40 protein-coding genes, 1 tRNA gene, 1 pseudogene and 3 riboswitches (2 of these 45 only partly in view) are annotated in these 57,671 nt (G+C 59.8%); of the genes and pseudogenes, 25 read left to right on the top strand and 17 right to left on the bottom strand.

What is annotated here, in order from left to right:
- Positions 1-15, top strand: the 3' portion of a protein-coding gene (locus OKB77_RS12070) for a 3-phenylpropionate MFS transporter (protein WP_005348183.1). 1,140 nt of this gene lie to the left of the window's left edge; 15 of the gene's 1,155 nt are visible here — the last part of the coding sequence; its start codon lies off the left edge, out of view; the stop codon is at positions 13-15.
- Positions 16-85: 70 nt separating this feature from the next.
- On the opposite strand, the gene OKB77_RS12065 is transcribed toward OKB77_RS12070, so the two are convergent.
- Genes OKB77_RS12065 through OKB77_RS12055 form a run of 3 tightly spaced genes read right to left on the bottom strand, consistent with a single transcriptional unit; the run spans position 86 to position 2,076 of the window.
- The gene (locus OKB77_RS12065; protein WP_123172470.1) at positions 86-1,303 is read right to left on the bottom strand and encodes a hypothetical protein; all 1,218 of its coding nucleotides are present in this window, start codon (positions 1,301-1,303) and stop codon (positions 86-88) included.
- 7 nt (positions 1,304-1,310) lie between these two features.
- Positions 1,311-1,520 (bottom strand): helix-turn-helix domain-containing protein, encoded by a 210-nt coding sequence (locus OKB77_RS12060; protein ID WP_005335250.1) that lies wholly within the window; start codon positions 1,518-1,520, stop codon positions 1,311-1,313.
- A gap of 7 nt (positions 1,521-1,527) precedes the next feature.
- Positions 1,528-2,076, bottom strand: coding sequence for a DUF2975 domain-containing protein (locus OKB77_RS12055; RefSeq protein ID WP_021229702.1), 549 nt, complete (start codon positions 2,074-2,076; stop codon positions 1,528-1,530).
- Positions 2,077-2,291: 215 nt separating this feature from the next.
- Between OKB77_RS12055 and OKB77_RS12050 the strand changes: the two genes are divergently transcribed.
- On the top strand, positions 2,292-5,747 hold the full coding sequence (locus OKB77_RS12050) for a hybrid sensor histidine kinase/response regulator (protein WP_123172472.1): 3,456 nt from the start codon (positions 2,292-2,294) through the stop codon (positions 5,745-5,747).
- A gap of 234 nt (positions 5,748-5,981) precedes the next feature.
- Positions 5,982-6,069, top strand: a riboswitch (cyclic di-GMP riboswitch).
- A gap of 102 nt (positions 6,070-6,171) precedes the next feature.
- Positions 6,172-8,766, top strand: a complete 2,595-nt coding sequence (locus OKB77_RS12045) for a glycosyl hydrolase family 18 protein (protein ID WP_123172473.1) — start codon at positions 6,172-6,174, stop codon at positions 8,764-8,766.
- Positions 8,767-8,893: 127 nt separating this feature from the next.
- Here OKB77_RS12045 and OKB77_RS12040 read toward each other — a convergent pair whose 3' ends face one another.
- Complete coding sequence (locus OKB77_RS12040; protein WP_123172474.1) at positions 8,894-10,129, bottom strand: sensor domain-containing diguanylate cyclase; 1,236 nt, start codon at positions 10,127-10,129, stop codon at positions 8,894-8,896.
- 315 nt (positions 10,130-10,444) lie between these two features.
- Positions 10,445-10,532, top strand: a riboswitch (cyclic di-GMP riboswitch).
- Between the two features lie 104 nt (positions 10,533-10,636).
- On the opposite strand from OKB77_RS12040, the gene OKB77_RS12035 reads away from it, so the two are divergent.
- The 4 genes from OKB77_RS12035 to OKB77_RS12020 all read left to right on the top strand — a co-directional run bounded on the left by OKB77_RS12035 (position 10,637) and on the right by OKB77_RS12020 (position 19,164).
- Positions 10,637-13,249 carry a glycosyl hydrolase family 18 protein gene (locus tag OKB77_RS12035; protein ID WP_123172475.1) on the top strand — a complete coding sequence of 871 codons (2,613 nt, stop codon included), beginning with the start codon at positions 10,637-10,639 and terminating at the stop codon, positions 13,247-13,249.
- 73 nt (positions 13,250-13,322) lie between these two features.
- Positions 13,323-16,304, top strand: coding sequence for a M66 family metalloprotease (locus OKB77_RS12030; RefSeq protein WP_223849327.1), 2,982 nt, complete (start codon positions 13,323-13,325; stop codon positions 16,302-16,304).
- Positions 16,305-16,383: 79 nt separating this feature from the next.
- Complete coding sequence (locus tag OKB77_RS12025; protein WP_123172477.1) at positions 16,384-18,300, top strand: glycoside hydrolase family 19 protein; 1,917 nt, start codon at positions 16,384-16,386, stop codon at positions 18,298-18,300.
- A gap of 788 nt (positions 18,301-19,088) precedes the next feature.
- Positions 19,089-19,164 (top strand) — tRNA-Ala (locus OKB77_RS12020).
- 171 nt (positions 19,165-19,335) lie between these two features.
- On the opposite strand, the gene OKB77_RS12015 is transcribed toward OKB77_RS12020, so the two are convergent.
- Positions 19,336-21,522: an ExeM/NucH family extracellular endonuclease gene (locus tag OKB77_RS12015; RefSeq protein ID WP_123172478.1), complete on the bottom strand. Its 2,187-nt coding sequence runs from the start codon at positions 21,520-21,522 to the stop codon at positions 19,336-19,338.
- Between the two features lie 293 nt (positions 21,523-21,815).
- Positions 21,816-21,898: riboswitch (cyclic di-GMP riboswitch) on the top strand.
- Between the two features lie 116 nt (positions 21,899-22,014).
- On the opposite strand from OKB77_RS12015, the gene OKB77_RS12010 reads away from it, so the two are divergent.
- Both OKB77_RS12010 and OKB77_RS12005 read left to right on the top strand, forming a co-directional pair.
- Positions 22,015-25,044, top strand: a complete 3,030-nt coding sequence (locus OKB77_RS12010) for a glycosyl hydrolase family 18 protein (protein ID WP_164461684.1) — start codon at positions 22,015-22,017, stop codon at positions 25,042-25,044.
- Positions 25,045-25,183: 139 nt separating this feature from the next.
- Entirely contained in the window at positions 25,184-26,128 is a 945-nt protein-coding gene (locus OKB77_RS12005; RefSeq protein WP_005335238.1) for a chemotaxis protein CheV, read from the top strand.
- 182 nt (positions 26,129-26,310) lie between these two features.
- Here the strand turns inward: OKB77_RS12005 and OKB77_RS12000 are convergent, their stop codons facing one another.
- Positions 26,311-26,922, bottom strand: coding sequence for an arylesterase (locus OKB77_RS12000; protein ID WP_123172479.1), 612 nt, complete (start codon positions 26,920-26,922; stop codon positions 26,311-26,313).
- Between the two features lie 56 nt (positions 26,923-26,978).
- Here OKB77_RS12000 and OKB77_RS11995 point away from each other — a divergent pair, with 56 nt between their 5' ends.
- Complete coding sequence (locus OKB77_RS11995) at positions 26,979-27,674, top strand: ABC transporter ATP-binding protein (RefSeq protein WP_123172480.1); 696 nt, start codon at positions 26,979-26,981, stop codon at positions 27,672-27,674.
- A gap of 36 nt (positions 27,675-27,710) precedes the next feature.
- The gene (locus OKB77_RS11990; RefSeq protein ID WP_123172481.1) at positions 27,711-30,158 is read left to right on the top strand and encodes an ABC transporter permease; all 2,448 of its coding nucleotides are present in this window, start codon (positions 27,711-27,713) and stop codon (positions 30,156-30,158) included.
- A 127-nt stretch (positions 30,159-30,285) separates the two neighbouring features.
- Here the strand turns inward: OKB77_RS11990 and OKB77_RS11985 are convergent, their stop codons facing one another.
- Complete coding sequence (locus OKB77_RS11985; RefSeq protein WP_123172482.1) at positions 30,286-31,191, bottom strand: TIGR01777 family oxidoreductase; 906 nt, start codon at positions 31,189-31,191, stop codon at positions 30,286-30,288.
- A gap of 252 nt (positions 31,192-31,443) precedes the next feature.
- Between OKB77_RS11985 and OKB77_RS11980 the strand changes: the two genes are divergently transcribed.
- Positions 31,444-32,973 (top strand): EAL domain-containing protein, encoded by a 1,530-nt coding sequence (locus tag OKB77_RS11980; RefSeq protein ID WP_164461685.1) that lies wholly within the window; start codon positions 31,444-31,446, stop codon positions 32,971-32,973.
- A gap of 74 nt (positions 32,974-33,047) precedes the next feature.
- On the opposite strand, the gene OKB77_RS11975 is transcribed toward OKB77_RS11980, so the two are convergent.
- Complete coding sequence (locus OKB77_RS11975; RefSeq protein WP_123172484.1) at positions 33,048-34,229, bottom strand: aminotransferase-like domain-containing protein; 1,182 nt, start codon at positions 34,227-34,229, stop codon at positions 33,048-33,050.
- A gap of 349 nt (positions 34,230-34,578) precedes the next feature.
- On the opposite strand from OKB77_RS11975, the gene trmB reads away from it, so the two are divergent.
- The 6 genes from trmB (at position 34,579) to OKB77_RS11945 (ending at position 39,021) form a co-directional block, all read left to right on the top strand.
- Positions 34,579-35,292, top strand: a complete 714-nt coding sequence (gene trmB / locus OKB77_RS11970; RefSeq protein WP_005335228.1) for a tRNA (guanosine(46)-N7)-methyltransferase TrmB — start codon at positions 34,579-34,581, stop codon at positions 35,290-35,292.
- Between the two features lie 48 nt (positions 35,293-35,340).
- A complete protein-coding gene (locus OKB77_RS11965; RefSeq protein ID WP_005348158.1) occupies positions 35,341-35,673 on the top strand; it encodes a YggL family protein in 333 nt (110 codons plus the stop codon).
- A 122-nt stretch (positions 35,674-35,795) separates the two neighbouring features.
- Complete coding sequence (gene glsB / locus OKB77_RS11960) at positions 35,796-36,716, top strand: glutaminase B (protein WP_005348151.1); 921 nt, start codon at positions 35,796-35,798, stop codon at positions 36,714-36,716.
- Between the two features lie 29 nt (positions 36,717-36,745).
- Positions 36,746-38,041, top strand: coding sequence for a sulfurtransferase (locus OKB77_RS11955; RefSeq protein WP_064335634.1), 1,296 nt, complete (start codon positions 36,746-36,748; stop codon positions 38,039-38,041).
- A 201-nt stretch (positions 38,042-38,242) separates the two neighbouring features.
- Positions 38,243-38,452 carry a YgdI/YgdR family lipoprotein gene (locus tag OKB77_RS11950; RefSeq protein ID WP_005335219.1) on the top strand — a complete coding sequence of 70 codons (210 nt, stop codon included), beginning with the start codon at positions 38,243-38,245 and terminating at the stop codon, positions 38,450-38,452.
- A 167-nt stretch (positions 38,453-38,619) separates the two neighbouring features.
- Complete coding sequence (locus OKB77_RS11945; RefSeq protein WP_040066783.1) at positions 38,620-39,021, top strand: DUF2541 family protein; 402 nt, start codon at positions 38,620-38,622, stop codon at positions 39,019-39,021.
- A gap of 83 nt (positions 39,022-39,104) precedes the next feature.
- On the opposite strand, the gene mog is transcribed toward OKB77_RS11945, so the two are convergent.
- The gene (gene mog / locus OKB77_RS11940) at positions 39,105-39,635 is read right to left on the bottom strand and encodes a molybdopterin adenylyltransferase (protein WP_005362448.1); all 531 of its coding nucleotides are present in this window, start codon (positions 39,633-39,635) and stop codon (positions 39,105-39,107) included.
- Positions 39,636-40,028: 393 nt separating this feature from the next.
- On the opposite strand from mog, the gene OKB77_RS11935 reads away from it, so the two are divergent.
- From OKB77_RS11935 to folA, 4 genes are all read left to right on the top strand, one after another.
- A complete protein-coding gene (locus tag OKB77_RS11935; protein WP_047438081.1) occupies positions 40,029-40,364 on the top strand; it encodes a DUF3135 domain-containing protein in 336 nt (111 codons plus the stop codon).
- A gap of 235 nt (positions 40,365-40,599) precedes the next feature.
- Entirely contained in the window at positions 40,600-41,397 is a 798-nt protein-coding gene (locus tag OKB77_RS11930; RefSeq protein ID WP_247823321.1) for a threonine/serine exporter family protein, read from the top strand.
- On the top strand, positions 41,394-41,861 hold the full coding sequence (locus OKB77_RS11925) for a threonine/serine exporter family protein (protein ID WP_026035076.1): 468 nt from the start codon (positions 41,394-41,396) through the stop codon (positions 41,859-41,861). The genes OKB77_RS11930 and OKB77_RS11925 overlap by 4 nt, the downstream gene beginning before the upstream one ends.
- Positions 41,862-41,879: 18 nt before the next feature.
- Positions 41,880-42,371 carry a type 3 dihydrofolate reductase gene (gene folA / locus OKB77_RS11920; RefSeq protein WP_270817707.1) on the top strand — a complete coding sequence of 164 codons (492 nt, stop codon included), beginning with the start codon at positions 41,880-41,882 and terminating at the stop codon, positions 42,369-42,371.
- Positions 42,372-42,450: 79 nt separating this feature from the next.
- On the opposite strand, the gene OKB77_RS11915 is transcribed toward folA, so the two are convergent.
- The 5 genes from OKB77_RS11915 to prfB form a co-directional block, all read right to left on the bottom strand.
- Positions 42,451-43,233 carry a phosphoadenylyl-sulfate reductase gene (locus OKB77_RS11915; protein WP_164536213.1) on the bottom strand — a complete coding sequence of 261 codons (783 nt, stop codon included), beginning with the start codon at positions 43,231-43,233 and terminating at the stop codon, positions 42,451-42,453.
- Positions 43,223-44,947 carry an assimilatory sulfite reductase (NADPH) hemoprotein subunit gene (gene cysI / locus OKB77_RS11910; RefSeq protein WP_201987386.1) on the bottom strand — a complete coding sequence of 575 codons (1,725 nt, stop codon included), beginning with the start codon at positions 44,945-44,947 and terminating at the stop codon, positions 43,223-43,225. Before cysI ends, OKB77_RS11915 begins: the two co-directional genes overlap by 11 nt.
- Positions 44,947-46,740 carry an assimilatory sulfite reductase (NADPH) flavoprotein subunit gene (locus OKB77_RS11905; protein ID WP_270817717.1) on the bottom strand — a complete coding sequence of 598 codons (1,794 nt, stop codon included), beginning with the start codon at positions 46,738-46,740 and terminating at the stop codon, positions 44,947-44,949. Before OKB77_RS11905 ends, cysI begins: the two co-directional genes overlap by 1 nt.
- A gap of 226 nt (positions 46,741-46,966) precedes the next feature.
- Positions 46,967-48,502 (bottom strand): lysine--tRNA ligase, encoded by a 1,536-nt coding sequence (gene lysS, locus OKB77_RS11900; RefSeq protein ID WP_005335201.1) that lies wholly within the window; start codon positions 48,500-48,502, stop codon positions 46,967-46,969.
- A 16-nt stretch (positions 48,503-48,518) separates the two neighbouring features.
- Positions 48,519-49,617 (bottom strand): peptide chain release factor 2 gene (gene prfB, locus OKB77_RS11895; protein WP_100645262.1). Its coding sequence is split into 2 segments (ribosomal slippage): positions 48,519-49,541 and positions 49,543-49,617, totalling 1,098 coding nucleotides; the frame shifts between segments, so codons are not numbered across the junction.
- Between the two features lie 256 nt (positions 49,618-49,873).
- Between prfB and OKB77_RS11890 the strand changes: the two are divergent.
- Positions 49,874-51,745, top strand: a pseudogene (locus tag OKB77_RS11890) (methyl-accepting chemotaxis protein).
- Positions 51,746-51,960: 215 nt separating this feature from the next.
- Here the strand turns inward: OKB77_RS11890 and gltS are convergent.
- Positions 51,961-53,160 carry a sodium/glutamate symporter gene (gene gltS / locus OKB77_RS11885; RefSeq protein ID WP_005348115.1) on the bottom strand — a complete coding sequence of 400 codons (1,200 nt, stop codon included), beginning with the start codon at positions 53,158-53,160 and terminating at the stop codon, positions 51,961-51,963.
- 446 nt (positions 53,161-53,606) lie between these two features.
- Here gltS and ansA point away from each other — a divergent pair, with 446 nt between their 5' ends.
- A complete protein-coding gene (gene ansA / locus OKB77_RS11880; RefSeq protein WP_042054747.1) occupies positions 53,607-54,614 on the top strand; it encodes an asparaginase in 1,008 nt (335 codons plus the stop codon).
- Positions 54,615-54,864: 250 nt separating this feature from the next.
- Here the strand turns inward: ansA and OKB77_RS11875 are convergent, their stop codons facing one another.
- Both OKB77_RS11875 and OKB77_RS11870 read right to left on the bottom strand, forming a co-directional pair.
- Positions 54,865-55,158, bottom strand: coding sequence for a YeaC family protein (locus OKB77_RS11875; protein WP_151286082.1), 294 nt, complete (start codon positions 55,156-55,158; stop codon positions 54,865-54,867).
- A 71-nt stretch (positions 55,159-55,229) separates the two neighbouring features.
- Positions 55,230-56,663, bottom strand: a complete 1,434-nt coding sequence (locus tag OKB77_RS11870) for a glyceraldehyde-3-phosphate dehydrogenase (RefSeq protein WP_216975648.1) — start codon at positions 56,661-56,663, stop codon at positions 55,230-55,232.
- 211 nt (positions 56,664-56,874) lie between these two features.
- Between OKB77_RS11870 and OKB77_RS11865 the strand changes: the two genes are divergently transcribed.
- Positions 56,875-57,671, top strand: partial view of a DUF2989 domain-containing protein gene (locus OKB77_RS11865; protein WP_005335192.1) — the 5' portion only. It continues 4 nt past the right edge of the window; the window shows 797 of its 801 coding nt (coding positions 1-797); its start codon is at positions 56,875-56,877; its stop codon lies beyond the right edge, outside the window.

The following is a 57,671-nucleotide window of genomic DNA, read 5'->3' as shown; positions in this document are numbered from 1 at the left end:
AGGGCTCCAGCCTGATATTTGTCTATTTCACCTAACAAAAGGGAGAGCCATGGCTCTCCCTTTTTCGTTACTGCGGTTTGTGGCGCTACTGCTGCTCGCCAAGATAGAGGCGGCTGAGACGGCGCCAGGTATCCGAGCCGATGGTGCCGGCAAGCAGCTCATTGGATGCGGCATCAAAGCGGCCATCCGGCAGCCAGCTCAGTTGGGGCAGCAGTTGCGCCAGCGTCACGTCATTGTGCTGCAGCTCCCGCTCCAGCGCTTCCCAGAAGGCGCTCCCCTTGACGTAAAAGAGCGGGTAGTAGGAGCGATCGCCCGCCAGCACCTCGCGAGCTGCCCGATAGAGGCCGCTCTCGCTATGAGGTAGCAGTTTGCCCCGCTCGGCCAGCTCGTTGACCGCTGTGACCTGATGCAGCCGAAAGCGGCGCAGCGCCTTGATGGCGAGGTACTCGGCGAGGCTCTCGTTGACCCAGGTGGGTTGTGGCGCAGTATGGCGAGCGCTGAGGATATGCACCGCCTCGTGGGCCGAGGTGCGCAGCAGGCGCAAGGGGGCCTGTGGCGTCGGCTTGCCAGCCTCGGTGGGGTAGTTGGCGACAAACACCTGATCCCCAGCTGCGCCGCCAAGGGATCGGGTCGCCACATCCCGCCCCAGCCACACCAGTTGCCACGGGTGAGTGGGCGGATCCACATCGAGCTGGAAGGCCAGATAGTCGATGATCTCATTCAGTTGCTGCTGCAAGGCCGGCAGATCGAACTGGTTGGCGGTCTCGTCATGGCTCAGCACCAGCCGCGGATCCGGCTTGGTAACGGGCACAGTGTCCAGACCAAACGGCAGGATCAGCGGCGGCTGGTTGACATCCGGCAGTGGTTGGCAGCTGCCATCCGGCAGACAAACCTTTCCTTGGCGACTCCCCATCTGGCGCACAAAGTTACCCCACTCGGTCAATAGCCACTGATTGGGTGCGAACAGAAGCGACTGTTGGGCCGAGGCATCAGCACCCTCTGCCGGAGCCGGTGTGAGCGTGATCTGCCAGCCGATCTCCTTGCAGGAGAAGGGCTGGTTGAGGGCAACCGGCTCGTTGTTTGCAAGGCAGACCAGCGCGGGGGAAGCCGGTGTGGCACTGCCCGGCAACTGACGAGCGGGGAGCAGGGTAAAGGGAGGCTTGCCCTGCATGGTGAGGCGCACTTGCAGCACATTGGCGCTGGCGCCCTGCTCGATAAGATAGCGGGGGCCGTTCGCGTCATTGCCAGCGCAGGCCCACAGCGGCAGCAGCCAGAGGGCAAACAGGGTGATATGACGACTCATAAGGGGGTTAGCGCTCCTGCTCGTAGCCCAGCAGATCGCCGGGCTGGCATTTGAGTTCACGGCAGATGGCCTCCAGGGTGGAGAAGCGCACCGCCTTGGCGTGGCCATTCTTGAGGATCGAGAGGTTGGCCTCGGTGATGTCGATGCGCTGGGCCAGCTCGCGGGCGGTCATTTTACGCTCGGCCAGCAGGGCATCGAGTCGGATGATAATGGGCATAGGATCCTCACACCGTCAGCTGCTGTTCATCGGCCAGCAGTTTGGCCTCGCGCATGACCAGTGCCAGCGCCAGTACGATCAGTCCCGCCAGCAGTACCCGGAAATCTGAGGTACTCAGCGCTATGGTACCGAGTACTTCCGGGCCTCTCATGGTGAGCACCGTATCCAGCAAGGGGGTCAGGATCAATTCGACCAGGAAGGTTGTACAGAGCAGCAGTCCGATCTGCCGATAGCGGCGGATCTGCTCGAAGGTGAAGAGCAGACCGGCGCGGTAGCCACGAAACAGCTGGCGCAGTTGCCAGAGCATCATCATAAAGACCAGATCCGGCAACAGCTGCACCAGGGTGCCGAGCAGCCGGGTGGAGAAGTGAAGGGGATAGTCGGCAGGATTGATGCCGGGGCGGCTCAAGATGGTGTTGAGCTTTTCCTGCAGAAAATCGGCACCACCGAAGGGGGTCCACACCTCCAGCAAGGTGATCAAAGGGGTCGCCAGCAGTGCCAGCAGCAGCAGCCATTCGATCAGCATGCTCGAGCGTTCGAGTTTGTTGGAGATCATCTCATTCCTCACTGTGATGGTTTTATCTGAAAGGTAAAGTTTATCGTTTATCAATATTCACACCGGTAATGTTTATTGTTTTACGATATGCAGTCAAGATAAAACTTATTGAAAAACGATAATTTCAATCTGTCCGAAGGGGATGACTTTTGGCTGCAGCCTCTCTAGACTGGCGAGGCTGTATACAAAAACTCAACATGGACAAGGAGTTATCGATGCACCAGGGATGGCTGCTGATCGGATTGTCGCTCACCTATCTGGGGCTGCTGTTTCTGATCGCCTTCGTGGCGGACAAGCACAAACGGCACCGTCTCAAGGGGCAACCGCTGCTCTACAGCCTGTCGCTGGCGGTCTACTGCACCTCCTGGACTTTCTTCGGCACCGTGGGGCAGGCGAGTGAATCGCCATGGTCGCCGGTGCCCATCTACCTTGGCCCCATGCTGGTCTTTCTGTTTGGCTGGCGGCTGCTGGCTCGCCTCATTCTGGTGGCCAAGCGCGAGCACATCACCTCCATCGCCGACTTTATCGCTGCCCGTTACGGCAAATCCCAGCGGCTCGCCATGGTGATCGCCCTCATCGCCATCATGGGGATCCTCCCCTATCTGGTGTTGCAGCTCAAAGCCATCGTCACCGGGCTGGATCTGCTGATGGTCAACAGCGGCGGCATCAGCCCGACCAGCAATACCAGTGAGCTGGCGCTCGGGGTCACTCTGCTGCTGGCGCTGTTCAGCATCCTGTTCGGTACCCGCCATCTCGATGCCACCGAGCACCACAGGGGGATGGTGGTGGCCATCGCCTTCGAGTCGGTGGTCAAGTTGCTGGCCTTTATCGCGGTGGGGGGCTTCGCTCTCTGGCTGATCTTGAGCAAACCCGGCGAAGCTCACGAGCAGGTGACCCGCGACTTCTTTGCGCAGGTGGTGGCGGTGAGCCCCGGCAACCTGCTGGAGCTTGCCATCTATACGGTGCTGGCGATGTGCGCCGTTATCTGCCTGCCGCGCCAGTTTCATGTGACTGTGGTGGAGAACAATCAGGGGCAGGATCTTCACTGGGCGCGCTGGATCTTCCCGCTTTACCTGTTCGTGATGGGGCTCTTTATCTGGCCGCTGGCGCTGGCGGGCAAGCAGTGGGTGGGTGCCGATATGGCCTCCGACACCTATGTGATCAGTTTGCCGATGGCCCTCGGTTTCGATGGCATGGCGATGTTGGCGTTTCTCGGCGGCACTTCGGCGGCCACCGGCATGGTGATCGTCTGCACCATCGCGTTGGCGATCATGGTGAGCAACGATCTGGTGCTGCCGGTGTTGCTGCGCCGCTTCTGGCGGCAGGGGCGCGACGAGCGGCTGGTAAGGCTGCTGTTGCAGGTGCGCCGTGGTGCCATCCTGCTGATCTTGCTGGCGGCCTGGGGGCTTTACCTCTGGCTCGGCGATCTCACCAGCCTTTCCCGTATCGGCTATCTCTCCTTTGGCGCGGTGGCCCAGTTTGCGCCGGCCCTGCTGCTCGGCCTCTACTGGCGTCACGGCAATCGCAAGGGGGTTTATCTTGGGTTGAGCCTCGGGGTGAGCCTCTGGTTCGTCACCCTGCTGGTGGAGAGCGGGCTGCTGGCCGGTTCACCGCTGGCCGAACTGTTGGCGCCGCCGGACTGGCCTGCGTTTCGCGAGCTGAGTCTCGGGGCCTGGTGCATCTTCCTGAGTCTGCTCTTCAACCTGCTCGGCTATGTAGCCGGTTCTCTGCTGTCGCGACCTGCGGTGAGCGAGCGGCTGCAGGCGGCCAACTTTGTCGGCAAGCCGAGCCGCGATACCGCTGCCCTCTATCAGGCGCGGGTCTCGGTCAAGGAGCTGGAGATGCTGGCGGCCCGCTTTGTCGGCTCAAGCCGGGTCAAGCGTGCCTTTGGTCGTTTCGCCGGTGAGCGGGGCGGCACCCTGGCGCCCCAGATGCAGGCCTCGGCCGAGCTGATTGCCCACACCGAGCGGCTGCTGGCGGGGGTGTTTGGTACCTCGTCAGCGCGGCTGGTGCTTGCCTCTGCCCTGCAGGGACGTAACATGCAGCTCGAGGAGATCGCCACCATAGTCGATGAGGCCTCCGACGTGTTTCGCTTCAACCGCGGCCTGCTGCAGGGGGCGATCGAGCATATCGGGCAGGGGATCTCGGTGGTGGACAGGGAGCTTCGGCTGGTGGCCTGGAACCGCCGCTACATCGAGCTGTTCCACTATCCGCCGGGGCTTATTCAGGCAGGGCGTCCCATCGAGGAGATCATTCGCTACAACGCCCAGCAGGGGCTCTGTGGCCCCGGTGATATCGAGGATCACGTGGCGCGGCGGGTTGCCTTTATGAAGCGCGGCAGCGCCCATATCTCGGCGCGGGAGCGCCCGGACGGGCGGGTGATCGAGATGCAGGGCAACCCCATGCCCGCCGGCGGTTTTGTCATGACCTTTACCGACATCACGCCGTTTCGCGATGCGGAGCGGGTGCTGCGCGAAGCGAACGAACATCTGGAGGCACGGGTGGCCGAGCGCACCCGTGAGCTCTCCGAACTCAACCGCCAGCTGCTGTTGGTGAACCAGCAGGTGGAGCGGGCCAATCAATCCAAGAGCCGTTTTCTGGCGGCGGTCAGCCACGATCTGACCCAGCCCCTCAATGCCGCCAAGCTGTTTACCTCCTCCCTGCTGGAGATGTTGCCCGATGCTGGCGAGCAGGCCCGCATCGCCCGCCATATCGATGATGCGCTGGGGGCGACCGAGGATCTCATCACCGATCTGCTCGATATCTCGCGGCTCGAAGCGGGCAAGTTCAAGGCCAAGAAGCTCGACTTTGCCCTGTGCGATCTGCTCGACAACCTCAAGGCGGAGTTTGGCGTGCTGGCGCAGGCGGGGGGGATCCACTTCTCGGTGGTGGAGAGCAAGCACGCGGTGCACAGCGATGTGCGGCTGCTGCGCCGGGTGTTGCAGAACTTCCTCACCAATGCGTTTCGCTACAACCCGGGGGGCCGGGTGCTGCTTGGTTGCCGCCGGATGGGGGAGAAGATCCGCATCGAGGTATGGGACAACGGCCCCGGTATCCCGCAGGACAAGCAGGAGGCTATTTTTGACGAGTTCTCCCGTCTCGATCACTCCCGCACCGCCAAGGAGCAGGGGCTGGGTCTGGGGCTTGCCATCGCCCGCGGCATCTCGCAGGTGCTCGGTCATCAGCTCACATTGCAGAGCTGGCCGGGCAAGGGATCGGTCTTTGCGGTGACCCTCAATCTGGCGACCCGGCCGGTCACGGCCCATCAGCTGGCGGCGCCGGTGGTGCGTGACAGCCAGCTGGAAGGGGTAGCCGTGCTCTGTATCGACAACGAGCGGGACATTCTGACCGCCATGAGCACCCTGCTCGGCCGTTGGGGCTGCGAGGTGCGCTGCGCCGTCGATCTGGCCGAAGCCGAGGCCCTGGTGGCAGAGGGGTTTGTGCCGCGGCTGGTGCTCTCCGACTACCACCTCGATGATGGCAAGACCGGGTTGGAGGCGCTCGCTGTCCTGCAACAGGTGTGTGGCGACGAGCTGGGAGGGATCATCATCAGTGCCGATCGCAAGAGCGAGCTGCAGGCGCAGATCCGCGAGCGGGGGTATGGCTACATCAGCAAACCGGTCAAACCACTCAAACTGCGGGCTCTGATGAACAGTCTGCTGCTGCGCTAGCCACATCCGGGGCGGCTAGCCGTGAACCGACTCACAAAACCGTGCAATGGTCCTGTGGCCCGTGGTCATGGATAAATGCCGAAAACAGAGATTTATTGGCGAAGATCTCTTCATCTCCCTGCGCAATCGCCGCCAGTTACAGTATTGGCTTGCCACTGTCGGTCAACGCCGACAGTGGCAGACCGGATTGGCTCACTCTATAGTCGGGATGCGATTTTTTGCATCGCAAATGAAGTAACCGAAGGGCAAACCGATCGCAAGATCGGGACGCAAAGCTTCCGGTCCAGGGATGAGCCGTACTTGAGATAGCGGGGCCACCACAGGTTGTTGTGCACCTTTGCCAAGAGGCCGCACTGCCGTCTGCGTTACCTGTCAGGGCGTAGCCCTTTTCGTTGCCAACATAACGAAATAGGGAAATAAAATAATGCTAAGTCCAAAGCCTACCATGCTGGCCCTCGCGGTCGGTCTGTGCTGCGCCTCGTCCGCTTATGCTGCGGCGCCCGGCAAGCCGACCATCGGATGGGGCCCCACCAAGTTTTCCATCGTTGAAGTCGATCAGGCAGCCACTGCCTACAACAATCTGGTCAGGGTAAAGGATGCCGCCGATGTGGAGGTGAACTGGAACCTCTGGAGCGGCGATCTGGGCCAGAGTGCCAAGGTACTGCTCAATGGTCAGGAGGTGTGGTCCGGCCCCTCGGCCGCGGCGGGCAGCGCCAAATTCAAGGTGAAGAAAGGGGGGCGCTACCAGATGCAGGTGGCGCTGTGCAACGCCGATGGCTGTACCCTCTCTGATGCCAAGGAGATCGTGGTCGCCGATACTGACGGCAGTCATCTGGTGCCACTCAAGGCGCCGCTGCAGGAGAACAACAAACCCTACGCCAACAAGTCCGGCAAGGTGGTCGGTACTTACTACGTGGAGTGGGGGGTCTATGGCCGCAAGTTTACGGTGGACAAGATCCCGGCCCAGAACCTGACCCATATCCTCTATGGTTTCACCCCCATCTGCGGCGGGGATGGCCTCAACGACAGCCTCAAGGAGATCGAAGGGAGCTTCCAGGCGCTGCAACGGGCGTGTGCCGGCCGGGCCGACTTCAAGGTGGCGATGCACGATCCCTGGGCCGCCATCCAGATGCCGCAAGGCAACCTCACCGCCCATGACGAGCCCTACAAGGGCAACTTTGGCGCCCTGATGGCGCTCAAGCAGGCCTATCCGAACCTCAAGATCCTCCCCTCGGTCGGCGGCTGGACCCTCTCTGATCCCTTCTATTTCCTCGGTGACAAAACCAAGCGCGACGTGTTCGTCGGCTCGGTGAAAGAGTTCCTGCAGACCTGGAAGTTCTTCGACGGTGTGGATATCGACTGGGAGTACCCAGGCGGACAGGGTGCCAACCCGAAACTGGGCAGCCCGAGTGATGGTGCCACTTATGTGGCCCTGATGAAGGAGCTGCGGGCCATGCTCGACGAGCTGGAGGCCGAGACCGGTCGCCAGTATGAGCTCACTTCCGCCATTGGGGCGGGGGGCGACAAGATCCAGGATGTGGACTACAAGGCGGCCCAGCCCTACATGGACCACATCTTCATGATGACCTACGACTACAACGGTGCCTGGAGCAACACCGAGCTGGGCCACCAGACCAACCTCTATGCGGCGAGCTGGGATCCCGATACCAAGTACACCACCGACAAGGCGGTCAATCAGCTGCTGGCGCAGGGGGTTGAGCCGGGCAAGCTGGTGGTTGGTGCCGCCATGTATGGCCGTGGCTGGACCGGGGTGAGCGGTTATCAGGGCAACAACCCCTTCACCGGCAAGGCGACCGGCAAGGTGAAAGGCACCTGGGAGGACGGGGTGGTGGATTACCGCGACATCGTCAACAACCGGATGGGGGCGGGCTGGGAGAAGGGCTACGACGAGGTGGCCGAGGCTCCCTATCTGTTCAAGGCGGCGACCGGCGATCTCATCACCTATGACAACGATCGCTCGGTCAAGGCCAAGGGGCAGTATGTGCTGGCCAACAAGCTCGGTGGCCTCTTCTCCTGGGAGATCGATGCCGACAACGGCGACATCCTCAACGCCATGCACGAGGGGTTGGGCCACGGCAGTGGCGTCACGCCACCGGCCAACAAGCCGCCGCTGGCCAACGCGGGCAGTGACCTCAAGGTGACCGGCCCGACCGAGGTGACGCTGGATGGGTCGGCCTCCCACGATCCGGAAAACAGCGCGCTCAACTACAGCTGGAAGCAGATCTCCGGCCCGCAGGCTGCCCTGCTTGATGCTACTCAGGCCAAGGCCCGGGTTGTACTCGATGCCGTGTCCGCCGACATCAATCTGGTGTTCGAGCTGACGGTGACCGATGACCAGCAGTTGAGTGCCAAGGATCAGGTGGTGGTGACCAACAAGGCGCCGCAGGCCAATCTGGCGCCTGTGGTGAGTGTACCTGCCACGGCCTCTGTGGAGGCGGGCAAGCAGGTGACTATTAAGGCGACCGCCTCTGATCCGAACGATGATCCGTTGACCTATCAGTGGAGTGTGCCGGCAGGCATCACCGCAACGGGTCAGAACAGCGCCACCCTGGTGGTGACCGGCCCGAACGTCACCAGCGATACCGGCTATGACCTGAGCGTCATCGTCTCCGACGGCGGGCTGGATGCCAGCGCGGCAACCCGTCTGACGGTCAAACCGGCCAGCAGCGGCGGTGGTTGCACGGCGACCGATCCGGATGCGGCCAACTGGCCAGTTTGGAAAGCGGCAAGCACCTATAACAGCGGCGACAAGGTGAGCCATAACCAGCTGGTGTGGCAGGCCAAGTACTGGACCCAGGGCAACGAGCCGAGCCGCACTGCGGATCAGTGGCTGCTGGTGAGCAAGGTGCAACTGGGTTGGGATGCCAATGTGGCCTACAACGGTGGCGAGCTCACCACCCATAACGGCCGTCAGTGGAAGGCGCAGTACTGGACCAAGGGCAATGAGCCCGGCAAACACGACGTCTGGCAGGATGTGGGGGCCGCCAGCTGTAAATAAGCATTGAATGGTGGCGGGGCATGCCAGTCATGCCCCGTTTTTTCTCCCCGCTTCGCCACATTCTGGCGGGTCTGCCAATCGGTTTCCCCCAGCTTCTCTCGTGTCCCTGCAAAGTGCTCACTCTTGCCTAGTGATTAATGCTCTCCCCGATAGCTGGCATCTGTGCCGCACGCTGCTCTTTGTGGTGCCGCTTGTGTTGGTACATGTCCGCATCGGCCTTGGCAAACGCGGCGGCAAAGTCGCCGCGATAGGGGGCCATCCCCATGCTGCACGAGATAGTCGGAGAGGCGCTGGCCAGCATGGTCGTCAGCCTGGCCATCGCCTGTTGCAGCTCGGTCGGTGTCAGAGTGGTGAGCAGCACAAACTCATCCCCGCCAAAGCGGGCGGCAATCACCCCCTGACCGAAGTGCTGGCGTATGCCATCTGCGATAAGGCGCAGGGCCTGATCACCCGCCAAATGGCCACTGCTGTCGTTGAGCTGTTTGAGATTATCCATGTCGATCAGCAGCAGGGTGCCTTCCGGCTGTGCTTGCAGAGCGAGTTCGAATTGCTGGCGATTGGCGAGCCCGGTCAGCTGGTCGGTATTGGCCAGCTGATAGATGCGGCGGGACTGCTGATAGATGGTGATGGCGTGGCGAATATCCCGCGCCAGGATCGCCATCAGGTGGCTGTCGTAGCGGGTAAAGGCATGACGTTTGCTGCTGTCCATATTGATCATGCCGTAGAGCTGACCATCGATATGGATCGGGGTCGCCAGCGTGGCCTGGATGGGCAGGTCGGTGCAGTTGACCAGCAGCTCTCTGTCCAGTTCGGACAGGGGCATGGTGGCATTTATCTTCGACAGGTCGTTGATCAGCAGTGTTTTGTTGCAGCGCCCCTGAGTCAGCTTGTACTGAAAGGTGTGCTCCAGCGGCAGATTGATCCGCCGCAGTTTCACCAGATCCATGCCGATGGCCGCTTCATACCTCAACATGCCTGTGCCCGGCAGTAGCTTGATCAGGCAGCCCATCTCGGCTCCCGGGATCAACATCACGGCTCGTCTGAGCAGATCCTCCAGAAAGGCCTCTTCGGTCTGGTATTGCGCCGAGTTGCGGGCCAGTTCGGCGGTGGTTTCGTTGATCTTGAGCGCCTCACTCAGATGCTGCCACTGGCGGTGCAGATGGTAGCGGTAGTGGCGATAGAGCCAGAAGGTGCAGATAAGGTAGCTCTGGACTAGCAAGGTGCTGGCAAGCGGCGCCCTTTGCCAGCCATTGAGGCTGTTGATAAGCCAGATCATCCCGGCCAGTGGCAAGGCATAAATCGTCAAACGAACAAATTTGTCGTATCTGGATAACCGGGTGCGTGAGGGCAATTCGCTGGGCATGAAGACACCTGCTGGCCATGCAAAGCGGCGATTATAAATTCATTAGTTGCGATACAGATGGGTCTTTTGTCGCATATTGTTCTTACTCATTGATTTTTCTCAATTTGGTGTGATGCAGATCAAAAAAATGGTGTGAGGTATCTGGTTGGAGGTGATGAGATTATGTCTGCATATCCGGCTGTTTTTTAAACATTAATTTCTTGAAAGTGGGTAATTGTCGGGGTTGGAAACCGGTGGGCTGGCAATGGTCCGATTTGCTTACTTATCAGAATTACCCTACAGTCAATCGGCGATTATTTATCGCCAGAAATAACGTTGTGACAAGGGCAAACCGATTGAAAAGTCGGGACGCAAAGCTTCCGGTCTAAGGGTCAAGACGACCTAGGATAGCGGGGCCACCACAGTAGAATGCAGGCTGCCTTTGCCAAGGGGTGGCCGTTTTTGTGTCACCTGTCGTGTTGCGTTGCCCTTTCGTTTTTCCCATAACGAAACGAAAAGGAAAGCAATATGCTAAGTCCAAAACCTGCACTGCTGGCCATGATGGTCGGCACCCTGCTCGCCTCCTCCGCCGCTTATGCGGCGGCTCCCGGCAAACCCGCCATCGGTTGGGGCCCCACCAAGTTTGCCATCGTCGAAGTCAGCCAGTCCGCGACCGCTTATAACGAGCTGGTCAAGGTGAAGAATGGCGCCGATGTGACCGTCACCTGGAATATCTGGAACGGCGATATTGGCCAGAGTGCCAAGGTGCTGCTGGATGGCAAGGAAGTCTGGTCCGGTCCCTCTTCCGCCGCGGGTACCGCCACCTTCAAGGTGCACAAGGGGGGCCGCTATCAGATGCAGGTCGCGCTGTGCAACGGCGATGGCTGTACCCTGTCTGATGCCAAGGAGATCGTGGTCGCCGATACCGATGGCAGCCACCTTGCGCCGCTCAAGCCTACCCTGCAGGAGAATAACAAACCCTATGTCAACAAGTCCGGCAAGGTGGTCGGTACCTACTATGTGGAGTGGGGGGTCTATGATCGCAACTTCACCGTGGACAAGTTGCCGGCCCAAAACCTGACCCATATCCTCTATGGCTTCACCCCGATCTGTGGCGGTGATGGCCTCAACGACAGCCTCAAAGAGATTGCCGGCAGCTTCCAGGCGCTGCAACGTGCCTGTGCCGGGCGCAAGGATTTCCAGGTCGCCATTCACGATCCCTGGGCCGCGCTGCAAAAAGGGCAGGGGTCACTGGTCGCCTGGGATGAGCCCTACAAGGGCAACTTCGGTAATCTGATGGCCCTCAAACAGGCCTATCCTGACCTGAAGATCCTCCCCTCCGTCGGTGGCTGGACCCTCTCCGACCCCTTCTTCTTCATGCATGACAAGGCCAAGCGTGACGTGTTCGTCGCCTCGGTCAAGGAGTTTCTGCAGACCTGGAAGTTCTTCGACGGTGTCGACATCGACTATGAGTTCCCGGGCGGCGACGGTGCCAACCCCAATCTGGGGGACAAGACCAAAGATGGTGAAACCTATGTGCTGATCATGAAGGATCTGCGCGCCATGCTCGACGAGCTGGAGGCCGAGACCGGTCGCACCTATCAGCTCACCTCCGCCATCGGTGCCGGTTACGACAAGATTGAGGATGTGGATTACAAGGCTGCCCAGCAGTACATGGACCACCTCTTCGTGATGAGTTACGACTACAACGGTGCCTGGAGCAATACCTCCCTGGGTCATCAGGCCAACCTCTATCAGGCTACCAACGGCTCGGCCAACAAGCGCTACAACACTGATGCAGCGGTGCAGCAACTGCTGGCGCAAGGGGTCGACTCGGAAAAGCTGGTGATCGGTGCCGCCGCCTACGGTCGCGGCTGGAAAGGGGTGAGCGGATATCAGGGCAACGATCCCTTCACCGGCACCGCCACCGGCAAGATAAAGGGCACCTGGGAAGATGGCGTGCTGGATTATCGCCACATCGTCAACAGCCACATGGGCGCAGGCTGGGAGTACAACTACGACGAGACTGCCGAAGCGGCCACCCTGTTCAAGCCCTCCACCGGCGAGCTGATCACCTATGACGACGAGCGCTCGGTCAAGGCGAAAGGCCAATACGTGCTGGCCAACAAGCTGGGCGGGCTCTTCTCCTGGGAGATCGATGCCGACAACGGCGACATCCTCAACGCCATGCATGAAGGTCTCGGCCACGGTGAAGGGGTCACTCCGCCAGCCAACAAGCCGCCAGTAGCCAACGCGGGCAGCGATGTGGCGGTGACCGGCCCGGCTACCCTGATGCTGGATGGCTCAGCCTCCCACGACCCGGAAAATGGCGCCCTCACCTATAGCTGGAAGCAGGTCTCCGGCCCGCAGGCTGCCCTGCTAGATGCCACTCAGGCCAAGGCCCGTGTTGTACTCGATGCCGTGTCCGCCGACATCAATCTGGTGTTCGAGCTGACGGTGACCGATGACCATCAACTGACCGCCAGGGATCAGGTGGTGGTGACCAACAAGGCGCCGCAGCCCAACCTGCCTCCGGTGGTCACTCTGCCTGCCAGCGTCAAGGTGGAAGAGGGCAAGCAGGTGACCATCACTGCCAAGGCATCCGACCCCAACGACGACGAGCTGATCTATCAATGGCAAGTGCCTGCCGGTATCACGGCGACCGGCCAGAACAGCGCCACCCTGGTGGTCACCGGCCCGGCGGTGGATGTCGAAACCGGTTATGACCTCTCTGTGACCGTCTCCGATGGCGCACTCGATGCCAACGCGGCCACCCGTCTCACCGTCACGCCAATCAACGAAGGTGGTGAGGGTGGCTCTTGCAACACCACAGATCCGGAAGCAGCCAACGTTCCCGCATGGCAGGCCAGCAAGGTCTACAACGGCGGTGACAAGGTGAGCCATAACCAGCTGGTATGGCGTGCCAAGTACTGGACTCAGGGTAATGAGCCGAGCCGCGCCGCCGATCAGTGGGCGCTGGTGAGTCAGGTTGAGCTGGGCTGGAACGCAGCCGTTGCCTACAACGGCGGGGATCTCACCAACCACAACGGCCGTCAGTGGAAGGCCAAGTGGTGGACTCAAGGCAATGAGCCGGGCAAGCACGATGTCTGGCTGGATATCGGGGCAGCAAGCTGTAACTGAGGCCTCTTCACCGATGACGGGGCATGGCGACATGCCCCTCATTCCCGGTAGCAATATGAACGAGAACCCGACAATGACCACAAATGTGACCCGAATCGCTGCCCTCATCATGGCAACCCTGGCGGCTGGCCCCCTGTCTGCCGCCACCTCGCCCCTGATATTCAATGAGACGACACCGCAAAGCGATCTGGCGGGTAGCCTGGCTGCCAGCGTGCAGTTTGCCCAGAGCCAGATCCTGCCGTCCCATCCCAAAGAGGGGGATCGCCAACCCATCCTGACCAGCCTGCGCAAGAGCCTGCTGCTGGTGCAACCGCTCCAGGCCGACGGGGTGACCCCCATGACAGTGGAGGCCCGCGACGGCAGCGGCAAGCTGCTTGGCACCCTGACCTTGTCACCGCCATCGGCGCTGCCCGAGACGGTCTACCACCTCGCGGGGGTTCCCGAAGGCGGAGTGAGCTTCGTCCCGGAGAGCGGCAGCAGTGCCATCATCAGCAGCAGTGCTGATTTGGCCAAACTGAGCGACAAGAGCGGCGCTTTCCTCAAGGATCGGCTGACCGGGCGCGCGCTGGTGGAGATCCAGACCGCCGACGGCCGCTGGGTTCGGGATATCTACCTGCCCGTGAGCCCGGAGCTGGAGGGCAAGATGGTGCGGATCCGCTCCAGCGCCGGTTATAACTCGACGGCCTTCTATGGCGAGCGGCAGGTGACGATCTCCCGTGGCCAGACCCTGCAGTTCAAGTTTGCCAATGGGCAGTGGTTCCGCGAGGGGGAGCTGGAGAACAACCGCATCACCTATGCAGCGGATACCTGGAGCGGCGAGCTGCCTGCCGAGTGGATCCAGCCCGGACTGAACCTCTCCGTTCGTCAGGGCAATCTCAGTGGTGAACTGCGTGACATCAAGGTCGGCGCCCCCGGCGAGCTGCTGCTGCACACCATCGACATCGGCATGCTCACCACACCACGGGATCGCTTTGCCTTTGCCAATGACAAGGAGGCCCATCGCGAATACTTCCAGACCATTCCGGCCAGCCGGTTGCTCGTCAGTCAGTATGCACCGCTCTCCCTGCCTGAGGTGATGCTGCCCAATGGCACCCTGCTGACCGATTTTGACCCGAGCGAGGGGGGTTGGCATGGCGGCACCATGCGTCAGCGCATCGGCAAGGAGCTTATCTCCCACGGCATCGACAATGCCAACTACGGCATCAACAGCAGTGCCGGTGAAGGGGAAGGAAGCCATCCCTTTGTGGTGGCCCAACTGACGGCGCACAACAGCCGCGGCAAATATGCCAATGGGGTTCAGGTGCACGGTGGCTCCGGTGGCGGTGGTATCGTCACGCTGGATGATTCGCTGGGCAACGAGTTCAGCCACGAAGTAGGCCACAACTTCGGCCTTGGCCACTATGTGGATGGCTTCCGAGGCTCGGTTCACCGCAGTGCCGATCAGCTCAACTCCAGCTGGGGCTGGGACAGTGACAAACACCGTTTCATCCCAAACTTCTCGCCGACCCGCACCAATGAGGATGCCTGTCTGGATGGCCAGTGCCAGCCACCGTTCGATGGCCGCAAGTTTGGCTACGATGCGATGGCGGGCGGCAGCCCTCTCTCCGGTACCAACCGTTTCACCCTCTATACCCCCAATTCCGCCGCCATCATTCAGCGCTTCCTGGAGAGCAAGGCGGTGTTCGATGCCAACTCGGCAACCGGCTTTAGCAAGTGGAACAGTGCGACGGCCATGATGGAGCCCTATCAGCATACAATCGAGGGGATCGAGAAGGTCGATGCCCCCATGGATGCCCTGAGCGAGGCCGGACTGAGTGCCCTGCTGGCGGATTACGGTTTGGTCAGGGTCGCCATGTGGGATGGTCGCTGGACCCGTGATATCCGGGTGCCGATTGCCTCTGCGGACAACCGTGGGCGCAGTCTGACCATCGATCACGGGGCCGGTTACAACAGTCGCCTCTTTATCAACGGCAAGGAAATTGTGGTGAACCGGGGCTTCAAGAAGAGCTTCACCTCGGATGGCCAGAGCTGGGTGGAGGTCTCCCCCATTGATACCAAGGTTGCGCGCAAGCCCGAGCAGTTCGGCGTGCCGGTGACCACCCTGGTGGGCTATTACGATCCGCAAGGAGCCCTGCGCAGCTACATCTATCCGGCTCTGCACGGCGCCTACGGCTTCACCTATCCGGATGACAGCAACACCCTGTCCGGCAATGACTGCCAGTTGCAGGTGGAGACCCGCGATGGTCTGCAGCGCTTCAGGCTGGCCAATCACAGAGCGGCCAGCAGCGTCATGAACAAGTTCCACATCAACCTGCCCACCGCCAGCGAGCCCGGCCGCGCCACCATCCAGTGCCGTGGCCAGACACTGGTACAGCAGAGCTTGCTGCCACCGCAGCAGATCCTCTCCTTTACCGTCAACGGGCGGCCGCTGGAGCAGGGCGTGGTGGAGAACCAGCCTCCGGTGGTGACCGTACCAGCGCAGCTTGGCGGCATCGGCGGTGAGTGGCTGACCATCACTGCCGAGGCGAGGGATCCCGAGGGCGATGCGCTGAGCTACCGCTGGCACTTCCCGGCGGGCTGGCAGGTGGAAGGCGAGACCAGTGCAAACCTTCGTTTGCTGCCGCCGGCAGTCACCACCAGCGAGCAGCATGAGCTGAGTGTGAGCGTCTCGGACGGGGTACATCAGAGCGAAGGGCGCGTCGTGCTGACGCTGGCGCCCGTGGTCGACGGCTCTTGCAACACCACAGATCCGGAAGCGGCGAATGTTCCCGCATGGCAGGCCAGCAAGGTCTACAACGGTGGCGACAAGGTGAGCCACAACCAGCTGGTATGGCGTGCCAAGTACTGGACTCAGGGCAATGAACCGAGCCGCGCCGCCGATCAGTGGGCGCTGGCGAGTCAGGTTGAGCTGGGCTGGAGCGCTACCGTTGCCTACAACGGCGGGGAGCTGACCAACCACAACGGCCGTCAGTGGAAGGCCAAGTGGTGGACTCAAGGCAGCGAGCCGGGCAAGCACGATGTCTGGCTGGATGTCGGGGCGGCAAGCTGCCCCTAGGTTGAGTCCATGATGAAGATGGCGGAGCCTGTTCAGGCGGGCTCTGCCTTTTGCCACAAAACCATAGAGAGCAACAATAATGAAAAAAAACCGCATCACCCTTCTGCTTGCCGGCATGATGCTGAGCGGCCACCTGTGGGCGGCCGAGGCATACGACATCAACAAATCCTATCCGGGCGGCAGCCAGGTCAATTACAACGGCCAGGTTTTCGAGGCCAAGTGGTGGGTCAACCCGGGTCAGACTCCCGGCATGGCGGCCGCCAATGAGTGGGATACCCCGTGGAAGCTGATCGGCGAAGGGGATGTGACCCCGCCGGACACCGGCGGCGATGACAAGCCCAATCCGCCGACACCTACCCCGCCGGATGGCAGCACCACCCCCGTCTATATGAGCCAGGCCGAGCTGGATGCCAAAGAGAAGGCGCTGACCGACTTCCCGGCGATGGAAGCGGTCAAGGCCTCCATCGCTACCCGGGACAATCTGGTAGTCGAGGCGGTGCAGCCGGGTCGTGCCGACAACCCGGGCAACGTCAAGCGGGTCGAAAGCCTGCTGAGCGAGAGCCAGTTCAACTACCTCTTCCCGCTACGCGCCCCCGAGTACACCTATCGTGGCCTGTTGCAGGCGGCGGCCAAGTTCCCGGCCCTGTGCAGCGATTACAGCGACGGCCGCGATGCTGACGCCATCTGCCGCAAGACTCTGGCGACCATGTTCGCTCACTTCGCTCAAGAGACCGGCGGCCATGAAAACTGGCGCCCGGAAGCCGAGTGGCGTCAGGCGCTGGTCTACGTGCGCGAGATGGGATGGAATGAGACCATGCGCGGCGGTTACAACGCCGAGTGCAGCCCGGATGTGTGGCAGGGTCAGCAGTGGCCGTGCGGCACCTTCGATAATGGCGAGTTCAAGAGCTACTTTGGCCGCGGCGCCAAGCAACTCTCTTACAACTACAACTACGGCCCCTTCTCCGAGGCGATGTTCGGCACTGTGCGCACCCTGCTCGACCGCCCCGATCTGGTGGCCGACACCTGGCTGAACCTCGCCAGTGCGGTGTTCTTCTATACCTATCCGCAGCCGCCCAAGCCCTCCATGCTCCATGTCATCGATGGCACCTGGCAGCCAAACGAGCACGACAAACAGAACGGTCTGGTGCCGGGCTTCGGGGTCACCACCCAGATCATCAACGGCGGGGTGGAGTGCGGTGGTCCGGTCGAGCATGCCCAGTCCCAGAACCGCATCAACTACTACCGCGAGTTTGCCAACTACCTCGGGGTGGCGGTGCCATCCGACGAAGTGCTGGGTTGCAAGAACATGAAGGTGTTTGACGACAATGGCGCCGGTGCCTTGCCCATCTATTGGGAGCAGGACTGGAGCTATGTGGCAGAGAACCCCAACGGCGGCAAGAGTTACTCGTGCAAGCTGGTGGGCTACCAGACCCGTTTCAGTGCCTTCAAGGCAGGGGATTACAGCCGCTGTGTTCAGCACTTCTATCCGGAGGTGGTGATCGAGGATAACGGCGGTGGCACCAACCTGCCGCCGGTGGCCAATATCACCGGCCCGGCGCAGGCCGAAGGTGGCAGCAAGGTAACCCTCTCCGGCCAGCACTCCAGCGATCCGGAAGGCAAGCCGCTGACTTATGCCTGGATTATTCCGGCCGGTGCCTCTGCCCCGGCTCTGGATCAGGTAACGCTGGAGTTGACTCTGCCCAAGCCGGCCAGCGATACCAAGCTGGAGATCAAACTGACGGTCACAGATGAAGGTAATCTGAGCCGCAGCACTACCCATAGCCTGCTGGTGAAAGGGGAGGAGGGGGGCGTAACGCCGCCTGACTATCCGGCCTACAAAGAGGGGACTCCCTACAAGGCGGGCGAGCGGGTCAGTAACGGCGGTGCCAGCTACGAGTGCAAACCGCACCCCTACACCGGTTGGTGCGCAGGTGCTGCCTGGGCCTATGAGCCGGGCAAGGGTACGGCCTGGGCCGATGCCTGGATCAAGCTCTGAGCCGTTTCAGGGTTACAAGGCTTACCGACAAGCCTGCGCACTATTTGGTGTAATCACAGTCTGGAGCAATAAAAGATGGGGCCTGCGGGCCCCATTCTTGTTTGGTGGAGTTCAGGTTTGGCCGTGGAACATCTGGCCCGGACAGGACAGCGCCTCGAGAGGGCTGTGTGATGATGTGTGTTGTAGTTTTATTACTTTTTCCGTGAAAGGCTTTCAGCAATTATTTGCCGTAGCGGAAGTAGTATTCACGGGTGGAGGGGGCATAGGCATCTTTCTCTACAACGCCGTTCTTGGTGGTTGCACCGCGCAGGTGGAACAGGACTGCCAGATTCTCAAACATGGTTTACCTCATCGCTCTGTCATTTATGGTTATGGGGTGTGACCTGGGTCACGGTTTGATCCTATGGTCATTTGTGAGCCAGATCAACTTTCCGTGTTGTAAATTTACAAAAATCATGGAAAGGGTTTTCAAATGCAATGCCCTTTATGGAAAGGCTTTCCCGAGGTGACGGGGGAGAAGCTGACGATCAGCCTGCAAAAGATGCCTGAGAGCGGGGGCGTTGCACGGGGAAAGAGGCTTGCTGCACGGCCTCTCCTTTATAGGTGCTTGAGCCGATTTGTGACATAAAACAGAGAGATAGCACGCGTCTTGCTGGTAAAAACAGCGAACTGCTGCAATTTTGACTAAACGAATCAGTCGCGGTTATTTTAGGGTTGACAGCAAAGCGGGTGATGCCTATCATGCGCCTCCGTTGCCGGAGATAACTTCGTCAGCACCGAGGTGAGTTGGGGTTATAGCTCAGCTGGGAGAGCGCTTGCATGGCATGCAAGAGGTCCGCGGTTCGATCCCGCGTAGCTCCACCAAATTCTTGTTAAAAGAAACAAAAAGGCCACCGCATCGCGGTGGCCTTTTTGTTTTCTCCATCATTTATTTTCTCCATACGCCCGCGCCTTTCATTTGTAAATCCAATGACCTGAATGAAAAAGCCCGCGAGAGTCACGGGCTTTGGTTGCACTATTCAAATGCGCCTGTGGTTAACGGCGACGTCGCCAGGCCAGCGGTAACAGGGCCAGCAGGCCGAGTCCCAGTGCACCACCGCCTGAGGAGGTGTCCGGTTTGGTGGCATCGCTCTCCAGTCTCAGGTCGACGATGATGGGATCATGGTCAGAGGCACTGAAGGGGTTGTCAGACTTGAGCAGGGAGCCGGTGTACTGGCTGCCGTATTCGAACAGGGAGCTCTCGAAGGAGTTGATGTGCCAGTCGGCGACACCTGCCACCTTGCTGGCCAGCGCCGGGTTGGCGAGGGCATAGTCCAGGGTGCCCAGCTCCCCGTCGTAGCTGTAGGAGATGGCTTTCTCCTTGTTGAATTTGACGTTGAGATCGATCAGGCCGTAGCTGCGAGTCACTTCGCGACCGAGCTGTTCATAGGACTGATCACCGATAAAGGTGTGGGAGGCTGATACGATCTTCCGCTCGCTGGTGGCCGGGTTGTAGTCGGTCAGTACCCGGATCGGATCTTCCTTGGCGTAGGAGTTGAAGTCGCCCACCAACAGCACCTGGCCCGGCAGTTTGCTGACCGCCTCACCCAGCACCTTGGCGGCAGAGACCCGGAACTCGGTGCACTTGCCTTGCAGGTCGGCCGGTTCTGTCTTGCCATCGCCATTTTCGTAGCAGCCTGACCCCTTGGATTTGAGGTGGTTGACCACCAGTGTCAGCGGCTCCTTGCTCTTGGCGAGGGTGAAGGTCTGAACCAGTGAGTCGCGCTGACCGGCTGTCTTGGCCACACCACCAGTGGTGTAGCGCTGCTCCGGCAGCTTGATGACGCTGGCATCTCCGCTGGGGGTGAGCAGGGCAGGACGGTAGATCATCGCCACCATGATGGCGTCGCCGCCGAAGAACTTGCCATCGGTAAGGGCAGTGACCGGCAGACGCACATAGGCGTAGTGTTTGCTCGCATCCTTTTGCTGTTCGTTGAGGCGGGTCACCAGATTGTGGAGTGCCGAGTTATCCTCGAAGCCGTTGTTCTCCATCTCCATCAGGCCAAGCAGATCGGCATCCATTGCGGTAATGGCATTGACGATCTTGGTGCGCTGCTTCTCGAACTCGGGCTGGCTCTTGGCACCCCGGTTGCAACCTTTGGCGTTGTCGGCATCCGCCTGATCCTTGCACAGGATATTGAGTGCGCCGCCAATGCTGGAGTGGCTGGTGAAGTAGTTGAGTACGTTGAAGCTGCCGATCCGCAGATCGCTGCCAGCGAGGCGAGCCGGCGCGTCTTGACGATCCTCTTCAGGGCTGCGCAGCAGGGCGCCGGCAGTCAGGGTGACATCGCTCGGTACCACCAGACGGAACGCATCCTTGTTGTATACGATCACCCCCTCCAGCCCGGTCAGTTGATCACCGATGCGCAGATATCCCTGATCGGCATCCCAGCTCGGGAACCAGGGCAGTACGCCATCCGGTACTTTGTTGTTATCGGACTCTACCACCAGACGGTTGCTGCTATTTTGGGTGGCTAGTGCGACAGCGTCCGCACTGTTGGCAACATGAAGTTGGGTCGGTTTGATCAGCGGGGTTTTGTGGGCCAACTCTACGTTGTTGCGATAGACCTTGTAGTCGAAGCCGTAGTTGCGGGTCAGGTGCAGGTCACTGCTGCTGTCGAGACGTACCCGCATCCCTTCGTGGCGATTGAGCGCTTGCGCCAGCGTCTCCCCTTCATTGACCTGCAGTACGCTGGTCGGCACATTCAGCCCTTGTGCGGTGACTTGCAGGCGGGCTTTGCTGGATTCGAAGGTGGGCTTGAGCTGGGTGCCGCCGTAATACTCCTCGACCTTGGCTTCGAGGCAGAGTTCAGACCCCGGTTTGATGTCTTTATATTTGGTCGCGAAGTCCTTGTCGTTCAGATAGACAAAGATGCCATCAGAGGTGGCCGGATTGCCATCGCCCACCGGGTCGGTCAGATAGAACCCCTTGGTCAGGCTTTGGCCCAGCGTCGTCACGATACCGCGAACGTTGAAGGTGCCCGGGCTGATTTTGCCGGTCACATTGCCGTTCTTGTCGGTCACGGTCTGGGTGGCCAGCGCGCTGGCGGAGCCTGTGCCCTGAATGGTCGGGATGGGGGTGAGTTGAGCCGGATCGGACGGGCAGACAAATGCCGCATGGGCGCCTGAGGATGCAAGTGCCAGCCCCACGGCCAGCGACAGCAGGGTACGAGTACCTTTCATAGGTGTTCCTTTTTTATTTTTGCCAGTGATTCCATAGCCTTGGCTCGTTGACCAAGGGCGCGCATTGTCACATTTCTGGCATGTCATACCAGTGAGCCAACGCACATTAAACGAATCTGGGAAGATGAGGAAAAGCGTTTTTATGATCCCAGTAACAGTATGATTTTTTTGATAATTCAATCAATTCTAACCCTGTGATCATGACGCTTTCGTGGCAGGGGATAATTCTCTTTGAGAATAAAGATTGAGGGGATCTTGTCGCCTTCCTATACTGGGTTCGTTCCTCACGGAACCCAGGTAAAGGGCAAACCGGCAGTGATGTCGGGGCGCAATGCTTCCGGTCTCGATCGTGGATCCAGATAGCGGGGTTTCCCTGGGTGAGGGGTGGTTTTTGTGGCAGGTCCATTGCCAGTTGTCTGCGCCCATCATGCAGGTTGCGATTGTTCTTTGCCTTGGTGACCAATGCCAAGACAAAACAAGGAAGATAACAATATGCAACAGCTCTTCAGACCCAGCAGGCTTGCCATGCTGGTCGCCCTTGCGGCTGCGCCCGCCTGGGCTCAGGCCGCTTATCCCGCCTATAAATCCGGTACTGCCTACAAGGCTGGCGATATCGTCAGCAACGTCGGTGCCCTCTACGAGTGCAAAGAATTCCCCTATTCAGGCTGGTGCGGGGCATCCCCCTATCACTATGAGCCGGGGGTAGGTGTGGTCTGGGCAGATGCCTGGAAGCCCTATGGTGGCGAGGTGCCTCCTCCTGCGATCGGCGTAGCCATCAGCTCACCGGCTGCCGGTTCCAGTTTTAATGAAGGAGCCAGCGTGGCGCTGGCAGTGACCCTGAGTGGCCCGGTAACGGCGTTGGCCAAGGTGGAATATCTTGTCGACGGCACGCTGGTTGCCACGGCGAGCGCCTCCCCCTGGAGTGCCAGCTGGAGCGCCGCCGGAGTGGGGGTCCATACCCTCAAAGCTCGCGCGCTGGATAAAGATGGCAAGGTGCTGAGCGAAGCGGATTCCAGCTTCAACGTCGCCGCCGTGGTCGCGCCAGAGGCGCCCAAGGCGAGCATCAGCAGCCCGGCCAGCGGCGCCAAGGTGACGCTGGGTCGCAGTGTGGCGGTGAGCGGTAACGTCACCGATGCCAACAACGATGTGGCCAAAGTCGAGCTCTATGTCGACGGCAAGAAGGTGGGCGAAGATACCACTGCCCCCTGGCAGGTGAACTGGACACCGGATGCCAAAGGCAGTGCCGCCCTCAAGCTGGTGGCCACTGACAAGACCAATCTGAGCGGCGAGTCGGCGGCGGTGACCGTCAATGTCGAGGAGGCCGCGCTGCCGCCCACCGGTGGCAACCTCTCTTGTGACATTCGCCAGATCTATCGTCCGGATGGTTACGAGTGCATGGGGGATGACCATGCCCGTCGGGTCATCGGCTACTTCACCTCCTGGCGCACCGGCAAGAACGGCCTGCCTGCCTATCTGGTGAGCGATATTCCATGGAACAAGATCACCCACATCAACTACGCCTTCGCGGCGGTGGATGAGCAGAGCCACACCATCAAGGTGGACGATGCAGCCACCAAGATGACCTGGGATGGCGTGCCGGGTGCCGAGATGGATCCTGAATTTGCCTACAAGGGCCACTTCAACCTGTTGTCGAAGTACAAGAAGCAGTATCCGGACGTGAAGACCCTCATCTCGGTCGGGGGCTGGGCCGATACGCGCGGTTTCTACACTGCCACTACCAAGGGTGACTGCTCGGTCAATACTGCCGGTATCAACACCCTGGCTGACTCGGCGGTGAGCTTTATCCGCCAGTACGGCTTTGATGGGGTCGATATCGACTACGAATACCCCACCTCGATGAAGGATGCGGGCAATCCCAACGACTTCCCGCTCTCCAACCAGTGCCGGGCCAAGCTGTTTGCCAACTACGAGGTGCTGATGAAGACCTTGCGGGCGCGGCTCGACAACGCCGGTAACGAAGATGGCCGCAAGTATATGCTGACCATCGCCTCACCGGCCTCGGCCTATCTGCTGCGCGGGATGGAGAACTTCCAGGTCACCCAGTATCTCGACTACGTCAACCTGATGACCTATGACTTCCACGGCGCCTGGAACCACTTTGTCGGTCACAACGCGGCCCTGTTCGACAACAATGCTGACCCCGAGCTCTCCCATTGGGGCGTCTATACCCAGACCCAGTTTGGCGGTATCGGTTACCTCAACGCCGCCTGGTCTGCCCACTACTTCCGCGGTGCGCTGGCGGCTGGCAAGATCAACGTTGGCGTGCCCTATTACACCCGCGGTTGGCAGGGGGTAAGCGGTGGCAGTCACGGGCTGGGTGGCAAGGCAGCCCTGCCGAGCCAGAACGAGTGCCAGCCGGGCACTGGTGGCAGCACCATTCCGTGCGGCAACGGGGCGGTCGGCATCGACAACATCTGGCATGATCTCGACAAGAACGGCAAGGAGATCGGCGGTGGCGCCGTGCCCATGTGGCATGCCAAGAACCTGGAGAATGCGGCCAGCCTCGGCATCACCACATTGCCAAGTTATGGCACTGCCTGGGGTCTGGATCCCAACAATCCGGCTCACGTGATGCAGGGCAAGTATGTGCGTTACTACGATGACAAGGCCCACGCGCCCTGGCTGTGGAACGAAGAGAAGAAGGTGTTCCTCTCAACCGAAGATGAAGAGTCCATGGGCCACAAGCTGGACTACATCATCAAGCGCGGTCTGGGTGGCGTGATGTTCTGGGAGATGGCGGGTGACTACGCCTTCGATCCGGCCAAGAACGAGTACGGCATGGGCAGCACCCTGACCACCTTGGCTTACGAGAAGTTTGCCAAGGCAACTCCGTACAACACCAAGCAAAACGATCTGGCCGCGCCGAGCGCCCAGCTCGACATCCAGGTCAGCCTCTCCGGCTTCAAGGAAGGGGACTCCAACTACCCGATCAACCCGAAACTCAATCTGGTCAACAAGTCGACCCAGACCATTCCGGGCGGCGCGCGCATCGAGTTTCTGGTGCCCACTTCCACCTCTGACACCATCACGGATCAGAGTGGCATGGGGCTGAAAGTGGTGGAGAGCGGTGGCAACGACAATTCGGAAGGCATTGCCAATGAGAAGGACTTCCACAAGGTCGCCATGAACCTGCCGGGTTGGCAGACTCTGGCACCGGGGGCCGAGATTGAAGTCGCCATGACCTACTACCTGCCCGCCGCTGGCGTGCCGAGCGGTATGCGCATCATCAGCGGCAGCCAGACCATTGGTCTCAAGGCCGAGTTCCCGACCTTGCCGGAGGCCGTGCTGGGCTCGGGTGGCGGTGAGAATCCGGGCACCAGCTGCAGCAGCCAGAACGTCAATCCGGCGGCCTACAAGGCCTATCCGAGCTGGCCACAGGGGGATCATGCCAATGGCGGCGATCGCATCACCCATAACAAGGTAGTGTGGCAGGCGAACTGGTGGACCAGCAGCGAGCCCAAGGCAACCGATGGCAGCTGGAAGTCTGTCTGTAGCTATTGATTTTAAAATCAATGAGATAAGTGAGGCTTCGGCCTCACTTTTTTTGTCTGGTTGGTCGCTCTGGTTGAAAATGCGCCTGCCTTTCCTGGCGGGCAGCCTCTATAATAGAGTCGATTAATAATCAGATGGATATCAGCGTATGGCGAGTATATTGGATTCCGTTGATCAACGAACTCAACTGGTGGGTGAAAACCGCCTCGAGTTGTTGATGTTTCGTCTCGGCACCCGTCAGATGTTCGCCATCAACGTCTTCAAGGTACGGGAAGTGGTCAAGTTGCCCCATCTGAGCAAGATGCCGGGCTCCCATCACAATATCAGCGGGGTGGCCAATATCCGTGGTACCTCGATCCCGGTGATCAACCTGCGCAGCGCCATCGGCATGCGCCCCATGCCCATCGACAGTGAATCCAACCTCATTATCACCGAGTACAACCGCACCATTCAGGGTTTTCTGGTGGGGCAGGTGGCCAACATCGTCAACATGACCTGGAAGGACATTCTGCCACCGCCGCGCTCTGCCGGGCGCGCCAACTACCTCACCGCCATCACCCGCATTCCCGAAGATGGGGTGGATCAGATCGTCGAGATCATCGATGTAGAGAAGGTGCTGGCGGAGATCATCACCTATGACATCCGGATCTCTGAAGAGGTGCTGGATCGGGAGATCCTGCCCGAGATGCATGGCCGCAAAGTGCTGATCGTCGATGATTCCAGCACCGCCCGCAATCTGGTGCGCGAGACCCTGGGCCAGCTTGGGCTTGAGGTGATCGAGTGTCAGGATGGTTTGCAGGCGCTGACCCTGCTCAAGGGGTGGTGCGATGCTGGCAAGAAGGTGACTGACGAGATCCTGCTGATGATCACCGATGCCGAAATGCCGGAGATGGACGGCTACCGCCTGACCCACGAGGTGCGCAGCGATCCGCGCATGTCCGATCTCTTTATCACCCTCAATACTTCACTCAGTGGCAATTTCAACGAGGCCATGGTCAAGAAAGTTGGTTGTGACCGCTTTATCTCCAAATTCCAGCCCGACTTGCTGGTCGGCGTGGCCCAGGAGCGGCTGCGTCAGGTGCTGGAAAGCTGAGAAGCTGCCTGCCGGTTATGCTAAATCAGTAACAAAACATCCCGCTTCGGCGGGATGTTTTGTTACTGGGTATTGGCGATGGATTGGTTGAATCAAGGTGCCACGCAGAGATCGTCGACCATTCAAAACATCCGATTTTGGCGGGATATTTTGTTATGGGATATTGGTGATAGATGGCGGGCTTATTGGCTGAGCAGCGGCTCCATAAAGCGTGCGACTTTATCGCGGATTTGGGGCTGGGCCGCCGGGGTGGGATGAATACCATCGTTCATCATAAGTTCAGGGCGCAGCGCAATATCATCCATAAAGAAGGGCAGCAGCGGCAGATCGTTAGCCTGGGCCAACTCGGGAAAGATCTGTTCGAACTGGCGCAGATAGCGGGCACCGTAGTTGCGGGGCAGCTGGATTTGGGTCAACACCACGCGGGTCTGCTGCTCCTTGGCGAGCGCGATCATGCTGGCCAGATTCTGGCGGGTAATGGTCGGTGCGAAGCCGCGCAGGCCATCGTTGCCCCCCAGTTCGATCAGCAGCCAGTCCGGCTTGTGCTCCTTCAGCAGAGCGGGCAGACGGGCCAGCGCCCCTTGTGTCGTTTCACCGCTGATGCTGGCATTGAGCAGGGTGTGTTTGCCCCCCTCCTCCTGCCATTTCTGGCTGAGCAGGGCGGGCCAGCTCTGCTCAACCTGCATCTGATAGCCGGCGCTCAGGCTATCTCCCAGCACCAGCAGGGTCTGGGCCTGAGCCGACGAGAGCAGGCTGCCGAGGCCAACAAACAAGGCAAACAGAATACGCACCATCAATTCAACTCCCGCTATGGATTGTCATCAAGGGATTGGAACAAAGGATACAGAGCATGAGTTCAACCCCCATTATTGTCGTCAAGGGCCTCGGCAAATCGGTTCGCCTCGGCCAGGAAAGCCTCACCATCCTTGAAGGGATCGATCTGCAAGTCAATAGCGGCGAGACGGTGGCACTGGTCGGCGCCTCCGGCTCCGGCAAGTCCACCCTGCTGGGGCTGCTGGCCGGGCTCGATCTGCCGAGTCAGGGGGAGATCGAAATCCTCGGCAAATCCTTGGGCGAGCTGGATGAAGAGGGGCGGGCCAGATTGCGCGCCGAGCAGATCGGCTTTGTGTTCCAGTCGTTCCTGCTGCTCCCGACCATGACGGCGCTGGAGAATGTGATGCTGCCCGCCGAGCTGCGCGGCGAGCGTGATTGCGAACCAAGAGCTCGCGATCTGCTGGCCGCGGTCGGGCTTGGCGAGCGGTTACACCATCTGCCGCCACGGCTTTCCGGCGGTGAGCAGCAGCGGGTGGCCATCGCCCGCGCCTTTATGACCCGTCCAAGCCTGCTGCTGGCGGACGAGCCGACCGGCAACCTCGACAGCAAGACCGGCGAGAAGGTGATCGAGCTGCTGTTTGAACTCAATCGCAAGCACGGCACCACGCTAGTGGTAGTGACCCATGACCATCAGCTGGCCGAGCGTTGCCAGCGGCAACTGGTCATGACGGCGGGTCGGCTGGATCGCGAGGTGGCCCATGATGTGGTGTAACGGGGTGAGCAGCGGATCTGGCGGGAGATGCAAGGGATGATGCAGTGGCGATTGGGATGGCGACTGCTGCGCCGGGAAGGTTTCAGCGGCGAGCTGCGCTGGTTTGTGCTGGCGCTAGCGCTTAGCGTGGCGTGTGTCTTGAGTGTGGCATTGGTGGCGGATCGGCTCGATGCCGGACTCAAGGCGTCGGGCCGCGACTTTATCGGAGCGGATCGGGTGCTGCGCACCGCCGCCGCCCTGCCGGATGGCTGGCTGGCCCGAGCGAAACAGGATGGCTTGGCGGTGCAGACCACCGTCAGCTTCAACAGCATGCTGTTTCACGGCGACGCGCTGCAGCTTGCCTCCATTCGGGCGGTGCCCGACGGTTTCCCCTTCTACGGCAAACTCACTCTGGAACCTGCCCGCGCCCCGGCTCCCGGCGAGATCTGGCTCTCCGCCCGGGTGATGCAGCTGCTTAAGGCCAAAACGGGGGATGAGCTGGAGGTGGGCAATACGGTGCTCAAGGTGGCGGGCTTGCTTGGCGAGGAGCCGGATCAGGGCTTCAGCCCCTTCCTGCTGGCGCCGCGGGCGCTGATCCACAGTGCCGATATCGAGGCGACCGGTGCCCTGCTTCCCGGTAGCCGCCAGCAGTGGCGCTATCTGTTCAAGGGGCCGAGAGAGGCGCTGGCCCGTTACGAGCAATGGTTGTTGCCGCAATTGCAGGCCGGACAGAAGTGGATCAAACCGGATGACAGCGAATCCCAAGTGGGTCGCTCGCTGGCCAATGCCGAGCGTTTCTTCCGGCTTGCCTCGCTAAGCGGAGTGTTGCTGGGGGCGTTGGCGATGGGCATCGCGGTGCGCCACTTTGCAGAGCGCCAGACCAATATGGTGGCGCTGCTCAAGACGCTGGGGGCATCCCGTCGCTCGCTCTGGCAACTGATGGGAACCCTGCTGCTGTCGTTGACGCTGATCGGTGCGTTGCTGGGTCTGGTGGCGGGCACCGTCATGCAGTGGATCACCTTGCAACTGCTGGGGGACCTGCTGCCGCCGGATCTGCCGCCCCCCTCCTGGCGCCCCTTTGCGCTGGGGGTGGCGGTGGCGCTCTTTATCGCTCTGCTGCTCGCTTTTGTGCCCTTCTTGCGGCTGCTGAAAGTGCCGCCGCTGCGAGTATTGCGCCGGGAGCTGGAGGCGGGTATTCCCCCCTGGCTGGCCCTGCCGGTCGGCCTGTTCGGGCTGTTTGCGCTGGTCTGGGGCTTTACCGCCGATGTGCGGCTGGCGCTGGGTCTGGTGGGGGGCATGGGCTTGCTGATGGGGCTGCTGGCCCTGCTGGCGGCGCTGATGTTGCGGCTGGGAGCAAAAGTGAGCGGGCCTCATGCCTTGCGGTTGGCGCTGGCCCACCTGTCGCGCGAGCGCAGCAGTGGCCTGTTTCAGCTGGCGGGCTTTGCGTTGGCGCTGATGCTGTTTGGCTTGCTCTGGGCGGCCCGGGTCGATCTGCTGGATGAGTTTTCGGCACGTCTCCCCGTCGATGCGCCCAACCGTTTTCTGGTCAATGTGGCCGAGAACGAGCGGGAGGGGATCCTGAGCGAGCTGGCGGCAGCCGGGGCCACCACTTCCGATTTCTATCCCATGGTGCGTGGCAGGCTGACCCATATCGCCGGTGAGGCGGTGGGCGAGGGGGCCAGCAGTGGTCGTGAAGGGGTCGATCGGGAGCTCAACTTCACTACCACAACAACCCTGCCAATAGACAACAAGCTGGTGGCCGGTAAATGGCTCGCTGGCCCCGGCGAGGTGTCGGTGGATAGCGAACTGGCCAAGCGGCTCGATATCAAGCTGGGGGACATGCTCGCCTTTACCATCGAGGGGCGCAGCTTTGGCGCCAGGGTCACCAGTCTGCGCAGCATCAAGTGGGACAATATGCGTCCCAACTTCTACATGATCTTCTCCGAGGATCTGCTGGCACCCTTCTCCCGAACCTGGCTTGGCAGCTACCGGCTGCCCGAGGCGGGGCGCACTGCCGAGGTGGAGTTGATCCGCCGCCACCCCACGGTGAGTCTTATCGATGTGGATGACCTGATTGCGCGGCTCACTCAGGTATCGGAGCAGGTGAGCCGGGCGCTGGCGCTGATGCTGGGGCTGGTGACAGTGGCCGCGCTGCTGGTGCTGCTGACCCAGACCCAGGCCAGCATGGCTCAGCGTCGGCGCGAGCTGCTGCTGATGCGCACTCTGGGTGCCAGCAGCGATCTGCTCAGGAAGATGCTGCGCTGGGAGCTGGTGGCCAGTGGTGCGCTGGCGGGGTTCTGTGCCGCCATGGTGGTGGAGCTCTGCTCTTTTGGCCTTCAGTGGTGGTGGTTCGAGGGGCAGTGGCAGTTCCACTGGGCTATCTGGCTCGGCCTGCCGACACTGGGGGCACTGCTGGTGACGCTGGCGGGGCAGGGGATGCAGCGTCAGCTGCTGGCTGGCACCCTGAGCGATCGGCTGCGAGGGCTGGGTCAGGGGTTGTTGTAATCCCGCCAGCGCGAGCCGATGCACACAAGGCGCAATAGCGCAGCCACAATAAGCAAGCAGCCCGGCCATTGGCCGGGCTGCTTGCTATATGAGGTGCTGACGAGTGGACGCAGCGAGCAGGTGTGATTTAGCGGGGCTCGCGCAGCAGATTGGTGAGGGCGCTCGGCAGCTCGGGATAGCTGAAGTGAAAACCGGCCTGTTGCAGTCGTGCTGGTATCACCTTTTGTCCGGTCAGCAGCAGATCGGCCGCTTCACCCATCACCAGTTGCAGCAGGGGGGCGGGCACGAAAAAGAGGTGCGGGCGGTGCAACGTGGTGGCAAGGGTCTGGCTGAAATCCCGGTTGCTGACCGGATGGGGCGCAGTGCCGTTGAAGATGCCGCTGCACTCTTCGTGCTCCAGCAGAAAGAGCATTGCGCGCACCAGATCCTGCACATGGATCCAGCTCATCATCTGGTTGCCTGACCCCATAGGGCCACCGAGTCCGAGTCGGTAGGGAGGGAGCATTTTGGGTAGCGCCCCCCCATCCATGCCGAGCACCAGCCCGATCCGCACGATACAGACCCGGGTCTGGCGGCTCTGGGCCTCCTGCGCCAGGGTCTCCCACTGCTGGCAGAGCTGGTGGGTAAATTCGTCGTTGGGAGAGCGGCACTGCTCGTCGAGGGTTTCGGTACCCTGTCTGCCATACCAGCCGATGGCGGAGGCGTTGATCAGAACCTTGGGCGGCGTGCTGGATAGCTTGATGAGATCCACCAGCTGCTCGGTCAACAGCCAGCGGCTATCGCAGAGCAGCTGTTTGCGCGACTCGCTCCAGCGTCCGGCGGCGATGGGTTCACCGGCCAGATTGATCACTGCGTCCACGTCATTGAGGTCATCAAGCCGGTCGAGGTTATCCAATACCTTGATATCGTGACCGAGCAGGGAGTAGGCGCGGCTCCCCTGCCTGCTCAATACCACGACCTCGTGATTGACCTTGAGATGGGCAACCAGCTTGCGGCCGATAAAGCCGGTTCCTCCGGTAATAAGAATCTTCATCGCTGCATGCTCCTGCTGCCGTTTGCTCAACTTTAATGGTGTGGCTTCCCTTCAACAAGTGAGACGTGCTTCGGGAGTTTTCTGTCTGACGTTTGTTAACTCTATCCTCTTCTTACGACATATTGTTGAACAATAGTTTGAATTGATTGATTTTTGTTGTGTGGATATTTGTTGAACAATCGCTATTATGGCGACCCTTTTCGCCTGTCCAACGAGGCTGTCACCCATCATCCGAGCATCAAAGAGGCCGCCATGCCATTTCGTCGTTTGAAACTTCGCCAGCTTTACTCGAGGATTCTGTTGGCGCTGCTGATGGGGGGCGGGATCCTGCTGCTGGGGGTTGTTGCCGTTATCTGGCAGACGGTGATGGAGACAGAGCGTGATGCCGATTCACGGTTGCAGCATGCCCGTGTGATGTTTGAGCGCTCCATCGGCCATGCCCGGCAGGCGGCCATCAATGTGAAGGGGATGCTTGGTCACTCGTGCAAGGAGGCGGCACAACTGCTGCGCGAACAGGTGGCCACGGTGCCTTATGTCCGTTCCGCCAATCTGGCTGTCGGCAGCCACATATACTGCACCTCGCTCTATGGTGACTACGATGGCCCCTTCAATCCCGACCGCTATGTGGATGGCAGGTTGCAACTGCTGCCTGGCAATGAGGTCACACCGGATCGCCCCTTGATCGTGCTGCGTCATGAAACTGACAAGGGGAGTGTGCTGATCGGTGTAGATGGCTACTACCTGCGCAATACCCTGGAGATCTCCAGCAAGAACTCCCCGATGGCTCTGGTGGTGGGGCAGAGGGCTCTGTTTGGCTCAGGTCAGGTCGGGGCTGCGCCCTCTCCGACAGAAGAGGGTTATATTGCCCTCGCTTCGGCCGATTTCCCCTATCAGGTCGTCACCCGGGTCACGGTGCATGACTACTGGAGCCACGCATGGCGCTACTCCAGATATACCTTGATCCTCTCTCCGCTGCTGGCGCTGCTGATTGGATTCGGCACCTTCAGGCTGATGGGGCGTAGCAGCTCACCAGCGGAGGAGCTCAAGCGGGCGTTGATCGAAGAGGAGTTTATCCCCTACCTGCAGCCGGTGGTCTCCGGTGAGGATGAGCAGTGGCGTGGCTGTGAGGTGCTGATGCGCTGGCAGCATCCCAAGCAGGGGATGATCTCGCCGGATCGCTTTATTCCGCTGGCGGAAGATAGCGGGCTGATCGTGCCCATGACCAGCCTGTTGATGGCCCAGGTGCGCGACCACTTCTCCCCTTATGCCCGCAAGCTGCCGGCAAAGTTCCATTTTTGCTTCAATATCAGCGCCAAGCACTTTCAGGACCTTGACCTGTTGGCTGACTGCAAGGCGTTTCTCGACGCGTTTAAGGACAATCCCGTTGATTTGGGGCTGGAGCTGACCGAGCGGGAGCTGCTGGTGGCTGATGAGACAACGGCCCGGATGTTTGCCGAGTTGCGCAAACTGGGCGTGTTGATCTCTATCGATGATTTTGGCACCGGTCACTCCAGTCTCACCTATCTGCAACAGTTTCAGGTCGATGCACTCAAGATTGACCGGAGCTTTGTGGAGATGATCGGCACGGATGCACTCTCCAGCCATATCGTTGAAAACGTGATTGATCTGGCGAAGCGACTTGAATTAATCCTGATCGCGGAGGGGGTCGAGAAGCAGTCGCAGGCGGACTACCTGCGGGCGCGCCACGTTGACTATCTGCAAGGGTATCGTTACAGCCGCCCCATCCCGATGAAGCAGTTTTGCAAGACCTTGTTTGGCTGAACGGTTGAATGGGGAGCATAAAAAACCAGCGATCGCTCGCTGGTTTTTTTGTTGATACGGTTTGGCTTGGGCGATCAGAGCATGCGCTGGAGGGCGCGGGTCAAGCGTTTGACCCCCTCCTCGATGGTCGCTTCATCGACGCAGGAGAAGCTCAGGCGCAGGGTGTTCTTGATCTCGGGGCGCACGTAGAAGGGGGCGCCGGGTACGAAGGCCACCTTCTCCTTGATCGCCTCGTCAAACAGCTCCATGGCACTGATGTGGGCTGGCAGGGTCAGCCAGAGGAACATGCCCCCTTCCGGTCGGGTGTAGCTGACGCCGGGCGGGCAGTGACGGGCCAGCGCGGCCTCCATGGCGGCGCGCTGGCGGCCATAGACCTCCTTGATCTTCTCCAGGTGAGCGTCGAGGGAGTTGTCGGTCAGGAAGCGGTGCAGCACCTGCTGGCTGAAGGCGTTGCTGTGCAGATCGGTCGCCTGCTTGGCGATGGTCACCTTCTTGCGCAGCCACTCCGGCATCACCATCCAGCCCAGACGGAAGGCGGGCACCACGGTTTTCGAGAAAGAGCCGAGCAGCACGGTATTGTTTGGCGCCAGCTTGGCAATGGGGGGCATATGCTCGCCCTCGAAGCGCAGCTCGCCGTAGGGATCGTCTTCCACCATCAACAGCTCGTGGCGCACCAGTCGCTCGGCCACTGCCTCGCGGTTGGCACGGCTGTAGGAGACACCGCTCGGGTTCTGGAAGTTGGGCACGCCGTAGAGCAGCTTGGCATTGGAGCCGCTTGCCAGCAGCGCATCCAGCGCCGCCAGGTCCAGTCCCTCTTCTTCAAGGGTGATCGGCTTGAAGGTGGGCTGGTAGACAGAAAAAGCCTGAATAGCGCCAAGGTAACCCGGCTCTTCGATGATGAGATCCTGACCCTCGTCGATCAGTACCTTGCCCAGCAGATCCAGCGCCTGCTGGGAGCCGCTGGTGATGAGGATGTTGTCCGGATTGACCTGCATGCCGTGGCGGGCCAGATAGCGGTCGGCAATATATTGGCGCAGCGGGGCGAAGCCCTCGGTCGCCGCATATTGCAGGGCTGCAGCCCCTTGCTCGCGCAGCACATCCTGACAGGCCTGATCGATCGCCTTGACCGGAAACAGGTGGGGATTGGGCAGGCCACCGGCGAAGGAGATGATCTCCGGATTGGCGGCAACTTTGAGGATTTCACGGATAAAGGAAGGTTCAACCTTCTCGAAGCGCTGGGCAAAAAACGGCTGCATAGACAATTCTCTCGGCATGTGGGCGGTCGCTCCATTCGACCGCCAGGTTATCCGTTTGTATCAGATTTCAGAAATGAGGCAATGATTGTCACAAAAATCGCCAAAAAAGGGCTGGAACGACTCTACTGCGGATTATATTGGACGGTTAGTCGGTGTGGTGATGCCAGTGAGGGAGCAGGGAAGTGGATGGCCGGAATATTTGTTGCGCGAAACACTTGCGCCTTGGGCCTATCTTGGGATAATTCGCTCCCCTGTTTTCGCGGGTCGATGAAATGATGAGCCGCGAGCGGTCCCGCTCGGGATCGGACACAAGATGTATTACCCGGATTGATGAAATAACGAGACCATTATGCCTGTGACCCAAGATGTATTTAACGAAGACGGCAAGTTCATGCGCAAGATCCGCAGCTTTGTCCGTCGCGAAGGCCGCCTGACCAAAGGGCAGGAGAAGGCCCTGGAAGAGCTCTGGCCGGTCATGGGTATCGATTTCGAGCCAAAGCAGCTCGATCTGGTCGCACTGTTTGGCCGCGAGGCACCTGTGGTGCTGGAGATCGGCTTTGGTATGGGCGCCTCTCTGGTAGAGATGGCCAAGAATGCCCCCGAGAAGAACTTCATCGGCATTGAAGTGCACTCCCCGGGCGTGGGCGCCTGTCTGGGTACCGCTCAGGAAGCGGGGGTCACCAATCTGAAAGTGATCTGCCACGATGCGGTCGAGGTGCTGGAGCACATGATCCCGAACGGTTCACTCTCCTGCCTGCAGCTCTTCTTCCCGGATCCCTGGCACAAGAGCCGTCACCACAAGCGCCGTATCGTACAGCCTGCGTTTGCTCAGGATATTCGCCAGAAGCTGGCCATCGGTGGCGTGTTCCACATGGCGACCGACTGGGAAAACTATGCAGAGCACATGCTGGAAGTGATGAGCGCCGCCGAGGGTTACGAGAATACCTCTGCCACCGGCAACTGGGTGCCCCGTCCGGACTGGCGTCCGCTGACCAAATTTGAGCAACGTGGCCACCGTCTCGGCCACGGAGTTTGGGATCTGATTTTCAAGCGTGTCAGCTAAGCTGGCACGTCAACACACCTAGCGTATCAACTAACTTGAGGAGCTATCATGGCCAATCGTAGCCGCCGCCTGCGCAAGAAACTGCGCGTCGATGAATTCCAGGAAATGGGTTTCGACATCAGTTTCAACTTCCCGGTCGGCACTGCCGAAGAGACCATCGATGCGGTAGTCGATGCGATGATCGATGAGGTTGTTGAACCCCGTAAACTGGCTTTTGCCGGCTCCGGTCACCTGGCCTGGGAAGGGATGATCTGCACCCAGCAACTGGGCAAGTGTACCGAAGAAGACCGCGCTGCCGTCAAATCCTGGCTGGAAGGCAAGGGGATGGAAGCCGTGGTCGTTACCGAACTGTTCGACCTCTGGTACGGTGAACCGGCCTGATACAAGGCTGCCGCATCTGGCGCCTTGTTGTGGGTAACTGAAAAATCCCGCCGCTGGCGGGATTTTTGTCAGTGGGGATGGGATCTCCACCGCTGTTTTAGTCATGGAATCGCTTATTGCTTATGGTGTTGTCATCCGAATTACTGGCCAGCATCCTTGAAGAGGTGCGCCCGTTGCTGGGACAAGGCAAGGTGGCCGACTACATTCCGGCACTGGCTCAGGTACCGGCCGATCGGCTTGGTATTGCAGTCTGTACCGTCGAGGGGGAGCTGTTCACCGCCGGTGACGCTTTTGAACCCTTCTCCATCCAGAGTATCTCCAAGGCCCTGAGCCTGACCCTGGCACTCACTCTCTATCAGGAGGAGGAGATCTGGGCCCGTGTTGGCAAGGAGCCCTCCGGCCAGCCCTTTAACTCGCTGGTTCAGCTCGAGTTCGAGCAGGGGATCCCCCGCAACCCCTTTATCAATGCCGGGGCGCTGGTGGTGAGCGATCTGCTGGAGACCCGCCTCACTGCGCCCCGTCAGCGTACCCTCGAGCTGGTGCGCCGTCTTTCCGGCAATCCGGCCATCATGGCGGATCAGGTGGTCGCCCGCTCCGAATATCAGCACTCTGCCCGCAACGCCGCCATCGCCTATCTGATGAAGGCCTATGGCAACTTCGAAAACGAAGTGGACAAGGTGCTGCAAAGCTACTTCAATGCCTGTGCCATTCGCATGAGCTGCGTCGATCTGGCGCGGGCATTCATCTATCTGGCCAACCGTGGTGTGCCACTGGGCGAGAGCGTGCCGCTGCTGCCCGCCCGCACCACCAAGCAGGTCAACGCCCTGCTCGCCACCTGCGGCCTCTATGACGAGGCGGGCGATTTTGCCTATCGGGTCGGCATGCCGGGCAAATCGGGTGTCGGCGGCGGTATCATCGCCCTGATCCCGGGCGAGCTCTGCGTCTGTGTCTGGTCGCCCGAGCTCAACAAAGCCGGTAACTCGCTGGCGGGCACGGCGGCGCTGGAGCTGCTGGCTGAGCGGCTGGGTCGCTCCATTTTTTAACCTTGTTCACTATGAATCGAGAAATCACCATGAAACGACATCTTCGCTTCCTGCAGGCCGCGCTGGCGACCTTACTGCTCTGGTGTGCCCTGCCCGCCGTGGCAGGGGAGTTGCCACCGCTCTCGCTGGCCGATGCCAAGGCCAAACAGGCTGTCATCCTGGATACCCGCGCCAGCTACTTCTATCAGGGGTGGCCGATGGAAGGGGAGAAGCAGGGCGGTCATGTGGCGGGCGCCGAGAACCTCTCTGCTGAGTGGAAATACAGCGATGAAGAGTGGCCAAAGGCGCTCGAGATCAAGGGGCTGAAAGCCGATCGTCCGGTTGCCCTCTACGGTGCGTCCCGCGAAGTGGCCGAGGTGGCCCGTCTGCTGCGCAAGCAGGGGATCAAGCAGCTGTTCGAGCTGCAAGGGTGGCAAGCCGCACCGCGCGAGTCGCTGGCACGTTGGCAGCAGCTGGTCTATCCGCGCTGGTTGGCGGATCTGCAAGAGGGCAAGCCGGTTGCCGCGGCGCCCAAGGGTGACTGGAAGCTGTTTGAAGTGGATTGGGGTTCACCCAAGGCCTACCTCATCAGCCACATCCCGGGGGCCGGATATATCGATACCAACAGCCTCGAAGAGGAGCCGCTGTGGAACAAGGTCTCTGACGAAGCGCTCAAGAAGCTGCTGCTGGATAACGGCATCCGTCACGACACCACCGTCATCCTCTATGGTCGCAACACCATGGCGGCTGCCCGTGCTGCGCACCTGATGATGTATGCGGGGGTGGAAGATGTGCGCCTGCTGGACGGTGGCCTGGATGCCTGGTTTATCCAGCACCTGCGCACCGAAACCGGTCTGCCCAACAAATATGAGCCGGTGAAGGAGTTTGGCGTGGCCATTCCCGCTCACCCCGAGTACTACACCACGCTAAGTCAGGCGAAAGAGCTGCTCAAGAAGCCCGATAGCGCCCTAGTCAGCGTGCGCACCTGGGACGAGTTTGTCGGCAACACCTCAGGTTACAGCTACATCAAGCCGAAGGGCGATATCCCGGGGGCCAAGTGGGGTCACGGCGGGGTGGATGCCAACAGCATGAGCGACTTCCACAACCCGGACGGCACCATGAAGCCGGCCCGCGAGATCCTCGCCATGTGGGACCAGTGGAACATCGAGCCAACTCAGCAGGCTGCGTTCTACTGCGGTACCGGCTGGCGCGCCTCCGAGGCCTTCTTCTACGCGTGGCTGATGGACTGGAAACAGATCAGCGTCTACGACGGCGGTTGGTACGAGTGGAGTTCCGATCCCAAGAACCCGACCGTGACCGGTGAGCGTCAGCCTGCCAAGTCATGATTGCGCTCTTGCGCTTGAAAGAAGAGGCCGGACAGATGTCCGGCCTTTTTCATTGCGCTCGCCACTCGGCCAGATAGCGAGGCTAAGTCGCTGATTATTGACGGCGATCCCGCTTTGCTCATCGCGTCATCCCGTGCCGTGCGATTGAACTAGGCTTCAAGAAACATCCTCGTGGTGAGGATGATCGCAGAAGAGGCCGCAATGAAGAAACTGATGATGATCCTGGTGTGCGCCCTGGGGCTGGTGGCATGCAGCTCCCAATACATCATGAGCACCAAGGATGGCAAGATGATCACCACAGAGAGCAAACCCAAGCTGGACGAGAGCACCGGCATGTATCGCTATTACGATCATGAAGGGCGCGAGGTAATGATCAAGAAAGATGACGTGACCCAAATCATGGAGCGCTAAGCGCTCTCTTGCCGCAAGGGCCGCTATCTGCGGCTCTTCTCTTTTTGCCGAAAAGTCGCGCTGTTTTCTCTGTTGATCCCCGCACATTCGCAGCAAATTCAGCTTTGATACAGCTTCCGTTATGGTTTAACCCTTATCATCACACTCCATTTTTTATTGGAGGTGTTATGTCCTTGATGTCTATCTGGAATTCCCGTTTTTCTGCACGCAGCTTGCTGGGTGGTGTCTTGCTGGTGGTGGCGTCAGCCAGCCATGCCGGTGACGATCAGTTCACGCTGGGGCGGACTATTTTGCTGGGAGCCGGTGATCATGGTGCGACAATTCCTTTGGTGGTTTGCCGTCAGACCAAATATATCAAGGTGAAGGCAGAGCGTGATTTGACCCTGGATCGGGTGGTGGTGACCTATGGTGGTGATCGTACCAAGACCATTCGTTTCGATCGGGAAATGAGCAGTGATAAAGAGACCGAGTGGAAATCACTGGGCTCGCGCCGTTGTGTGAAAAAAATCGAAGTGTACGGTAATTCAGAGCGCAGCAAAGCGGGCGTAAAAGTATTCGGCCGCAAATAATTGATGTGGTTTTTCTGCGCAGACAGATGAGTTAAAAATAATGGCGAGCCGTGGCTCGCCATTATTTTTTATGGTCGGGTTCGCTATTTTTTCGGCCGAAACGGCTTGATGACAGTTTCATCGCACTCGAGATACGGCCCTTCCATCAAATCGATACAGTAGGGGATGGCGGGGAAGACTGCATCCAGACATTCGCGGATTGATTTGGGCTTGCCCGGCAGATTGACGATCAGGGTATCGTCGCGCAGCCCGGCAGTCTGGCGCGACAGAATGGCGGTCGGCACAAATTTGAGGGATTCGGCCCGCATCAGCTCGCCAAAGCCCGGCATCATGCGATCACATACCGCCTCGGTCGCTTCCGGCGTGACATCCCGCTTGGCCGGACCGGTGCCGCCTGTGGTGACGATGAGACAGCACTGCTCCTCATCCGCCAGCCGGATCAGGGTCGCTTCAATCAGCTCCTGCTCATCGGGGATCACCTGATAGACAGGTTCCCACTCCGAGGTCAGATAGGCGTTCAGGGTGTCGATGATGGCCTTGCCGGAGAGGTCTTCATAGATGCCCGCGCTGGCGCGATCGCTGACGGTGACGATACCGATTTTTGCCTTGCTCATGGTCTGCTCTTAAATGTCCGATAAAAGTGGCAATTAAAATAACATAATCAGTGAGATATGTTAAACCGTCAGGAGATGACGCGGGTCGGTGAGGGAAGAATAAAGTGTCGAATGAAGCAAAATAAGGCCACCCGGATTTTTATTTGCAATAAAAAACAGAAAATCACAACCTAAAATGTATAAGTGTTTTATCTCGCCTGAATTAAAAACAATCGCTTGTTTCCAAACACAATTAAAATAAATAGACACCCTCGTAGTGACCATTGTCCGGTTTAGTCGCCAGTGGATGGATTGAACCCTTTTTAGCCGCGTCGTATATACAGATTTATATGGCTGGGACGTGATGGTGTGGTACCGCAGTGTGTTGCCAGCAATAGTCGCCAAGGAGGGCATATGGAGTTGCCTGATTTTGACACCCTGAAGGAGTTGGCTGCGAGTGAGCCCTCCCGGCTGGATGCGATTCTGGAGCAGCAGATCGACCAGTTGATGGCCCGTGCGAGCCCCGATCAGCAGCGCCGTCTGCGCGGGTTGCAGTTCAAGATTGATGGTCAGCGCCGTCTGGCGAAAAACAATCTTGATAGCTGTATCCGGATTACCAACATGATGCGGGAATCTTTTTATTTGATGCGCAGCGAAATGAGCCAGTTCAGAGAAGAGGGGGACCCTCCGCCTGAAAGCGATGGCAGTGGTAAAATAATCCATCTGACGGACTATCGACGTCGCAAATAATCTGCAATAACTCCCTTGGTTGATATTTCAGCCAAATCGGTGAAGCCATAATAAAGGGAATTGCTGGCGACCTGATTGTTATGGTTTTTAATGTTAGTCGTAATGTATTTGTGATGTAATCTCTTTTCTCCTTCTTGTAATAACTTATTAGTCAGGTTGTGATAGGGGTGGATGAATAACAGTAAAAGTTAGGCTAATATGGCCGAAATTTTTATTGCTACGACTCGAAGGGATTATGAGAAGTATCACACCAAGACGGGTGTTGTCGCGGGAGCAACAGACAGAGATCACCCGCATTATCGTCAAGGTGGGTCAGATGTTGGCCCAGTTCGGGGCGGAGAGCCGGATCATCGAGCAGACCACGGTGCGGCTGGGGCTGGCGCTGGGGCTGGAGAGTGTCGAAATGGCCATCTCTTCCAGTGCCATCGTGCTCACCAGTCTCTATCAGGGGGGTTGCGTCACCACTACCCGGCGGGTGCGCGAACATGGCATCAATATGCAGGTGGTGTGCGAGATCCAGCGGATCTGCATCATGGCGGAAAAAGAGCTGATCGGTGCCCGTGAAGTGCGCCAGCGCCTCGAAGCCATCGTCCCCTTCCACTATCACCCCTGGCTGGTGGTCCCCATGGTGGGGCTCTCTTGCGGCGCCTTCAGCCTGTTGTTTGGTGGTGACTGGCCCATCTTCCTGGTGACCTGCTTCTCGTCTGCCGTGGCGATGCGGGTGCGCCAGCTGATGGCCCGCCATCACCATAGCCCGCTCATCAACTTTGCCGCCACCGGCTTTATCGCCACCCTGCTTGCCTCCAGCGCCACCTTCTTTAACTGGGGTGACCAGCCTTATCTCGCCATGGCGGCCAGCGTGCTGCTGCTGGTGCCGGGCTTTCCGCTGATCAATGCGGTCTCAGACATGGTGAAGGGCTACTTCAACATGGGGCTGGCCCGCTGGGGGACCGCGACCCTGCTGACCATCAGCGCCGCCATAGGTATCATTTTGGCCATGTCGGTCACGGGGATCTGGGGGTGGAAAGTATGATGGATTTGCTCTGGCTACTGGCCAAGGATGCTTTCTGGTCCTCCATTCCGGCGGTGGGGTTTGCCATGCTGTTCAACGTGCCGCCACGGATGCTGAAATATTGCGCCATGGGCGGCGCGCTGGCCCACAGCCTGCGTACCCTGCTGATCCACTATGGTATGCCCATCGAGTGGGCGACGTTGGCGGCGGCGACCACGGTCGGCTTTGTCTGCGTCTACTGGTCGCGCCGTCTGCTGGCGCCGCGTCCGGTGTTCAGCGTTGCTTCCATCATTCCGATGATCCCGGGCAGTTATGCGTTCAAGACTATGATCGCGGTGGTAGAGCTCAACATCAACGGCGTGACCATGGAGTTGATCCAGAGTGCGGTGGAGAACGGCCTCAAGGCGCTCTTTATCGTCGGTGCCCTCAGTTTCGGTTTGGCGATCCCCTCTCTGGTCGTGTACCGTAACCGCCCCATAATCTGACAGACGGTGAGAGGCCCCATGAAGATTTCCATGATTGCCGCCATGGCCCACGACAGGGTGATCGGCAAGGACAACCAGATGCCCTGGCATCTGCCTGCCGATCTGGCTCACTTCAAGCGTGTCACCCTCGGTAAACCGGTATTGATGGGGCGCAAAACCTTTGAATCCATCGGTCGACCGCTACCCGGACGGCGCAATCTGGTGATCAGCCGCAATCCCGGCTATCAGGCCGAGGGCATTGAGGTGGTGGGTTCCGTCGAGGCGGCGCTGGCGCTGTTGGCTGGTAGCTCGGTGGAGGAGTTGATGGTGATCGGTGGTGGTCATCTCTATGCCGAGATGTTGCCGAGTGCGGATTGCCTCTATCTGACGCAAATCGATCTGGCGGTGGAGGGAGATACCCGCTTCCCTGCTTTTGATGATTGCCAGTGGCAACGGATTGAGTGCGAGAGCCATCCTGCCGATGAGAAGAACCCGCATCCCTATAGCTTCGAGATCTGGCAGCGCCGCTGACGGGCAAATGCTAATTTGCAAATAACAACAAGGGCATCTTCGGATGCCCTTGTTGTTCTGTTGGGTTTTCAAGACGGGATTAGATGCCTGAGCCGTCGTTCTCGCCATTTTCCTCGTGCAAACCGCACTCGCGCTTGAGGCCGAAGAAGCGGGTCTGCTCCTCGCTCATGCCCGGCTCCCACTTGGCGGTGGTGTGGACATCGCCCACCGAGAGATAACCCTGCTCCCACAACGGGTGGTAGGGGAGATCGAACTCTTTGAAGTAGTAGAAGACATCCTTGTTGCTCCAGTCGATCACCGGCAGGAACTTGAAGCGGCCGCGCTGGATGCCCAGCACCGGCAGCTTGCCACGGCTGCCAGACTGCTCCCGGCGCAGGCCGGAGAACCAAGTCTGGGCCCCCAGCTCACGCAGGGCGCGGTCCATCGGCTCCACCTTGTTGAGCTGGTTGTAGCGGGTGATCCCCTCCACGCCCTGCTCCCACAAGAGGCCAAATCGCGCCTCCTGCCAGGCAGGGCTGAGCTCGGCCCGATAGATCTTCAGGTTGAGCGCGAGGCGCTCGGTCAGCTCGTCGATGAAACGGTAGGTCTCCGGGAAGAGATAACCGGTATCGGTCAGCACTACCGGCACGTCGGCCCGCTCGCGGCTTACCAGATGGAGCATCAGCGCCGCCTGAATGCCGAAGCTGGATGAGAGCACATGCTCCCCCGGCAGATTTGCCAGAGCCCAGCGCACCCGCTCGGGGGCACTCATGGTATCCAGCTCCCGGTTGAGGGGCACCAGCGCCTCGACTTGCTCCTCACGGCCGAGGGCTAGCAGCGCCTGCAGGTCAAGGCGGCCATCTTCAGTGACATTAAGCGGCATAGAAGTCCCTCGCAGAATCGATAACGGGGGCAATCACCCCAACCCGGATCACGAAGTCGCCGAAGCACTCACCCTGATTGCGCTCGGTGGCCCAGCGGCCGATCAGCGCGTCCAGTTCGGCCAAAATCTGCGGCTCTGTGATGTTCTCCTGATAGAGGCGCGGAATGCGGGTGCCTTCCAGGTTGCCCCCCAGATGCAGGTTGTAGCGGCCCGGCGCCTTGCCCACCAGACCCACTTCCGCCAGCATGGCGCGGCCGCAGCCGTTGGGGCAACCGGTGACCCGGAAGATGATGGCGTCATCCGTCAGCCCATGTTTGGTGAGCAAGCCCTCGATGTCGGTGACAAACGCTGGCAGCATGCGCTCCGCCTCGGCCATCGCTAGCGGGCAGGTAGGCAGTGCCACACAAGCCATGGACTGCTTGCGCTGCTCGCTCACGCCGTCATCCAGCAGGCCGTACTGGCGCGCCAGCCCTTCGATGCGGGCTTTCTCGCTGGCAGGCACCCCTGCGATGATCAGGTTCTGGTTGGCGGTCAGGCGAAAATCCCCCTGATGCACCTTGGCGATCTCCAGCATGCCGGTTTTGAGCGGCTTGCCCGGGAAGTCCAGCAGGCGGCCATTCTCGATAAACAGGGTGAGGTGATGCTTGCCGTCGATCCCCTCGACCCAACCGAAGCGATCGCCACGGCTGGTGAACTCATAGGGGCGAACCGGCCCGAACTGGATGCCAGCGCGGCTCTCCACCTCGGCCTTGAAGGCTTCGACGCCGACACGCTCAAGGGTGTACTTGGTCTTGGCGTTCTTGCGGTTGACCCGGTTGCCCCAGTCGCGCTGGGTGCTGACCACGGCGGCTGCCACCTCCAGTACGTGGGAGAGCGGAATAAAGCCAAAGTCGCTCGCCTTGCGCGGGTAGGTGCTGGTGTCGCCGTGGGTCATGGCGAGGCCACCGCCCACCAGCACGTTGAAGCCCACCAGCTTGCCATGCTCGGCGATCGCCACGAAGTTGAGATCGTTGGCGTGGATATCCACGTCGTTGTGGGGCGGGATCACCACAGTGGTCTTGAATTTGCGCGGCAGGTAGTTGGAACCCAGGATCGGCTCTTCGTCACCCCCCAGCTTCTCGCCGTCCAGCCAGATCTCCACGTAGGCGCGTGTCTTGGGCAGCAGATGCTCGGAGATCTTCTTGGCCCACTCGTAGGCCTCCTGATGCAGTTCGGACTCCACCGGGTTGCTGGTGCAGAGCACGTTGCGGTTCACGTCGCCGGCGGTGGCGATGGAATCGATGCCGGTGCTGTTGAGGGTCTGGTGCATCAGCTTGATGTCGCGCTTCAATACCCCGTGGAACTGGAAGGTCTGTCGGGTGGTAAGGCGGATGCTGCCGTAGAGGCTGTGCTCTTCGGCGAACTTGTCGATGATCTGCCACTGGGCCGGGGTGATGATCCCACCCGGCAGGCGGGCACGCAGCATGACGTTGTGCAGCGGCTCCAGCTTCTGGGCGGCGCGCTCCGGGCGGATGTCGCGGTCATCCTGCTGGTACATGCCGTGAAAGCGGATCAGCTGGAAGTTGTCGCCGTTGAAGCCGCCGGTGAGCGGGTCCTGCAGATCTTGCTCTATGGTGCCGCGCAGAAAGTTGCTCTCGCGCTTGAGGCGCTCGTTGTCGGCCAGCGGCCCTTCGACCGGTCCCGCTTTTGGGTGAGAAAGAGGTTGTTTGCTCATCAATAGACATCCCTTTGATAACGTTTGGCACGACGCAATTCGCTCAAATACTCTTCTGCTTCCTCACGGCTCTTGTGACCGTGTTCGGCAATTACATCCAGCAGGGTCTCCTGTACATCCTTGGCCATCTTGTTGGCGTCGCCACACACATAGAAGTGAGCGCCTGCTTCCAGCCACTGGTAGAGCTCAAGCCCTGCCTCGCGCAGACGGTCCTGCACATAGATCTTGTTGGCCTGATCCCGGCTGAAGGCCAGGGAGATCTTCGACAGCAACCCCGATTTCACATAACGCTGCCACTCCACCTGATAGAGGAAATCCTGGGTAAAGTGGGGGTTGCCGAAGAAGAGCCAGTTCTTGCCTTCCGCGCCCTGAGCTTCCCGCTCCTGCATAAAGGCGCGAAACGGGGCGATGCCGGTGCCCGGGCCCACCATGATGACGGGTGTGTCGGGATTGGCGGGCAGGCGGAAGTTGTCGTTGTGCTCGATGAATACCCGCACCTCGCCATCCTCAATCAGCCGATCCGCCAGATAGGAGGAGGCGGCGCCAGAGCGCACTGTGCCATCTTCCTGCGGGTAGCGCACCACGCCGACGGTCAGGTGCACCTCCTCTTCGACTTCGCTCTGTGCGGAGGCGATTGAGTAGAGGCGCGGGGTGAGGGGTCGCAGCAGGCCAACCAGCTGCTCGGCCGTGAGCGCGGTCGGGAAGCGTTTCAGCACATCCACCACCTGAGCGGAGGCGACCAGTGTATTTACCTGGGCCTTGTCACCGGCCAAGTCTTTCAGCGCCGCGTTGTCCGATATATCAGCGAGCCCTGTGATAAAGCCGCCGTGCAGCCGGGTCAGTTCGAAGTGACCGGTCAGGGCGGCGCGCAAGGTGCCGTGGGCCGTGGCTTCATCGCCAGAGAGGCCGGTCAGGGCCAGCACTTCCCCCACCAGGTCGGCGTCGTTGTCGAACCAGACGCCGAGGGCATCACCCGGTTGATAGGTGATGCCGGAGTCGGCCAGATTGATCTCGATATGGCGGATATCCTTGGTGGAATCCCGGCCGGTGATCTTCTGATTGACCGACAGGCGGGCAGGGAAGGGGTTCTCCTTGCTGTACTGGCTGTGGCCAACCGCCTGCTGCACCGCGCTGGCTACGCTGCTGCTGGCCGCTCCGGTAGAGAGGGTCGCGGCAATGGCGTTGAGTGCCTGTTCGCCCCACGCCTTGGCGGCATCCTGATAATCCACATCGAGGCTGGCGAGTTCATAAATGCGCTCGGCCCCTGCGCTGGCGAGGAAGTTGTCAAAATCTTTGCCGGTCTGGCAGAAAAATTCGTAGGAGCTGTCACCCAGCCCCAGCACCGCGAACTTGAGGCCGTCCAGCTTGCCGATCTTGCCTTTTTTAAGCTGCTCGAACAGATCGACGGCGCTCTCCGGCGGTTCACCCTCCCCGTAAGTGCTCACTACCACCAGCAGATGGCTCTCTTTCTTGAGCTGCTTGGGTTTGTAGTCGGCCATCGACGCGAGGGTGGCCGGTAGACCACGGGCTTCGGCCTGCGCCTTGATGGCAGTAGCGACACCTTTGGCGTTGCCGGTCTGGGAGCCGTAGAGAATAGTTAGGCTACCGCTGGGAGCCACGACTTCTGCGCCTGCGGTCGCAACGGGCTGGATGCCCACCTGGGAGAGGCCGTAGAGATATCCGCTCACCCAGGCCAGTTGCTGGGTATTGAGGGTCGAGAGTACCTGACCCAGCTGACGTTGCTGCTCGTCAGAGAGGGGGGAGAGGTTGAATGGGGAATCCTTCAATTGCATCACACGCGTCTTCCATGGTCTGATTTTTGGCCAGATTAAAGGGCGTGTTGGCTAACAACAAAGAATAAAAATATCTTCTTTATTCCATTATTGAATTTTGAAAGTGATTTTGCGGTAAAGGAGATAGAAAAACGCCCCGCTGTTGCGGGGCGTTTTTATTGGCTATCACGCTCGGGATTGACCCAAGAGATTTAGCTGGCTTCTGTGGGCCTTACTTCTGCGGATCTTACTTTTGTGGACGTAAGGCCGGGAACAGAATGACGTCACGGATGGTGTGGCTGTTGGTGAACAGCATGACCAGACGGTCGATACCGATACCCTGACCGGCAGTCGGCGGCAGGCCGTGCTCCAGCGCGGTGACGAAGTCTGCGTCGTAGAACATGGCTTCGTCGTCGCCTGCTTCTTTCTGATCAACCTGATCCTGGAAGCGCTTGGCCTGGTCTTCTGCATCGTTCAGCTCGGAGAAGCCGTTGGCCAGCTCGCGGCCACCGATGAAGAATTCGAAGCGGTCGGTGACGTCCGGGTTCACGTCGTTGCGGCGGGCCAGCGGAGAAACGGCAGCCGGGTACTCGGTGATGAAAGTGGGTTGCAGCAGCATGTGCTCCACGGTCTCTTCGAAGATCGCGGTGATCACGTGGCCCAGCTCCCAGCCCTTCATCAGCTCGATGTGCAGACGCTTGGCAACGGCCTTGGCGCTCTCGAGGGTAGCCAGATCGTCCAGAGTTACATCCGGGTTGAACTTCAGGATGGACTCGACCATGGTGAGGCGCTGGAACGGCTGACCGAAATCGATGGTCAGGCCCTCTTCGCCCTCTTTGGCGTAACGGATCTTGGTGTCGCCCAGAATGTCCTGCGCCAGGGTGCGCAGCAGCTCTTCGGTCAGGTCCATCAGATCGATGTAGTCGGCGTAGGCCATGTAGAACTCGATCATGGTGAACTCGGGGTTGTGACGAACCGAGATACCTTCGTTACGGAAGTTACGGTTGATCTCGTAGACACGCTCGAAGCCACCGACCACCAGACGCTTCAGGTAGAGCTCCGGAGCGATACGCAGGTACATATCGATGTCCAGCGCATTGTGGTGAGTGACGAACGGACGCGCGGAGGCACCACCCGGGATGACTTGCATCATCGGGGTTTCCACTTCCATGAAGCGCTTTTCATTGAAGAATTTACGGATACCGGCAACCACCTGGGTGCGGATCATGAAGGTCTTGCGGGACTCTTCGTTGGCGATCAGATCCAGGTAGCGCTGGCGGCAGCGAGCTTCCTGGTCGGTCAGGCCTTTGTGCTTCTCGGGCAGCGGACGCAGCGCCTTGGTCAGCAGGCGGATATCGGAAACGTGAACGGAGAGCTCACCGGTCTGGGTCTTGAACAGGGTACCTTCGACACCCACGATGTCGCCCAGATCCCACTTCTTGAACTGCTCGTTGTAGAAACCTTCCGGCAGGTCGTCACGGGTGACGTAGACCTGGATCTTGCCGGCCATGTCCTGCAGGGTGGCGAAAGAAGCCTTGCCCATGATCCGGCGGGTCATGATGCGACCGGCAATCTTCACCCGTTTACCCAGGCTCGTCAGCTCCTCGGCGCTTTTGTCGTCGAACTCTGCGTGCAGATCGCCAGAGAGGCTGTCGCGACGGAAGTCGTTGGGGAAAGGATTACCCTGGGCGCGCAGGGCGGCCAGCTTGGAACGACGCTCGGTCATCTCGTTGTTGAGTTCGAGAGTTTGGTCGACTTCCGGAGTGATGGTTTGTTCAGACATGGTGATTCCTGCTTGTTTACAGACCTGATTTCAGGCTGGCTTCGATAAACTTGTCCAAGTCACCGTCGAGCACCGATTGGGTATTACGGGTTTCGACGCCGGTGCGCAGATCCTTGATACGGGAGTCATCCAGCACATAGGAACGGATCTGGCTGCCCCAACCGATATCAGACTTGGTCTCTTCCAGGGCTTGTTTCTCAGCGTTCTGCTTCTGAATTTCCAGCTCGTAGAGCTTGGCTTTCAGCTGCTTCATACACTGGTCTTTGTTTTTGTGCTGGGAACGGTCGTTCTGGCACTGTACCACGACACCGGTCGGAACGTGGGTAATACGCACCGCGGATTCGGTTCGGTTAACGTGCTGACCACCGGCACCGGAGGCGCGGTAGACGTCGATCCGCAGATCCGCCGGGTTGATCTCGATATCGATATCGTCGTCGATCTCGGGGTAGACGAACACAGAACAGAAGGAGGTGTGACGGCGGCCACCGGAATCGAACGGGGACTTGCGAACCAGACGGTGTACGCCGGTTTCGGTACGCAGCCAGCCGAACGCATATTCGCCGGTGAACTTGATGGTGGCGGATTTGATACCAGCCACGTCGCCTTCGGAGCATTCAATCAGCTCGGGCTTGTAGCCGTGGGCATCGCCCCAGCGCAGGTACATGCGCAGTACCATGTTGGCCCAATCCTGTGCTTCGGTACCACCGGAGCCGGACTGGATGTCGATATAGCAGTCGGAGCCGTCGTGCTGACCGGAGAACATGCGGCGGAACTCGAGATCCACCAGCTTGGCTTCCAGTTGTTCGGATTCGGCGATGGCTTCGTTGAAGGTCTCTTCGTCTTCCCCTTCCACGGCCAGGCTCACCAGCATCTCGACGTCATCCACGCCCTGGGTCAGGGTGTCGATGGTGCCGACCACGTTTTCCAGCGCGACGCGCTCTTTGCCCAGCGCCTGTGCGCGCTCGGGCTCATTCCATACGTCCGGCTGTTCCAGCTCGGCGTTGACCTCTTCTAGACGCTCTTTCTTGGCGTCATAGTCAAAGGTACCCCCTAAGAAGCTCGGTCCGCTCAGACAGCTCCTTAAGTTTATTTAATACGGGATTAACTTCGAACATCGTGAAAACTCTCAGGGTCGATGTGATTTAAAAACGGGATATTCTAGCCAATTGTGGAAGGAATAAACAGGGTTGCCTTGGTTTGTGCGGCTCATGCCGTCAATTTCTGGTGCACTTTTCTCCACCTCGGTAGAAAATATCGCCCGCAGACCCATTTTCAGGTTCAGTTTTGGCCATTCGGGTCGCTAATGACTACGTGTAGTGTTGTGCAATTTAGGGAAAAACCCGCTCCTCACCTCAATAAGAAGAACACATGATGAAAAACCTGTCACTCAAGCAGAAGATACTGTTGTCAGTGGTGATCGCCCTTTCGTTGGTGATTTTGTTGCTCTCCTGGCAGAGCTATAGCAGCCAGAAGTCCCTGTTGCTGCAAGGCAGCCAGGAGCAGTTGCAACGGCTGGGTACCCAGCAGGCCGAGCGTGTCAGCGACTGGCTCGCCGCCCGTCGCGACGTGATCCAGGCGCTCGGCAACAAGGCCGGTGCCGAACCCCTCAATGCCTTGCAACAGGCACAAGTTTCCGGCCGTTTCCAGCTCACCTATTTCGGTGAGAGCAGCGGCAAGATGAATGACTCCGATCCCTCCATCAACCGCGATGGCTACGACCCGCGCTCCCGTGGCTGGTATCAGGAGGCGATGAGCAAAGGTGGCCTGATTGTCACCAAACCCTATCTCGATGTGGCTTACAACATCATGGTGGTGACCCTGGCCCAGCCGGTTTCTGGCGGGGTAGTCGGTGGTGACCTCTCTATCGCCTCGCTAGTGGAAGACGTGACCAAGATGCAGCTGCCTGCCGACGGTTTCGCCATCATGATGCACAAGGATGGCACCATCATCGCCTACAAGGATGCTGCCAAGGCGATGAAACCGGCCAGCGAGATCGACAACGATCTGACCAACGCGCTGATCGAGCAGAGCAAGTCGAGCAAGGATCTGGTTCCGGCCTACTTCGACAACGAAGGTCGCGACAAGCTGCTGTGGGCGGCCGATATCCCCGACACGGATTGGGAGCTGGTGCTGGTGCTGGACAAGGCCGCGCTGGAAGCGCCGCTCTCCTCCCTGCTGATGACCCAGCTGGGGATGGCGCTGCTGGTGCTGGTGGGTAGCATCCTCACTATCTCCTGGCTGGTCAGCATGCTGCTTGGCCCGCTCACCAAGGTCTCCCAGGCGCTGGCCCGCATTGCCGATGGTAACGGTGATCTGACCCAGCGCATCAAGATCGACGCCAACGACGAAGTGGGTCAACTGGCCAACAGCTTCAACCGTTTCGTCGGCAGCCAGCATCAGCTGATCGGCAATATCCGTCAGCTGGCCAACGAGTTGAACGCCGATGCCGAGCGCAGTCTGGTGACCAACCAGGCCGCGGTGGACGAGTTGTAGCGTCAGCAGCAGGAGGTGACCATGGTCGCCACGGCGGTCACCGAGATGGCGAGCGCCACCATGGAGATCGCTGGCAACGCCGAGAACACCGCCGCCGCTGCCCAGCAATCTGCCCAGAGCAGTGAGCAGGGCAAGATGCTGGTCAACAAGACCCGCCAGTCCATCAATGGTCTGGCCGAAGAGGTGGGGCAGGCGACCGAGGTGATCGGCGAGCTGAGCCGCCACGCGCAGGCCATCACCAGCATCCTCTCCACCATTCAGGGGATTGCCGAGCAGACCAACCTGCTGGCGTTGAACGCGGCCATCGAAGCGGCTCGCGCCGGTGAGCAGGGTCGTGGTTTTGCGGTGGTCGCTGACGAGGTGCGGGTGCTGTCGCGCCGTACTCAGGACTCCACCCAGCAGATCCAGTCCACCATCGAGACCCTGCAACAGACCACTGCCCGTGCGGTGAGCCTGATGCAGACCAGTCAGGGGCTGGCGGACAACAGCGTGCAGGATGCCGATCAGGCGGTGCGCGCGCTGGAAGAGATCACCAGCGCCATCTCCCTCATCTCCGACATGGCGGGTCAGATCGCCACAGCCGCCGAGGAGCAGACCCAGGTGACCGGCGAGATCACCCAGAACACCACCGCCATCAAGGATGTGAGTGACGAGATCACCGCATCTGCCATGCGCGATCTGGATCAGGCCCACAGCCTCAAAGGGCGTGCTGCTGACCTTAACCAGCAGGTGTCGACCTTTATCCTGTAAAGTGCAACTCTCGGCCTGTTCCGGCTGAGATAAACAAGCCCCGCCCTCTGTCGAGTGCGGGGCTTTTTGTTGTTCGGGGGATTCCGGGTAGTTCGGGTTGCTCGCGGGTCATCCTGGTGCCGGATACGTGCCCCTGCGTCAGCTGGCGAGTAGAGAACAAACAAAGAGCCCACCGAAAGGTGGGCTCTGATCATATACGTCTGACGGAAAGGGAATTACAGGAATGGCATCGCCATAAACAGCTTGATCACCATGGCGTTGATGATGTCGATAAAGAAGGCCCCCACCATGGGCACTACCAGAAACGCCAGGTGGGAGGGACCGAAGCGCTGGGTGATGGCCTGCATGTTGGCAATCGCGGTCGGGGTGGCCCCGAGGCCAAAGCCGCAGTGACCTGCTGCCAGTACGGCCGCATCGTAATTTTTACCCATCACCCGGAAGGTGACGAAGATGGCGTAGAGCGCCATCGCCACGGTCTGGGCGGCCAGCAGAATGAAGATGGGCAGCGCCAGGCTGGCCAGATCCCACAGTTTCAGGCTCATCAGTGCCATGGCGAGGAACAGCGACAGGCTGACGTTGCCCAGCAGGGAGACCTCGCGATCGCTCACCTCATGCCAGTTCAGCAGGGTCAGGACGTTGCGCAGCAGCACGCCGACAAACAGCACGCAGACAAAGATCGGCAGCTCGAAGGCGCCCCCTTTGAGGGAAGCAGAGAGCAGCTCGCCGCCCTTGAGGCTGATGGCGATCAGCGCCAGCGTCTCGATAACGCTGAAAGTGGTGAGGGGGCGCTCCATATCCGGCATTTCGAAGCCCTGGGGGGCCTCATCCTGATTGTGCTCCTCACCGGGCACCTGCACTTTCTTCACCAGATAGCGGGCGACTGGGCCACCGATCAGGCCGCCCAGCACCAGACCAAAAGTGGCACAGGCGATGGCGAGCTCAGCGGCGGATTGCACGCCGTACTTCTCGGAGAAGGTTGCGCTCCAGGCCGCCCCGGTGCCGTGGCCGCCGGAGAGAGTGATGGAGCCTGCCAGCAGCCCCATGTGGGGATCCAGACCGAGCAGGGTCGCCAGACCGACACCCAGACTGTTTTGCACCAGCAGCAGGCCGGTGACCACCATCAGGAAGGTAACCACCGCCTTGCCGCCGCGTTTCAGGCTGGCGAGATCGGCGGAGAGACCGATGGAGGCGAAGAAGGCCAGCATCAGCGGGGTTTGCAGGCTGGTATCAAATTGCAGCTCCATCTGCAGGGTGGAGCGCAGCAGCAGCAGTACCAGCGCGACCACCAGGCCGCCGGCTACCGGTTTGGGGATGTTGAAGGTACGCAGCAGCCCGACTCGGGTAACCAACACCCGGCCAAGCAGCAATACCAGAGTGGCAGCGACCAGCGTTGCGTAGGAATCAAGTTGTAACATTCAGTACTCCCATGTTGATTGGCTGTGTCTTTCATAGCAAAAGACTTACAGATTCAGCCGGGATGAAAACAGTGTGGCTTATGTGCCAGCAAAGAAGGGGAAACATCTCCCCGCCCCAGGAAAGATGGGGCTTGTGCGGGCCTGAAATGCTCAGGCATCCAGATGAGATTTTAGTAAAATCCGGCGGATTGTAGCAAAAAGCATCGTTTAATTCCATCTTTGTCGTATTAATGCTCGTTTTAGTGGTTTATTGTGACATTTAACACTATGTAGGTAGAGGGCAGAAAAGCCGAAAAGGGTGCATGGAACGGCTGTCATTTGGGGCGCCAGTCTCTATAATTCGCCGGTTTCCGCTGCACGCAGAGGCGCTGGCGGGCGTTGACATTGTGGTTCACCCCGACATGGTTCATATTCCGGCGGTGTTCACTTCATCAAGAGGAGAGGGTGTGAAGAAGTCTATCTACATTGCCTACACAGGCGGCACCATTGGGATGCAGCGTTCCGATCACGGCTACGTGCCGATGGCGGGCTTTATGGAAGACTGTCTGGCGCGTATGCCCGAGTTCCACCGCCCCGAGATGCCGGATTACCATATCCACGAATATGCGCCCCTCATCGACTCCTCCGACATGACCCCGGCGGATTGGCAGCGCATCGCCGAAGACATTCGCGACAACTACGAGAAATACGATGGCTTCGTGATCCTGCATGGCACCGACACCATGTCGTTCACCGCCTCGGCGCTCTCTTTCATGCTGGAAGATCTGCACAAGCCGGTCATCATCACCGGTTCCCAGATCCCGCTGGCCGAGCTGCGCTCCGACGGCCAGCAGAATCTGCTCAACGCCCTCTACATCGCGGCCAACTACCCGATCCACGAGGTGACGCTGTTCTTCAACAATCAGCTCTATCGCGGCAACCGTAGCAAGAAGGTGCACGCCGACGGCTTCCACGCCTTCGACTCCCCCAACTATCCGCCGCTGCTCAACGCCGGGATCGCCATCTCGCTGGAAGCGGGTGAGCTGGGCGTGCCCTCTGCGCGGCCGCTGGTGCTGCACGATATCACCCCCCAGCCCATCGGCGTGGTGACCCTCTATCCGGGGATCTCCAGCGAGGTGATCGCCAATATCCTGCAACAGCCGGTGAAGGCGCTGATCCTGCTGTCGTTCGGGGTTGGCAATGCGCCGCAGAACCCGGCCATGCTGGCGCTGCTTTCCGAGGCTTCGGCCCGCGGCGTCATCATCGTCAACCTGAGCCAGTGCCTGCACGGCAAGGTCAACATGGGTGGCTATGCCACCGGCAACGCCCTGTCGCGGGCCGGGGTGATCTCGGGCTTTGACATGACCGCCGAAGCGGCGCTCACCAAGCTCCACTTCCTGCTGAGTCAGGACTTGCCATCCCACCGGATTCGCGAGCTGATGCAACAATCCCTGCGCGGGGAGCTGACTCCCTGAGAAACTGTCCGCGACCTTACTGCGAAGGCGTGATCAAGGCTCATGTGCTGCTCGCGTGTTTGTGAACAAGAGGGCTCACGTATATCTATACGCTCCGGTTCCTGCGCTGCTCTTCACCTTGCTGACGTCTTCTCGCTACAGGTCGTGAACAGCTTCTGACCTCCCCACCATGGGGAGAGTGGAAAAAGAGGGGGGCCATAATGGCTCCCCTCTTTGCTGTGGCCGCCGCGAGCGGCCTGCCGAGTCAGGTTCAATGGTTAAGGTCGACCCGCACTATCTCTTCCTCGTCGCGATACTGACGCTTGAGCTCGCTCTTGCTCTTCATCACGATCTCGCCGTCACGACCTATGTTCATGTGCTCGGGATTGTCGATGTGCATCGCCTGCCAGGCCATCACGGCTTGCAGGGAGGTGGCCTTCTGCTCGTCGGTGAGGGGCTTGCCATCGGGCCACTTGCCCAGCTCGACTGCGGTTTTGAGCCGCTCGTACACCTCTTGTGGCATCTGCCTGATAGCTTGTAAAAACTCACCCTGTTGAAACGACATCCGGCCTCTCCTTGAACTATTGAGCCATAAACAGCGGGATCTGATGGGCCATGCAGGTAGACCCTATCGGTCTATGCCGGCAGATCCTGGCGGACTACGCCAGCCATCTGCTCCATCACCCGCACTACCTGACAACTGTACCCGAACTCGTTGTCATACCATACGTAGAGCACGCAGTGATCCCCCTCGGCGATGGTCGCCTGGGAGTCGACGATGCCCGCATAACGGGAACCTACCATGTCGGAGGAGACCAGCTCGGTGCTGGCGCTGAAGTCGATCTGGCGATGGAGGGCCGAGCTTAGCGCCATCTGCTGCAGATAGGCGTTGAGGCTCTCCCGATCGGTGGCCTGCTCCAGCGAAAGATTGATAATCGCCAGCGAGACGTTGGGGGTCGGCACCCGGATGGCGTTGCCGGTCAGCTTGCCCTTGAGTTCGGGCAGCGCCTTGGCCACCGCCTTGGCGGCGCCGGTGCTGGTCATCACCATATTGAGGGCCGCGCTGCGACCGCGGCGCTCGCCTTTGTGGTAGTTGTCGATGAGGTTCTGATCGTTGGTGTAGGAGTGGACCGTCTCCACGTGGCCGTGGCGGATGCCGAACCGCTCCTGCATTACCTTGAGCACCGGGGTGATGGCGTTGGTGGTACAGGAGGCGGCGGAGATGATCCTGTCATCCGGGCCTATCACCTCATGGTTGACCCCGAACACCACGTTCTTCATCTCCCCCTTGCCGGGAGCGGTCAGCAGCACCTTGCCGGCACCGCGCGCTTTCAGGTGCTCGGAGAGGCCAGCCTCGTCACGCCAGACTCCGGTGTTGTCGACGATCAGCGCATCGTGAATGCCGTAGGCGGTGTAGTCGATGTCGGCCGGGCTGTTGGCGTAGATCACCTGAATGAAGGTACCGTTGGCGATGATGGCGCTGCGCTCCGCATCCACCTCGATGGAGCCGTTGAAGGGGCCGTGCACCGAGTCGCGGCGCAGCAGGCTGGCGCGTTTCTCCAGATCCCCGTCGCGACCGCCACGTACCACGATGGCGCGCAGGCGCAGCGGATTGGCGGCGCCGGTGCGCTCGATGAGCAGGCGGGCCAGCAGGCGGCCGATACGGCCAAAGCCGTAGAGCACCACATCGGTCGGCTGCGGCATCTGGCTGCGGCCAAGGGCCGGTACCAGTCGCGCTTGCAGATAGTCCTCGATCCCCGCTTCATCCTGATGATCCTGCCAGTAGCCGACTGCCAGCTTGCCAAGGTCAACCTCGGCGGCGGTGGGTTTGAGGGCAACGATGGCCTGAAGCAGGGGGAAGCTTTGCTGGATGGGGAGGGGGGCGCCCTGGTGGCGGCGGACGACCCGGTGGGCCTTGAGGATATCGATGGTGGAGGCGTTTTGCAGCGGGCGGCCGTAGAGGGTGATCTCGACCCCTTGTTGTCGGTAGAGGCGACCAATCAAGGGCTGCATGGCTTCGGCGAGCTCCTGGCTCTCCTGCCACGCTTGCAAGTAGTGCTCGTGGGTCATTGACCAGATCCTTTATTTCACGTTGTTGGTGTAAATAGAAAATTCGTCGAATGCAGATCAGTGTAGGGGTGTATATTTCGTTATATTATTCTGCAATCGCGGCCTTTTATGGCGCGCGCATTGTAATGGATATGTAACCGGTTTGCTAGCCGGAGGTGGCCCGTAAAGGCGCCAGTTGTTACCAACCCGCGTTACCAACAAGATGTGAACCATGGCCAATTTCCCCCTGCGACAGACCTTCATCATGCTTTCAGTCGGCCTTGCCGTGGCTGGCTGCAATGACGATCGGATCCACAACATCTGTGGCAATCATCCCGAGCTCTGCCAAGATCTGGTGGACGATGGCTGGTGTCGCTATGAGCGTACCGATGTGATCCGCAGTCGCTTCTATCTCAAGGAAGAGGGGACGGATCGGCGCAAGTACGAGCTGATGCGTAACCTTGAGCGCTATCTCAAGTGTGCCGAGCGCTCCACCAGCATTGAATACAAGAATGCCCGCGAGCAGAAGAGTCCACGGGTCGAGGGCATGCTGGCGGCCGGGGATCAGTTGGCCCAGCTCGATGCGGCGACCCGCAATTCACAAGATCCCTACCTGCTGCTCTGGCACTGGACCAACAACACCAACGAGCTGGCTCGCCAGCAGTTTATGGCTCTGGAAGGCACCAAGGCGCTGGATGAACCCGAGCTGCAACTGGCGCTCGGCGGTATCTACGCCAAGAGCGACCCCGAAAAGGCCATTGCCACCTTGCAGCACGGGCTCTCCCTCTATCAGGAGGGGGATAAGGTCAACAGCCGCATATTCACCTCCCTCAGCACCCTCTATATGGGCCAGAAACAGTATGGGCTGGCCTATCTGTGGGGCAAGGTGAGCGAATCGTTTCAGGATAGCCCCGAGGTCTCAGCCAAGCGTTTTGGCATCTACCACACCCTGAGCAAGACAGAGCAGGATGGCTACGATGTTCGGGCTGCCGAAATTGTCGAGCAGCTCAAGCATGGCAACTACCGGCC

Origin of the sequence: Aeromonas sp. Y318-3 (assembly GCF_027706185.1) — a bacterium.
In the GTDB taxonomy this organism is placed as follows: Bacteria; Pseudomonadota; Gammaproteobacteria; order Enterobacterales; family Aeromonadaceae; genus Aeromonas; species Aeromonas veronii.
The sequence above is the reverse complement of the archived record's forward strand: the minus strand, read 5'-3'. Positions and strand labels throughout refer to the sequence as shown.

Coding starts and splice junctions, on each gene's coding strand:
- OKB77_RS12065 (WP_123172470.1), bottom strand. CDS start 1,303: ATGAGTCGTCATATCACCCTGTTTGCCCTCTGGCTGCTGCCGCTGTGG.
- OKB77_RS12060 (WP_005335250.1), bottom strand. CDS start 1,520: ATGCCCATTATCATCCGACTCGATGCCCTGCTGGCCGAGCGTAAAATG.
- OKB77_RS12055 (WP_021229702.1), bottom strand. CDS start 2,076: ATGATCTCCAACAAACTCGAACGCTCGAGCATGCTGATCGAATGGCTG.
- OKB77_RS12050 (WP_123172472.1), top strand. CDS start 2,292: ATGCACCAGGGATGGCTGCTGATCGGATTGTCGCTCACCTATCTGGGG.
- OKB77_RS12045 (WP_123172473.1), top strand. CDS start 6,172: ATGCTAAGTCCAAAGCCTACCATGCTGGCCCTCGCGGTCGGTCTGTGC.
- OKB77_RS12040 (WP_123172474.1), bottom strand. CDS start 10,129: ATGCCCAGCGAATTGCCCTCACGCACCCGGTTATCCAGATACGACAAA.
- OKB77_RS12035 (WP_123172475.1), top strand. CDS start 10,637: ATGCTAAGTCCAAAACCTGCACTGCTGGCCATGATGGTCGGCACCCTG.
- OKB77_RS12030 (WP_223849327.1), top strand. CDS start 13,323: ATGACCACAAATGTGACCCGAATCGCTGCCCTCATCATGGCAACCCTG.
- OKB77_RS12025 (WP_123172477.1), top strand. CDS start 16,384: ATGAAAAAAAACCGCATCACCCTTCTGCTTGCCGGCATGATGCTGAGC.
- OKB77_RS12015 (WP_123172478.1), bottom strand. CDS start 21,522: ATGAAAGGTACTCGTACCCTGCTGTCGCTGGCCGTGGGGCTGGCACTT.
- OKB77_RS12010 (WP_164461684.1), top strand. CDS start 22,015: ATGCAACAGCTCTTCAGACCCAGCAGGCTTGCCATGCTGGTCGCCCTT.
- OKB77_RS12005 (WP_005335238.1), top strand. CDS start 25,184: ATGGCGAGTATATTGGATTCCGTTGATCAACGAACTCAACTGGTGGGT.
- OKB77_RS12000 (WP_123172479.1), bottom strand. CDS start 26,922: ATGGTGCGTATTCTGTTTGCCTTGTTTGTTGGCCTCGGCAGCCTGCTC.
- OKB77_RS11995 (WP_123172480.1), top strand. CDS start 26,979: ATGAGTTCAACCCCCATTATTGTCGTCAAGGGCCTCGGCAAATCGGTT.
- OKB77_RS11990 (WP_123172481.1), top strand. CDS start 27,711: ATGATGCAGTGGCGATTGGGATGGCGACTGCTGCGCCGGGAAGGTTTC.
- OKB77_RS11985 (WP_123172482.1), bottom strand. CDS start 31,191: ATGAAGATTCTTATTACCGGAGGAACCGGCTTTATCGGCCGCAAGCTG.
- OKB77_RS11980 (WP_164461685.1), top strand. CDS start 31,444: ATGCCATTTCGTCGTTTGAAACTTCGCCAGCTTTACTCGAGGATTCTG.
- OKB77_RS11975 (WP_123172484.1), bottom strand. CDS start 34,229: ATGCAGCCGTTTTTTGCCCAGCGCTTCGAGAAGGTTGAACCTTCCTTT.
- trmB (WP_005335228.1), top strand. CDS start 34,579: ATGCCTGTGACCCAAGATGTATTTAACGAAGACGGCAAGTTCATGCGC.
- OKB77_RS11965 (WP_005348158.1), top strand. CDS start 35,341: ATGGCCAATCGTAGCCGCCGCCTGCGCAAGAAACTGCGCGTCGATGAA.
- glsB (WP_005348151.1), top strand. CDS start 35,796: ATGGTGTTGTCATCCGAATTACTGGCCAGCATCCTTGAAGAGGTGCGC.
- OKB77_RS11955 (WP_064335634.1), top strand. CDS start 36,746: ATGAAACGACATCTTCGCTTCCTGCAGGCCGCGCTGGCGACCTTACTG.
- OKB77_RS11950 (WP_005335219.1), top strand. CDS start 38,243: ATGAAGAAACTGATGATGATCCTGGTGTGCGCCCTGGGGCTGGTGGCA.
- OKB77_RS11945 (WP_040066783.1), top strand. CDS start 38,620: ATGTCCTTGATGTCTATCTGGAATTCCCGTTTTTCTGCACGCAGCTTG.
- mog (WP_005362448.1), bottom strand. CDS start 39,635: ATGAGCAAGGCAAAAATCGGTATCGTCACCGTCAGCGATCGCGCCAGC.
- OKB77_RS11935 (WP_047438081.1), top strand. CDS start 40,029: ATGGAGTTGCCTGATTTTGACACCCTGAAGGAGTTGGCTGCGAGTGAG.
- OKB77_RS11930 (WP_247823321.1), top strand. CDS start 40,600: ATGAGAAGTATCACACCAAGACGGGTGTTGTCGCGGGAGCAACAGACA.
- OKB77_RS11925 (WP_026035076.1), top strand. CDS start 41,394: ATGATGGATTTGCTCTGGCTACTGGCCAAGGATGCTTTCTGGTCCTCC.
- folA (WP_270817707.1), top strand. CDS start 41,880: ATGAAGATTTCCATGATTGCCGCCATGGCCCACGACAGGGTGATCGGC.
- OKB77_RS11915 (WP_164536213.1), bottom strand. CDS start 43,233: ATGCCGCTTAATGTCACTGAAGATGGCCGCCTTGACCTGCAGGCGCTG.
- cysI (WP_201987386.1), bottom strand. CDS start 44,947: ATGAGCAAACAACCTCTTTCTCACCCAAAAGCGGGACCGGTCGAAGGG.
- OKB77_RS11905 (WP_270817717.1), bottom strand. CDS start 46,740: ATGCAATTGAAGGATTCCCCATTCAACCTCTCCCCCCTCTCTGACGAG.
- lysS (WP_005335201.1), bottom strand. CDS start 48,502: ATGTCTGAACAAACCATCACTCCGGAAGTCGACCAAACTCTCGAACTC.
- gltS (WP_005348115.1), bottom strand. CDS start 53,160: ATGTTACAACTTGATTCCTACGCAACGCTGGTCGCTGCCACTCTGGTA.
- OKB77_RS11875 (WP_151286082.1), bottom strand. CDS start 55,158: ATGTCGTTTCAACAGGGTGAGTTTTTACAAGCTATCAGGCAGATGCCA.
- OKB77_RS11870 (WP_216975648.1), bottom strand. CDS start 56,663: ATGACCCACGAGCACTACTTGCAAGCGTGGCAGGAGAGCCAGGAGCTC.